The organism is Pseudoflavitalea sp. G-6-1-2, from assembly GCF_012927185.1.
In the GTDB taxonomy this organism is placed as follows: domain Bacteria; phylum Bacteroidota; class Bacteroidia; order Chitinophagales; family Chitinophagaceae; genus Pseudobacter.
On sequence record NZ_JABBGB010000003.1, the window covers coordinates 461,371 to 519,041 of the forward strand.

Below are 57,671 nucleotides of genomic sequence, written 5' to 3' on the forward strand. Positions count from 1 at the left end.
CAACCCAGGCTCCAGGCGGTTTCTGACAGAAACTCCGGCCAAACGGAAGTAGCAACTGCCGATACCCTCGATGTAATGGCCTGGAAAGAAGGCGTGTTCAGATTTCACAATACCCCCCTTATCCTCATCATGCAACAATTGCAACGCTGGTACGATGTACGTGTTGAAGGAGATATTCCCAACATGCACTTTACCGGTGTAATCAGCCGCAACAGTCCACTTACCAAAGTGCTGCACTTTCTGCAATTCACCAGCGAACAGCAGAATGTACGCTTCGTACTTACACTGCAGCCTCCGGGCAGCAGAGAAAAAGACAGGATAACCATAATAAAATAGTACCGTAAGGGAGGACGGGAAATTTCAATGAGTTAAGATACTGATCCTAAAAACAAAACCGGAAATGCGCTAACATTCCCGGCGGAGTAAGAGCTTACAAGGCTGCATGGTCACACGCAAATATGAAATGCAGTACCTGTATTGTAATTGACTGAATCAACTAGTAGTAAACCCAAACTGATCGAAGTTATGAGAGAAATTGCATATCCCCAAGTAGGGGGTAGGTTCTGCCATTCCCCGCAACCAAACGGACTTGGCAGGATAATTAAAACGCTGCTTATTATGAAACTAACCGCACTGATGCTGCTGGTTTTCTGTATACAGGCAAGCGCCAACATAAAGGCCCAGTCTGTATCGATTGAAGGAACGCGAATGCCCCTGAACCGTGTGTTTGAAGTGGTTCAGCAACAAACCGGTTATCATTTCCTCTACAGTAATGAAGTGATGCGTAAAGCTATGCCGGTTACCATCCGGGCAAAAAGCCTTCCCCTTGCGCAGGTGCTCGACAGCATCTTCCGCAACCAGCCCCTTACTTACATCATTGACAGCTCCAACACTATTCTGATTAAGTCGAAACCAGCACTTCCCATTTCCGCAGAACTTATTGCTGCTGAAAAACAGATTACCGAAATCACCGGTAGTGTTACCGATTCTGCCGGCAACCCATTGCAGGGAGTGAGCGTTAGAATCAAAGGACTTACCAAAGGTGGTACCGTTACCAATGAGAGAGGCGCTTTTCTGCTGAAGTCTGAGAACCCTTCTCCTGTGCTGATCTTCTCCTTTGTAGGTTATGATACCAGAGAAGTGCCGGCCAACAACCGTACTTACATCGAAGTGATGCTTCGCGCCTCCAACAAAAAAATGGACGAAGTGGTGGTAACCGGCTATCAGCGTATCGAAAGAAGAAGCCTCACTTCTTCCATCTCTACGGTGAATATGGAGAACCTCAAAACCATCAATCAACCGAGTCTCGATAAACTGTTGCAGGGGCAGGTGCCGGGCATGACCATCATGAGCACTTCCGGAGCGCCGGGCTCTGTGCCTCAGATCCGAATCCGCGGTACATCAACCATCAGCGGAAACGTGCAGCCACTCTGGGTTGTAGACGGCATCATTCTCGATGATCCTATAAACGCTTCTGTGGATGATATTGCCAAGAACAGAAACCTCATCGCATCCGGCATTGGTGGCATCAACGTAGAAGATATCGAAACCATCAGCGTACTGAAAGATGCAGCTGCCACTGCCATTTACGGTACCAAGGCGGCCAACGGTGTAATTGTGGTGACTTCCAAAAAAGGAAGCAGCGGCAAAACCCGCATGAACTTCAACAGTTATCTCACCATGGGCATGCGTCCGCGCATCGAAGATGCTTACATGATGAATTCCAAAGAACGCATCGATGTAAACCTCGAAATGATCAGCCGCGGACTGCTCAATGCAGGCTCAGGTAAGAACGGTCAATACGGAACCATTTCCGATTTCGAACGCTACTTTGTGGATGTGCACGACAGAAAGATCAGCTGGGCACAATTCGAAGATAAAGTAAGACAACTCGAAGAAGTGAATACCGATTGGTTTAAAGAGCTGTTCCGGAATTCCATCACTACCCGCCATAACCTCAGCATTTCCGGTGGAAACGAAAAAACAACTTTCTACATTTCCGGAAGTTACATGGACGATCAGGCAACTGCTAAGAAAACCGGACAGAAAACCTACACCGGATCAGTAAAAGTATATACAAGATTAACGAAGAACCTGCGCGTAGGAGCATTGCTCGATGTGAATGTTCGCGATAACAAAAGCTTCTTTGCCACTGATTCCCGCGAGAACCCATTTGAATGGAGTATCTATACAACCCGCGCCCAGAATGCATTTGATGAGAATGGTAAATACAACTATTTCTACTACAATGGCATGAAGTACAACTTCATGGAGAACCGTGAATTCGGCTGGAGGAATTCAAAAAGTTCAGGGCTTCGCGGTACTGCGGACATTGAATGGCGTCCTGTAAGAGGACTGCTTTTCAACAGCCTTTTCAACTTTACCAGACAGAATACTTCTGAAGAAGATGTGGCCACAGAGAACAGCTACTTTGTTAAGAGGCGCCAGCAGGATGTTACCAGCATTGTTGATTATACGTCTGTACAATTATGGAAAGAGGGTGGATACAAAAAAGGCCGTTCAACCATCAACAGCTCGGTTACTTTCCGCAACCAGCTTTCTTACATGCCTAATCTTGGATACGATCACAGGATCGATCTGATGGCAGGTCAGGAGTTGCGCAAATCACTCTATGAAGATGAAACCACTGAGATCTACGGATATGTGCACGAAAGAGGCCGTCAGCAGGTTCCTCAGTTTGAGCTGATGAAATACCTCGGCACACCATATTGGAGACAAGGTCTCAATCAGTCTGCAGCAGTATCGTACTTCGGCGTAGCCGGATATACATTCCGCAACAGATACACCGTGAGCTTCAATGCCCGTACCGACGGATCTAACCGCTTTGGTCTGAAAACAAATAAACTGTTTCAGCCGCTCTGGGCAGTCGGAGCTAACTATCAGCTGAAAGAAGAAAGCTGGTTTGCAGATAAAGAATGGATGAGTTACCTCACCCTTCGTGGTTCTTACGGAAGTCAGGGTAACGTTGCCGCACAAGCGTATTCGGATCTCGTAACCAATATTGGTGCATCAGACGGACTGAATCCTAATGCCTATCTCACCATCAATGCTCCCCGCAATCCGAACCTCAAATGGGAGATGAACTACACTACCAACCTCGCACTTGAATTCGGATTCTGGAAACGCCGCCTCACCGGTACTATCGAGTACTACAACAAAAAAGGAATGGACCTGTTGGGTACAAAACAGGTGTCGCAGGTATCAGGTTTCACTACTGTGCAGGTGAACTGGGCATCCATGAAGAACAGCGGATTTGAATTCTCACTGAACGGTATTCCTGTAGACGGAAAGAATTTCCGCTGGACAGTCAACGCCAATGCAGGTTTCAATAAAAACGAAGTACTGGATGTTTACTCTGTACCAACCGTAAATACATTGACGGATGCACAAAGAACCAGCTATGCTTCATCAGCAGTAGTCGGCAAACCGATAAACGGACTCTGGAGCTATCGCTATGCAGGCCTCAACAAAGACGGAAGAGCAACTTTCTACACCAACAAACCCGGGCAGACCGTGCTCTATGGCATGACTTCACCCGATGGACTTACCTACTCGGGCACTACCATGCCAACCATGCAGGGTGGGTTGACCAACTCATTCTACTATAAAAAGTTCACGCTGTCTGCGCTCGTGATCGGCAGCTTCGGTAACGTGATCCGTCTGCGCAATTTTGCTCAGGGCAGCGGATTTGGATTCCCCGAGGCCACACAGAACCTGCCACGCGAATGGGTGAGCCGCTGGAGGCAACCGGGTGATGAAGCACATACCGATATCCCCAAATTTGAATCAGATCCCTGGGATTTTGCAGTAACCGGTGCTAATCCCTACAACGGACGCATGTATGATAATAGCGACCTCCGTACTGTGAATGGAGATTTTGTGAGGCTGCAGAATGTGAGCATCAGCTACGATTTTTATACGAAAAGACTGAGAGCAGCAGGGGTTCAGAATATCCGCTTCATGCTGCAGGGCAATAACCTGCATGTATGGAAGAATGATCGCCTCAAAGGACAAGACCCCGAAGCAACAGGCTCTGTAATGAAGTACGATGCTACCAACTCAGCCAATGTGAGTTTTGGAAATACTTACCTGCCATTGCCACGCAGTTTCTCATTCTCAGTATCTGTTCAGTTCTAAACTACACACCGAATGAAAAAAAGATTCTATCTCTATATTTCAATGCTGCTGGCGGTTACCGGAACTGCCTGCAACAAGATGCTCGACATCAAACCGGTGAACAGCATGATACCCGTTTCTGTTGCAGACTACGAATCTGTGCTGATGGGAGGATACCCCCGCACCGATTTTTTTCTGAAAACGGAACTGCTCACAGATAATGTGTATGCCAACCTCAGCACCAGCAGAGCTGCTGATAAACCACTGGAGCCCTGGTTTGTGTGGGCGGCTAATCACCTGCTCGATGGCACTACTGATGATCCATACTGGAGCCAGTTATATAAAACCATCTTCTACGCCAACACGGTGCTGGATAATTTCATCAACCGCAACCCGGAACCTGCAGACAGAGAATTGTTCGAAACAGTGAAAGGGGAAGCGTATGCAATGAGGGCATTCTGTTATTTCTATCTGGTGAACCTGTATGCAGATGTATACAGTTCTGCCAATCTCGGTCTGCCAGGTGTACCAATGCCCCTCACTGCCGATGACATCAATAAAACCACGCAGAATAACAAACGCGAAACCATCGGGAATGTATGGAAACAAATTCAGGACGATCTCGATCAGGCAGCTGTGCTGCTTGCAGGAAAGATCGGCAAGAACAAATATCGTTTCGATATTAATGCGGTTCAGTTGTTGCGCGCACGCGTGTATCTGTTCACCAATCAGCCTGAAAAGGCCATCCAGGCTGCCTCGGATGTAATTGCTGCAAAGCCGCTGTTCAATATGAACGAAATGCAAAAGCGCATCGATGAGAAAGGAGAGTATGCTGCTTTCTCCGGCAATTTTGGAGTGATCGATTCCGATTACAAGAATGAAATACTTTTCTATACCGGAGGTAAAGGCAATAACAATATCTTCTATTATGGCAACTATATGTTTAAGCCATCCACTGAATTGCTGGCGCTTTGTCAACGACCGGGGATGAAAGATTATCGACAGTACATTTTTGCCTCCTTTGCCGATTTGAATACCGGCGATGGAGCAGAAACAGGCCCCACCCTGTACAATATGTTTGCAAAGCAGGAGAACCCTTCTTATTACATCGGACTAAAACTCAGTGAAGCCCTGATGATCCGCGCCGAATGTTATGCCCGCAGGAGCGAAAAGAAGAAAGCCATCGATGATCTCAATATGTTATTGCAACGCCGCATTAAGAGTACCGATTTTCAGCCACTCACCGAAGCTTCATTCGCTGATGATGCTGCATTGCTGAAACGTGTACTCGAAGAGCGGAGAGTAGAACTCGCTTTCGATGGAGGTTTGCGCTGGTTCGATCTGCGCAGGCTTGGAAAGCCACGGCTGGAGCATATTTACAAAAACGGAGTTGTGTACGAGCTGAAGCAGAACGATCCGAAATATATTCTGCAGATCCCGATGAGCGAGCAAAACAATAGTCCGGAAATGCCATTGAACCCACGTTAAAACGCACGATCATGAAAAAACTTAGCTATATCCTGCCGGTAATGTTGTGTGCATTGCTGGCATCCTGTTCAAAAGAAACTGCACCGGTTGCAACAGAGCAATTAGGAATCGATCAGCAGTTTTCACCTCCTGCAGATGCAGATCCCAGAGTGAAACAAATGTATCAGACCTACAATGTTTGGGTACGGATGGATTTCAACAACTGGAAAGAAGTAACCAATGCCATTATCGCCAATGATCCGATCAATCGCTGGGGAGTGGGAAAAATAGATCCTTCCTATCGTGAGTCTGCATACACCTGGATGCAAACACTGCTTCCGAATGTATCGGAGAAATATGTACGTACTTTTTTTCCGCTTGAGTTCTTCTTCGTGAAAACGTATGGCGGCAGTTTCTGGACAAGCGATATCAAAACAATCGGGCGCAGCAGAATCATCATCTGCTGGCCAAATCAGATGCTGAATACGCAGCCGATCACAGATCCTGCAAATCATTATTACATCGATACTGTACTTACAAGAACTGTATGGGGATTTCTGGGAGGCATGATAACGGCACGGATGGCAGAGCCCATCAAAGCCTTTGTAGTGGCCGGAAAGGCGTACGACAATGGACAGGCATTTGATAAGATTTCAAAGGAATATCAGGCTGATGGAAATCTTGAGAAACGCGATGCGGCCCTGGCTGAACTGGCGAGATCAGGTGGATATGTGAGGGGGTCTGCTTCAAGGAATTTTGATGGTGATTTTTCGGAGTGGTTGAAGTTGATAGCTACAGAGTCTTATGAAAATATCAAGAGAGATTATCTGGATAATAGTCCGGCCAGGGCCCAGAAGTATGAGATATTGATAAAGTATTTTAAGGAGTATGGCTGGGATATTCAGGCAGCAGGGAATAAGTACCGGCAGAAGATCGATGAATTGAATTGATTGGTTATATGTACCCTTTGATCTGGAGCGCCTCAGCAATGAGGCGCTTCTTTTTATTTGTCTGCGGTACTTCTGCTGGCCACCGGCAAAGCTAAATGCATGCAAACCATGCTATTGTGAGAAAACTTAATTTGTGACAATATGGCCCGTGCAGGGGGGATAGCATCTAGAAATCAGTAGGCTATTAAGGACAAATTATAGGGGTTCCGGAATTATTTTAGTATTTATTAACGATCATTAGCATACTAATGTCTTTTTTACGTCAACAGCGCAATTAAGTTGCAAAAGACGTATTTCTACAATAATTTGGCGGCTATTGTTTTATAATCACTCACTCGAACCTATCCTACAGAATAGCCGAAACCCAAAAATCAAAATAACGTTGCCGGATGTGGCATAAAAAAACAAGAACCTTTTAAAACAGGTTAATGTTTGTGTGGTTTGCAGGTACATGGAAATTTGGCAAGAGGAATATTGATTCATATGACTACTTAAGTCATAAATTTGGTTTTAAATAACTTGGGAATAATTGGTTTATATTATAAGTACTGACTATTTGAAGAGTACTAATATGCTCAATTCGGTCCTACTGGTTAAACGCTTTTACAATGCGAGATGCTCAAGGCTATTCTGATGTAGATTTACTAAATGATTTCCGGGAAGGGAACCCGAAAGCTGTTGAAAAGCTGTTCGAGCTCTACTATGAGGAGTTGGTATATTTTGTACGTCAACTTATTCCCGATTTGAAGGATGCAGAAGATATAGCGAGCGGAATATTCATTAAGCTGCTGAAGAAGCAAAAAGATTTTGAAAATCTATCCAATATTAAGGCCTACCTGTTTGTAACTGCGCGTAACGCAGCATTCGATGAACTTAGAAAAGAAAATGTGCATGCAAAATATGTTCGGGAAGCGGCATACATTGGTGAGACTTCAACTGAGTTCGACTATGAACTGTATGAGGTGCAGGCCAATCTTGTAAAAGTTATCCGGGATGAAATAAATGCACTGCCTACTCAATGTAGAGAAATCTTTACAAGATACTTTGTCCAACATAAATCTACCCAGGAAATAGCCACGGATCTGCATCTCGCAGATGTAACTGTTCGCCGGCAAAAACAAATTGCACTGGTTACAATCAGACTTGCACTGCAAAGGAAAAAACTGATGACAGTAAATTCCCTTCTTCTTATCTTCTTTTTCTTTCTTCTCTAATTGTACGGGTACTCCATTTTACCTATCTGAAATATTTTTTTAAATTTTTATTAATTCTTTTGAACGGAATAATCTAGCCTTCGTTTTATAAGTAGTAAGAGGTTATTCTGATTAGGCAATAATCAAAAGCGAATTGTGTGTTATGAAGAATTTACGAATTGCAGCTATTATTAAAAAAAGCCTGAGTGGTGAAATCTCTTCTGAGGAACGTAAAGTATTGACTGATTGGTTAGCTGTTTCTGCAAAGAGACAAGAGTTCTTTGAACGAATTAAGGCTGATAATAATTATTTGGCTGAACAGGCCAGTGTGCTCGATGAAGCAAACTGGCAAAACGCATACGCAAAATTCAGCGAAGAGCATCTGGAAGATTTTGATAACGGTAAGGCAAAAAACAGGTACAAAAGATTCTATATAGGTGTAGCTATTGCAGCTACCTTTCTTTTAATGATAATGGCGGGTATCTATCTTTATTTGAATAATTCGAAAAATAAAGTTGAAGATACCATAGCTAAGATGAAAGGGGAGGTGATGCCGGCCAAAGGTGATCTTACACTTACGCTGGCAAATGGCCAAACAATAGATCTGGGAAAGAACACGCAAAAAGAGGTTATTGCAAAACAGGGAAACAGTGATGTGATCCTGGCAGCAAATGAACTCTCTTACACAGCTGACGGATCCAATGCTGATACATCGATGATGAATCGGATCTCAACTGGTAAAGGAGGTTATTTTGTGTTGAAGATGGCAGATGGAACAAATGTCTGGTTGAATGCAATGACTTCCATTAAATTCCCGGCCTCCTTTGGAAGCGGCCCGAGAAAAGTTGAAATTTTTGGTGAAGCATTCTTTAAAGTGGCTCCTGATAAGCGCCCCTTTATTGTTACCACAAAAAATAATACTCAGATTCAGGTTCTTGGAACACAATTCAATGTGAACGCATACGACAATAGTCATTCCATTAACACAACTCTTATTCAGGGTTCCGTTCTGGTTCGAAGCAACAATCAGGCTGCAAAGCTGATACCAGGCGAACAATCAGTAATTACTGATCAGGGAAATTCAGAAGTCCGAAAAACGATTAATCAGGATCAGGTACTAGCCTGGATTGAAAAAAAATTCTACTTCCGGCAAGCTTCAGTTGATGAAATAATGAATGAATTGAAAAAGAATTATGACATCAAGGAAGTGATTGTCGAAAAGAAGAGCAGCGAAAAATTCAATGGGATCATTTCAAAAAAAATTCCATTATCTGAAGTGCTGCGGATTTTTTCCTCTACCCAATTGATCGACTTCGAGATTCTGAACGGTAATACTGTAGTGATAAAATAATTTTTTAGTTTCTCTGTAGTTCAAAAAGATAGTTATTCCCAATTTTGCCAGGGTGTTTCTACACCTTGGATTCATGATCTTTTTGGCATTGTGTTAATGAGACTTTGATCTCATTTATTATCTGCGCAATAAGGAGTCCCACTCCACCTACCTATCCTTGCATTCAATATGCATTGAACCTTTCCTTAGGGCAACCTGACATACCCTTGTCTCTCTAAAAAAAAATTAAGTCTTCCTAAGACTCTTTCTGAAGGTTTGCCATTACATAATTTTTTTTCACGTTCGATTTCACACAGAGTTAGAATAGGCAAGTTATTGTCCTAGAAAAGCTAGTGAAAATTATTTTCACTCTATCCGGGTCTCCTGAATCTCAAGCTTGTTTGACGATTCGGGAGGCGCCGAATAGGATTCGGGGTATAATAAGTCAACAAAGAAAATGTCTACTAAATGAATAGTACAATGGTTAAAAAGGCGCTGAGAGGGATCTTCATCTGCTACTTACTTCTGATAAATTTTTTGTCTGCAAAAACACAGGCGCAGGGGACGCAGGCTCATCCACAATTTGCAAACGAACAATCGTTTGTGGTTCCGATAAAGGTGGGTGATCCGGTTCCTAATATCCGGTTTGCGAATGTGCTTAATACTCCTTCCAAAGAGCTGAAGCTTTATGATATCCCTGCTAAATTGATTTTGCTGGATATGTGGACTACCTGGTGTACGTCCTGTATCGATGGCTTCCCCAAGATGGAGAAGCTGCAAAAGAAGTTCGGTAAAGACCTGCAGGTGCTGTTGGTGAATTCAAGCAGTGATAAATACAATACAGTTGAAAAAATATTGACTACACTATCCCGGAAAAAAGAAAAGACCGGATATTATCCTGGTTTGCCAATTCCGATTGCAGACACAATTCTGAATTATTATTTCCCGCACATCACAGTACCACATTATGTTTGGATAATGGATAAAAAGGTAATTGGAATTACCTCACAGCTGGAAGTTCAAGAGGAGAATATTCAAGACCTGATTGATGGGAAAAAAGTTAGCTTGAATATGAAAGACGACCAATCAAGCTATGAGTTTACCCAAGACCTTTCCTCCAGAACTAATATGATTGATGGATCGAAATTTCTATATAAGTCGATTATTACCGGTTTTAAACCGGGAATTGGAGCAGCCAATGGAATCGGTGGTGACGAAAATAATAATATCACAAAGCTGTTTCTGATCAACATAGACTTACTTACTATGTATAAAACTGCCTACCCGGAGGCTTTTGGCAACCTTCCCGCAAATAGGCTTTTGATTGAGGTGCAAGATTCAACTCTTTTTCAATACAATTTGGATAAATGGAGAAATAATGTGTATTGTTATGAATTGACAACTTCACCTACCACTGTAGAACAATTGCTAAATTATCTGAGGCAAGATTTGTTCCGATACTTTAATATAAATGTTCGGACGGAGGGCAGGAAAATGAAATACTATGTACTTACAAAGAATAGTAATTTCTCCGTTAAGCGGTTTGGAAATTCAGATGATTCAGTAATAGAAATTGAACCGCAGGATTTACATAAGAAACTCAGAAATCAGCCTGTAAGCCAACTTGTCAACATGCTGAATTCAATTTCAATTTATCCGATTCTTGACTCAACAGGATTAAAGGATAATATCAATATTGATTTCCCATTTGATATATATAAGTATGACATAGACAAATTGAAAACTTTTGTAGCAAATAACGGATTTCTATTGGAAGAGCGGTTTGGAGAGATTGATGTAACAGTCATTTCCAGTAATAAATAATAGGCCAACATTTTTTTCTTCTGTTTTACCCAAATTACTGCTTATGAGAACAATTCTTTCCCTAACCTACATTTTATTGTTTACCATTCAATCAAGTGCATTCGTTTTTTTTCAGGGTATCACAATAGTAGCCAAAAACGAATCACTTGAAAAGGTGCTTTTGGATATTCAAAAGCAATCTGATTATGTGATGGTTTATGCTGGACAGCAAATGCAAGTGGCAAATAAAGTGTCGGTTTCGTTGAAAAATGTTTCAGTACATGAGGCAATGAAAGAAATCATGAAGGATCAACCCTTAGGGTACTTGCTTGAAGATGGAGCTAAAAGGATAATAATACAATCGAGAAGATTAACTCAAAAAAAGATCGAGTTACCTGAATTCCAGCGTAATGGTTCACCTATTAAGCTAGTTGGAAAAGTATTGAATGAGAAAGGAGAGCCTGTGATAGGGGCTACTGTTCGGGTAAAAGGGAAAGATATTTATACTTCTACCTCTCAAGATGGATCATTTAGTTTTGATGGAATTGATGAAAAATCAGTTATAGAGATCACAAGTATTGGATATGAGATGAAAACCGTAAGCATTGGAGGTAGGAATAGTATCGATATTAAATTGAATGCCGTAGCCCAACAAATGAAAGAGGTTATAGTAAGTACGGGATATCAGGATATTCCCAAAGAACGGGCAACTGGTTCTTTTGCAAAGGTTGATAATGCGCTCCTTAATGAGCAAGTTGGAACCAATATTTTGAAACGTCTTGAAGGTGTTACCAGTGGCGTTTTGTTTGATAATAAAAGCAATGAGGCCGGACGGAAAAAATTAGGACTTTCAATCAGAGGAGTAAGTTCAATTAATGGACCTCTTGATCCTTTGATTGTATTGGACGGCTATATTTACGATGGAGACATAAATAATATCAATCCCAATATCGTCGAAAGTATTACTGTTTTGAAAGATGCAGCAGCAACTTCTATTTGGGGGGCAAGGGCGGGAAATGGAGTAATTGTAATTACCAGCAAGAAAGGAAAGTTTAATAAGAAACCAGAGGTTTCTTTCAATTCTACCTTTATTTTCGGTACTAAACCCAATCTATTCGATTTGTCCAGAATTTCCTCAAGTGACTTTGTTGAGGTGGAGCAAACCTTATTTAATAACAGGTATTTTAACCGGCTAATAAGTAGGTTTCCTCTTTTTGAATGGACACCAGCAATTGAGCTTTTCATAAAAAGACGGAATGGACAAATTTCTTCTGCTGACTCTCTTGAGCAAATAAACAAGATCAAAAACTATGATAGCAGAAATGATTTTATGAAACATAGTTACACCAATTCAAAAGTACAACAATATAGTCTCGGGGTTACAGGGGGAACTTCGGAGAATGCATATAGCATGATAGTAGGGTATGATAAAAGTATCGGTGAATTATATGAGAAATCAAAAAAGATCAATATTCGGATTGAGAATACCTATAGGCCTTCCAAAAATATTTCAATTAATCTGGGTGTTGCGTATACAAATTCAAATCAGCAGGGAGGACGCCCCTCGTATGGCACCACACGTGTACAAGGAAGAACAATACCTTATTTAAAGTTAGCAGATGAGAATGGAACAGCATTGCCTATTCCTTTATATCGTCAAAAAGTAGTGGATCAGATAGGGGGGGGGCAATTACTTGATTGGAATAATTATCTTCTAGATAATTACAAGTATTCAAAACTGGAGTCAAACAGGGAAGAGTGGTTTGCTACTGCAGGTTTGCAATTTAAGATAAATAACGTTCTTAGTTTCGACATAAAATCGCAGTATTTTATTCAAAATACTATCACCAAAGATATTAATGATGCAGAAAGTTTTTTTGCGAGAGACATAATAAATATGTATTCTCAGATTGATCCTAATTCCGGTAATATTATCAGACCTGTTCCTTTGGGCGGAATTATGAAACAACTTTCAGCAAAAGATCATTCCTATACAATTCGGGGTCAACTCAATTTCAATAAGAGTTGGAAAAATCATCAGGTATACGGGATATTAGGGAGTGAAATGAGGGAGTTGAAAAATGAATCGGATGGCCAATTGTATTATGGTTATAATAATGATCCTTTATCTGTGAGCCGGATTGATAATGTCAATTTGTATCCGCTAATAGTAGGAGGTCAAGTACTAACTATTCCATCTCCTCCTGAGCCAGGCTTGAATGTAAATAGGTATAATTCCGTTTTTACGAATATTGCATACACATATGATAGTAAATACACTTTTTCGCTGAGTGCAAGGAGGGATGGAGCGAATATTTTTGGAGCAAATACAAATGATAAATGGAAACCACTCTGGTCAACTGGTTTTAGCTGGAACATTTCAGGCGAGAAATTTTATAAATCCAGCTTTGTACCAGAGTTAGCACTACGTATTACCTATGGCAAAAGCGGTAATGTAGATCCATCGAAAACCTCGAAACCTATTATGGGTTATTCGACTGATCCTATCAACAATAACACAGTAGCAGTTATTTCATCACTAAATGATCCAAGTTTAAGATGGGAGCAAATTGCTATGCTTAATTTGGGAATTGATTTTTCGTTAGCCAAAGGAGTTGTTTCAGGAACCGTAGAATACTATCGAAAAAAAGGCACAGATTTATATGGTTCGGTAGAATATGATTATACAACTTGGGGAGGGTCCAACTTTGTGACTAAAAATGTTGCAGATATTAAGGGGCATGGTATTGATATTGTACTTAATTCTAAAAACATTAATCGAGATATTAAGTGGAATACCAACTTAATATTTAATTACAATCTCACTAAAACCTTAAATTATCCAAATCCTAATTATTCCTTAACGACACTTCTTGCAAATGGGTCTAGCATAACGCCGGTCGAAGGAAAACCTCTTTATTCTATTGCTGCTTATAAATGGGGAAAGTTGGATGCCGCAGGTAGTGCGCAAGGATTTGTGGATGGGAAGCTCAGCAAAGATTATGAGGCAATAAGAAATGAAGCGAGCTTAAAAGGCGATAAAGGTAATTTAGTTTTCGTTGGTTCAACTTTGCCACTATTTAACGGATCCTTGAATAATCATTTTTCATGGAAAGGGATTTTTGTGGCAATAAACATAAGCTACAAGTTTGGTTATTATTTCAAAAATCTGGCTACAACCTATTCGGCATTAGTTTCGACTGGTATTGGTTATGGGGATTTTGCACAAAGGTGGAAGCAACCTGGTGATGAAATGCATACCGATGTCCCCAAATTTGATTACTCGGAATATCAAAGCCTTGGATCCTTCTACTCGAATGCGGAAATTAACGTTCACAAAGCAGATAATATACGACTTCAATACATTAATCTGGGTTACAATTTTGCCCCTCTTTTAAAAAGGAAATACGTGAACTCACTTGAGCTTTATTTTAATGCTTCAAACCTTGGCATTATTTGGAAAGCCAACAAAGTTGGGGTTGATCCTGATTATCCTGCAGTACTAAGTCCGAGAAAAACTTATGCTTTTGGAGTTAGAGCAAACTTTTAAAATTATGAAGAAAGTATCAACAATATTTATGATATCAATTGCATTGTTCTTGATATCATGCAATAAATTCCTGGATAAGAAAGCCGATGCCACTCAAGCGGTTCCAAAAACACTTAATGATTTACAAGCACTTTTGGATTATACCAAAATAAGTAATTTTGCTACCCCCGGTTCCGGTGAGGCTTCTGCTGATGATTATTTTATGCCCAATGAACTTATTGATGCTTATGGAGAAGGTGCCTTAAAAACGTATATCTGGCAGGCATATGCCTATCCATATAACAATGATTGGGCACAACCTTATCAAGCTATTTATACTGCCAATTTATGTTTAGAGCAACTAGAAAAGATAAGTCGAACTAGCCAAAATCAAAATAATTGGGACAAAATTAAAGGTACTGCTCTGTTTCTCAGAAGCTATTATTTTGTTCAATTGGCCTGGGTATATGCGAAATCCTACAATGCAGGTACCGCCTCTCAAGACCTGGGTATAATAATTAGGTTGACCTCTGATTTCAATGATAAATCGAAGAGGTCAACAGTTGCAGAAACTTATGCTCAAATTTTGTCTGATGCAAATGAATCTCTTAGGCTGCTTCCCGAAAGGGCTGAGTATCAGACTAGGCCATCCCAGGCAGCGACATATGCATTGCTTTCCAGAATTTATCTGTCAATGAGAAATTATGACAGTTGCATGAAATATACTGACTTAGGGTGGAAAGCAAATAATACATTAATTGACTTCAACGATCCTTCGGTAGTTAATCCAAATTCTGAGACACCAATTGTTCCTAAGAATAAAGAAATCATTTTTTGGACTCAATTTGCCCCATTTCATATAGGTACAAATCCCGCAGTTGTCTCTGTAGATACATCGTTGTTTCAAATGTACGATGAATCCGATTTAAGAAAGTTAGCCTTTTTTGGGTCCAATGGATTGTATTACTCCTTTAAAGGGAGCTACTCGGGAGACCCTTATGTACTGTTTACGGGATTAACAACAGCTGAGTTATTACTTACAAGGGCAGAGTGTTATGCCAGAAAAGGAATGATAGATAAAGCCCTTGAAGATTTGAATGCATTATTAATAAAAAGGTGGAACGCGGAAATAGAGTTTCACCCACGGGAAGCTTCAACGGCAGACCAAGCGCTCACATTAATATTGGAGGAAAGGAGGAAAGAGTTAACCACAAGAGGAGTAAGATGGATGGATATAAAGAGGCTAAATCTGGAAGGAAGGAATATTTCTATAACGCGCGAAATTAAAGGAACAAAATATGTGTTGCCTCCCAATGACAAAAGATTTGCACTTCCGATCCCACCGGACATTGTTATACGTACTGGTGTTGAACAAAATTAGTATACACTTTTTAATTTCATTAATCAAGCCTTAAAACAACTAAAAGCGTCTCAAATTATTGAGGCGCTTTTTTGTATGATTTTCAATGTAGTGAATAGCTTTTCGATTCATTGGATAAGTAGCAGTCATCGGTTGGTCTATAGATTCTTTAGGTCGAAAAGATAAGTAAAAGTCTGCTGTAGCACAATCAATTACGATTGGTAATAGTATATAACCCTGGAGAACCATACAACCAAACCGGAATATAGTAGGATGGATTAATACCTCGTGCTGCAGATACTTGAACTAATGTACCATCAAGAACTCTAGGTAAAAAAGGGCCACCAGGATTCGTTGTTAATCTTGAATCGTCAATTCGGATACGGCAAGCCTGTTGGTTAACACCGTTGCAAAAAGGGATAGAGAATACTTCTTCCCAGAGTGTTTCATCCTCAACGTCAAATAAAAATACTGGGTTACCTACAAATTGAACATATGTGATTGACTTTTTGGGCGGTGAAGTAAAAGCAACTCCAATTAATGCGAATAAAACAGCTATTGTACCAAATAGATAATTTTTCATAAACAATTTTTTTATGTTAAGACAAATTAATACCAACTTCAGAGACGGAAATTATTTCAAATGTTTTTAGTGGAAAGAATTTATAGCCTATACGGCTCTTCCTTTAAGAAAAATTCCCCGTGTTGTATTTACTTCAGTAGGATATTCGGAATTAACAACTATTCAGGCATAGCTGCAATTGCCTGAATGTTTCAGCTACAAAACCTAAAATACGTCTTCAGGTCTTATTATTAATCTTGATTTGTAACAACATATGCCCCAGGATTTCCGGTCAATGAAGAAACAATGTAGTAATTTATACTTATACCGTGTGCCGCGTTTATTTGAAGTAAGGCACCATTTAAGACCCTGGGAAATATAGTTCCCATTGGATGGATTGTTAATTTTGAATGATCTATTTGGATCCGACAAGCTTTTTTATTAACTCCATTGCAATTTGGCGCAGGAGAGATTTCTTCCCAGCTAGTTTCATCCTGAACTTGAGTAACACTTGCTGGATTCCCTACGAATTCAACATATGTTAATGTTTTTTTTGATGGAGCAGCAAATGATGCAGCAGTAATTGCTATCACTACAGGTATTGGGCGGGCTAGATTTTTTTTCATAATCAATCTTTTAGAAATTAATAAATGCTAGCCTGATCTGCGGCTAGGAGTGTTCCATCTTATTTATGGAAAACGTATTTTAATTTATTTGATTTCGTCAATATGAAAATTCAGCTAACTCGATTACCGAATTCTAAATTATGAGTCATTTGGCGCTATAGCTAATTACGATTGGTGATGGTATATGGACCAGGACTACCGCTCAAAGAGGTAGGGATGTAATAAACCCCGTCAATACCGTGTGCTACATTTAATTGAATCATTGCGCCGTTAAGAACCTTTGGATGTGGAGGTCCCGGGATGGTGGTTAACTTTGAGTTGTCAATTCGGATTCTGCAAGCTTTTCTATTAACTCCATCGCAATTGGGAATAGAAGGAGCTTCTTGCCAAAGAGTTTGGTCTTGGACTTGACTTAAAATTGCTGGATTACCTACGAATTGAACATATGTTAATATTCTTTTTGCTGGGGCGCTAAATGCAGCTACAATAATAGCTATCACTATGGCTAATGTGCCCAATAGATTTTTTTTCATATTTAATCTTTTTAGAAATTAATAAATGATAAACTTTCCATTGGTATGAATTAAATTAATGGCCATTAATGAAAGCTTATTTGAAGTTTCATGTTTTAGTTGGTATGAAAATTCAAGCTAAATGCAGTTGTATCCTGCAGATATTCGGAATTAAGCTTAATCGAATTAATTATTTAGGTTCATAGGTGTGATTATGTTTCATATAAAAACCTGAAATAATATTATTCTGGGACTAATTCTCATTAGTAATTAAATATGAGCCTGGAGTACCGTGCAAGGTAACAGGAACATAGTTAATATTGTCCATACAGTGGCTTGCATTAATTGAAGTCACTTTTGCTGCATCAAGAACCTTTGGTAACAATGGGCCACCAGGATTGGCTATTAATTTTGAATCGTCAATTTGGATTCGGCAAGCCTTTCTACAAAAAAAATCACAAGATGGAACTCCTACAACTTGCTCCCACTGTGTTTGATCTTGAACATCAGTTTGAATAAGCGGATTACCTACAAATTGAACAAATGCTTGCGTTCTATTTGCTGAAGTAGTAAATGCAGCCGCTCCAATAGCAATTGCAATTGCTAATGTGCCAAACAAATATTTTTTCATAATTGAACTTTTATAAATTAATAAAGATTAGCCTATTCGGAATATGAATTATTTCAACTGCAATTATGGATACATAATGGGGTTTGTAGGTTTTGCTGTCTTGATAATCTAATTAAATACAATTGTATCAGACGGGTAATCGAAATGAATCGGAGTACAAATGAAATCATAGCTCTTAGACCGTTGATATATCAGTTACAGAACCTGAGAGTATATTCTTCTTGTACCGATACTAATTCTTATTACCAATTGTGTATGAACCTGGAGTGCCACTCAAATTAGTTGGAACATAGTAAACATTGTCGATACCGTGTGATACATTTATTGAAGTCACTTTTGTTGGATCAAGAGTCTTAGGCTCCATTGGATTAATAGGGTTGGTTATTAACTTTGAGTCGTCAATCTGGATTCTGCAAGCTTTTCTAACAATGAGATCACAAGATGGAATTCCTACTGCTTGTTCCCAATTAACTTGATCTTGAACATCAGCCATAATTGATGGGTTACCTACGAATTGAACATAAGTTGTAGCTTTTGCAGTTGGAGCTGTGAAAGCTGCTGCGCCAATAGCGAGAACAACGGCCAATGTACCGATCAGATATTTTTTCATAAATAAGTATTTTGAATTTAGGAGTAATTGCTTTCCTTATTTTGGAAATGATTATTAGAATAAAGATTCAACTATTACCAGGCGAATCAGAAGGATTTACGAATATCCTGAAATCTATGTAAGACTACAGCCCACCTTGGTGGGCTGTAGATAATTCAGTTTCAAAACCTGAAGTTGTATTCTTCTGGCTCTGATACTAGTTCTTATTTGCAATTGTATAAGTACCTGGAGTACCATTCAAAGCAGTAGGAACATAAAAAGTATTGTCAACATTATGTGCTGCAGAAATTGAAGTCACTTTTGCTGCATCAAGAACCTTAGGAAGCAATGGACCACCAGGATTGGTGATTAATTTTGAATCATCTATCTGGATGCGGCAAGCTTTTCTATTTACCAGATCACAAGATGGAGTTCCTACAGCTTGTTCCCACTGAGTTTGATCTTGAACATCAGTCAAAGTTGCTGGGTTTCCTACGAATTGAACATAAGTATTTGCTTTTTTAGATGGAGCTGTGAAAGCAACTGCACCAATAGCGAGAACAACGGCCAATGTGCCAATCAGATATTTTTTCATAAAAAAAGCTTTAGATTATTTACAAAATGGTTGCCTACTCTATTGTACAGGTTTTCGGCGATTTCCCTGTCTTGACAATTCGGTGTCAAAGCCTAGCAATATCGAGTAGCTACGTCAATACTGCAGTTGTTGTACAACAAAAGAGTTTATCTGTTATTTCTTTCTAAGCGAATTATTGTATGGCTGCTTTAAATGGGAGATTGTCTTCCGGTTGCCCTTTCTTCATTAATCTATATCCAAGAAAAGCGAGGAACGTAAAGAAGATATTGAAAACAAGATGCTGTCCCCAGGTCATTTGACTGATCACTCCACCACAACTGCAGGGTTTGTCATCTGCAAAAAGCATGAAATAGGCAATGTATAAAGTGAAGATGAGCATCAAAATAAATGAACTCAAAAATCCTATCTTTTTAGTTCTCTGGAAGAAGAGTAATCCTGAAATTATTATCTCTACAATTGGTACAGCAAAAGCGACAAACAGAAAATGAGATTTAACTAACGGAGATAATTTGAGCATTACCATAAAAGTCTTAAACGATACGAATTTGCTGATTGCCGTATACATGAACAATAATATCAGAAGGCCAGAAATTGTTTCAATTGCAGTGCTACGGGACATTTTCAGTTTCATAACTTATTTTCTTTTAGGACTTAGGAACTCGAAGAAACTATTTGCTAATCAAAAAAAATCCTGCTGGGATATCGGTTGATTCCCTATTCTTGAACATAGTATTCTCAGTACACTTTATGAAATCAGTGATCAGGTAGTTATAGTAGTATAATCCAGAGATGAATTGCTTATTCAGCAACGATTATATCCAACTTGTGTCTCTTAAAAAATGGTCGATAGTAAGTATTCTTGTTTGTCTGTCCGATTGTGAATTGAGGGTTCTAAGTAGTAGTGCATCACAATCACAATGTAAATATCAGGGATGTTTTGAAATATGAATTATGAATTCGGGATACTTTGTTTTGTTTTTAAACTTGTGTTCGTTTGTGTCAGCCGAATCGAAAAATAGTAAGAGCTTTTGCAGAGGAGAAGAAGCAAAACGAACTCTTTTCCACTTCATCCTTCCTCTCCAATCGTAATCTTCTTCGTTTCATTTTCTATAGCAAATATCGGGTCTTTTCATTCGGTCTGTTTATGATTTTGGGAGCATTTTTATTGCTAAAATGCATGGTGGATTATTAAAGATCAAAGAGCCGGATACACGAACTGTATATCTAAATGAACCGAAAACATACTTATTATATTGTACATCAATCAACATTATTATATTTTTCTTGTGACTAACCGGAACTGGAGATCTGCCTGCTCTTTATTATAGGAGGAATTTCGATGTCAATTACTTTGCGGCATTTCTTTCGGGAAGAATGATCTATAGTAATCACCTTATTACTAATACCTATTTAGACTGGATTTGAGAATCAGGAAGAAAGGTGATCCCGAAGATTAACATATGTGACTCTTATGGTGCACACTTAAAGTTATTGCAATGCAAACAGGCGAAAAGCGCCGATGGTACGTAATACTACTACGGGTAAGGTGCGGATAAGAAGGCAGGCTTCAGGTAGGTAAGATGGTAGTAGGGTGGAAGTTGAGTGCCATAGTTGGTAGAGTTGATGTGGACTTGATCTGGATGAGGTCTGCTGGAGAGGTGTAGGCTGTGTAAGCGCAGAGTGAGCTCGAAATTTTGTTGTTGCGGGGTATTTGCAACGGCTGTTTAAGTGAAGTGAATGGTAAGTGAAGTAACATAAAGAAGAAAATAGAGTAGAAATGGGAGAAAATTGAGCGGTAGGGAAACAAGCATCCACGAAGCTTTGCTTCGGAGTGAGAAATTGAAATGGCCCGTCAATAAAACTTCGCTTGATTTTTTCAGAGAAGCGCGTCGATGATCATTGCTATTCTCTCTGTTCTTTGAGACGATAATTTTCAGACATATCGTTGCTTGCCGAAAGAATATTTTCAGGTGTATTTTGTTGCGGATGATTATTGGATGTGTACTGTGAATATTGCGATGCACGGCTCGCTGCGTTTTCTTTTTGCTGGTTTCTCCGTTGCTTTTTACTGATTGTGTTTGCAGGTGGCACTTCTACTTTGATGATATCTGTTGCATGATATCGCTTATCGTTCAACGGATATTTTCCCTGATATGGATTGGCTTGCAACACTACAATCAATGTGCCTTTGCCGGGAAGGTTAACATCGAATTCAATTGGTTTAAAATATGCAGACCAACGAACGAGCTCGTGCATGTAAGACCGTTCAAGAGATTGGAGGATTTTTCCTGTTGTTATATCAATCCTCATAGCAATGAGCTTGTACTCCATATGCGTGACCTTTATGTGTCGAGGTTGGATGATTTTGGTGATGCGGAGTATGTTATCATCCCCAAGCATTGGAGACTGCATGAAATCGGATATATGCGCCTGCTGATTGAACCGGTACCCTCTGAGCCCTTCCACTCCTGATTGGATAATGGCTTTGTTGAGACGGTTTACGTGGTTTCTGTCTTTCCTGCCCGACAGGTAGGGCGCCAATGCTTGTCTTATCAGTTTTCCGGTATGGCTGGCTTCGCCAAATCGTTTGGCTGCTTTGCGCGTTTGATGTGTTTGTTTTACTTGCATCGGCATGCTGCGCAGGCAATGAGTGCCGTTGCGATAGTAACCGATGAGATCTCCACATCTGCCGGTGAATTTGATCTTTCCTGTTAGAATGGCCATACAAAATGATTTGTACTTAATCTACTCAAAACAGACGTGAAGGTTTTGGAAGAGATTGTTAATATTGAATGTTAGGGTTGTCTGAAACCCTGTAGCACCAAGGAGTTATCCCAGTTCGGGAGCAACATCATTGTCCGGCCCTGTATACTGTATTATGCTGATTCCTGAAATCAGAAGGAGCTTTCCCGATCTTCTTTGTCAGAAATGCCGTAAATGCCAGCGTCTCTTTAAACCCTAAAGTATAACCGATTTCCTTAACCGATTTTTGTGTTCCGAGCAAAAGCCTCTTGGCTTCGAGCACCAATCGGATATCGATCAGTTCTTTTGCTGAGGCTCCGAGATATTGTCTTGTAAGTGTAGTGAGATAATTGGATGTAAGTGCAAGCTTTTCAGCGTAGAAAGAAACAGATTTTTCTTTGAGAAAATGTTGATCTATCTGTTGCAGAAATGCTGGTATTGCCGGATGGATATTTTTGTTTTCATGCTCCTGTCTGATATCCATTTCCTCGCTGATGAAATCGAGTATGATCTGAACCCTGAGGTGAATGATGTTGCTATATTTTTTTTCGGGGTCTTCAATCTCTTCCCGCAGCAATTCAAATTCCCTGCTGAGCTTGGCTGCGGTTTTTGATAAAAGCTCTATAACCGGAAAGTTATTGGACCGGATACCGATAAACTTCGTCAGCGGAAGCATCTGTTCTATATAACTTTTGGAAAGTATGAGTTTATGTCCCCGTGCTCCCGGTTGAGTATCCCATGAGTGGATCTGCCCTGGAAAGGAGATATGTATCTGGTTGTTTCCATGAGGGTATTTTGTAAAGTCTATCTCATGCCATCCTTTAGCCGCTTCGAAGAAGATGAATACAAAAGAGTCCGGAGCGCGGAAATTCGATATGGTACTTGCGCCAGCTATCGGAAAGTAAGCGATACTCTCGTTGATCTGGTTCTCCAGATCGAGGTCCTTATCAATCTTCTGGAATGGCATGTTAAGAGCCAGTAAGACAAAATTGGTGCCGATCGAACATTTCATGCCAATAAAAAAGGGCTACCCCCTCTCAGGAGCAGCCCATTGCTTGTCATGTCAGTGTACCAGAATTCTTTTCTATTTAACCGTCAAAAGAGAACTCTGACACTACTGTCCTTATCTCAGGAATAACATTTCGCGATACTTAGGCAGTTGCCAGTACTGATCTGCTACCAGCAGTTCGAGTTTGTCTACATGGTAACGGATCTCATCGAAGTAAACATCTTTCACCTGGCTTTGATAAGCGATTGCTTTGGTGCGTGAGTTGGTCATTGCATTCGCTACTTTTCTTGCCTCGATCATTTTCTCTACGAGATCAGCTGTTTTGTTGATATGCTCGGAGATCTTCACCAGAATCTGTTTCTGATTGGCGAATGAATCTTCTGAGAGGCCGATCTCTTTCAGTCCCTTGATGTTGTTGATCAGAATATTCTGATACTTGATGGCAGCAGGGAGAATATGGCTGGTGCAGAGCTCACCCATGATGCGGGCTTCGATCTGTACGTGTTTGATATATTTTTCCAGTTCGATCTCGTGACGTGCTTCGAGCTCAACATGACTGAGTACGTTGTTGCTTTCGAAGAGCTTTTTGGAGCTGTCGCTAACCATAGCATCGAGTGCGAGTGGTGTGGTGCGAACGTTAGGCAGACCGCGGCGTGCTGCTTCGTGGTGCCATTCTTCGCTGTAACCGTCGCCTTCGAAGAGTACTTTTTCGCTGCTTACGATATACTCGCGGATCACGTGCATGATGGCGATCTCTTTCTTCTCTCCTTTATCGATCAGTGCATCTACTTCGGCCTTGAAGTTCTTCAGGGTCTCAGCCATGATGGTGTTCAGTGTGGTCATCGGGTTGGCACAGTTGGCAGTAGAACCTACAGCGCGGAACTCGAATTTGTTACCGGTGAACGCAAATGGCGAAGTACGGTTACGATCGGTATTGTCGAGCAGCAGCTCAGGGATGCTTCTGTGGAGATCGAGTTTGAGGATGGCTTCGTCCTGTTCGTCGAATTTGTCGCCTACTCTTTGTTTCACATCTTCCAGTACTTTGGCCAGGTACTGACCGATGAATACGGAGATGATGGCAGGAGGCGCTTCGTTTGCACCAAGGCGGTGGTCGTTACCTGCCGATGCGATAGATGCGCGGAGGATCTCTGCGTAATCGTGTACGGCTTTGATGGTGTTCACGAAGAACGTGAGGAACATCAGGTTGGTCTTCGGTGTTTTACCGGGAGCGAGCAGGTTAATGCCTGTATCTGTTGCAAGGCTCCAGTTGTTGTGTTTACCGCTGCCGTTGATGCCTGCGAATGGTTTCTCGTGCATCAGTACGCGCAGTTTGTGGCGGCGTGCTACACGGTCCATGATGTCCATCAGCAGGGTATTGTGGTCTACCGCTACGCTTACTTCTTCGAAGATAGGTGCGCACTCGAACTGTGCAGGCGCTACTTCGTTGTGGCGTGTGCGGAGAGGGATACCGAGTTTATAGCTTTCTTCTTCGTAATCTCTCATGAAAGCGTAGATTCTTTCAGGGATAGATCCGAAGTAGTGGTCTTCGAGCTGTTGTCCTTTAGCGGGAGCATGACCGAACACGGTTCTTCCACCCAGTACGAGGTCGGGGCGGCTGTTGAACATGGCTTCGTCGATCACAAAGTATTCCTGCTCCCATCCGAGGGTAACTTTTACATTGGTGATGTTCTTGTCGAAGTAGTTGCAAACGTCTACAGCTGCTTTATTGAGCGCCTCTACTGATTTGAGGAGGGGAGCTTTGTAATCGAGCGTAGCGCCTGTGTATGATACGAAGATGGTGGGAATGCACAATGTTTTGCCTTCGCCGATCTCCATGATGAATGCTGGTGAAGAAGGATCCCATGCTGTGTAACCGCGTGCTTCGAAAGTAGCGCGGATACCGCCGTTGGGGAAGGATGATGCATCAGGCTCCTGCTGGATCAGTCCGTCGCCGTCGAATGTTTCGATAGCGCTGCCGTCACCTTTGATGGTGAAGAAGGAATCATGTTTTTCAGCCGTAGTGCCGGTGAGTGGCTGGAACCAGTGAGAATAGTGAGTAACACCTTTGCCCTCGGCCCATTGGCGCATGCCTGCAGCGATCTGATTGGCCACTGCACGATCGAGTTTTTTTGCTCCTTTAATAGAAGCGATCAGGCTTTTGTAGGCTTCATCACTTAAATACTCGCGGGCAGTTTTGAGGGTGAATACGTTTTCCCCGAAAATGCCGGTGATCTTGGTCGTGGTCTTTTTGGAGTGACCATTGGCGTTGCTCGACAGGTCGTTGATGGCTTTAAAACGTAAGGATTCCATTATGTGTGTTTTGCTTTATGCAAATAAACTACATATCCTTAGTTCAGGGAAATATTTTGGGCAGAATGTGAATATTTTTGATGGAATGGTGAAAATAAGTCAATTTTTTACGACAAACCACGGAAAACTAACGATCGGGAGTCTGTAATATCAAATATGTAATTTTTTATTATATGTGTAGGCGATCCAGCAGAGGAGAAAGAGTTCGGGAATTACCTTGTATCTCACTATTGCACCCGGAAACGGAACCGTAAAACCGGTGAATATGAATAAGGTAACAGCCGTTACCAGCAGAAATAACAAAAAAGGATGGTTGAACCGCTGCTTCCAGGCGGCCCGGTTGCGGAACAATGCCAGAAGTACCAGCAGCCAGAAAAAACATATGTCTGCTGCTGATACCAGTTGCAGCATCCCTTTGGCCTCCCATGGGGCAGGACGGAAAAACACATTCAACGCCGCTTCCGGCAATACTTTCAAAAAACTGCCAACGGTTGGCTGCAGTTCTCCCAGCTGATAGCGGGTATTTCCGTGGAGTGCAAAAAAAGCGGCCTGCCGGTCAGCTATCATTTTTACAGGATTGAAGGACGGGGATAATCCCACCGACACAAAAAAGAGTATGGCGCTGATACCATATACTATTATTACAGATTTCCAGGGTTTGACATTATACCTTACCGTAATGAATACACTCAGCAGGGCAGGCACCAGCAACATGGCAACGGGGTCGCGCATGATGAATGTACCGATGAAACCCAGCACTGCCCACGCTAACGCCCATCCGCTGCGGGTTTTGAGCCATCGGTAACCCTGCAGCAAACAGAGGCTGAGAAAGAAGAACAGCAGTCCGTCTCCACGAAAACCGCTTAACCAGAATAAAACGGGAGGAAAGAAAAACACCAGCAGAAACCATTTTTTCCGCTGGTCGGGGAACAGTTTTACCAGCAAACTGAAAAACCAAAAATGTCCCCAGAAGGTTATGAAGCTAAAAAAAACTATATTTATGTAATAATTACCACCACTGACCAGGTTGAAAAAGGCCTGGGGTTTGACGGTGAGATTGTATTCCCAATCGTCCACCAGATTCCTCAAACCCGCTGAGAGCGTAGCATGCTTCCTGATAGGAACCATGGGATTGAAGTCCCGTAGAAACAGATCCGTCTGATGCAACAGCAGATCTTTTTCCATTAAACCTTGTTGGTGAAAACTCCAGGTATCATCTCCCCCGAAATACCGGTAGAATATAAAGCCATACAAGGCTGCAACAAGAACCTTTACACCAAAAGCCGTAACCAGTTCGTTATTACTTAAAATAACGTTCTGCCTCTGAACCATTCGTTTGAGCAACCAGCAACAGACTGCTGATAGTACTATAATGTATATGATTGTGAGCATCTGACTGCTAAATATATCTGATAAATTATAATTTTGACGTTAATATCAAACAATGACGCGGCATCCAGCAAAAAATAAACTGATCGCATTCGTCTCCAACAGTGCATGGTCGGTATACAACTTCCGGATGGATGTGATCAGTAATCTGCTTGGTCAGGGGTACAATGTATTGATCATTGCTCCCGATGATGCACATTCGATCTATCTCAAAGAGGCCGGCTGTCATTTTCTGCCCATCGATTTCAACAATAAAACGGCCAATCCTATCAGTGACTGGCTTTTTTATCGCCAGTTGAAAAAGCTGTATCGCCAGTATCGTCCTGATTTTATTTTTCACTATGTGGCCAAACCGAATATCTACGGATCACTCGCGGCCAATGCCGTGAAAATTCCTTCAGTGGCAGTGATCACGGGGCTCGGTTATCCGTTCGCCAAAAGAAACTGGCTCTACTACACGCTTCGTTTTCTGTACACAAAAGCGCTTCGCCATACCAATGAAGTATGGTTTCTCAATAACGAAGATGCCAAGGTTTTCATTACCGAGAACATCGTTAATATCGAAAAAGCCAAAGTGCTTCCCGGAGAGGGGGTGAACACAGATTATTTTTCTCCTTCTTTCGAGCGTATCCGAAAGAAAGATGATGTGTTTACGTTCACGCTGTGTACCCGTCTGCTGCGAAGCAAGGGTATCGGCATTTATGCGGATGCTGCGCGCATTCTGAAGAAGAAGAACTATATCGTTCGGTTCGAGCTGGTAGGCTTCTTCGAATCGCATCATCCTGATTCCATCACACAGGAAGACCTGAAGCGATGGGAACAGGAGGGGCTGATCCACTACTGCGGATTTGCGGAGGATGTGCGTCCTTACCTCGAAAGGGCCGACTGTTTTGTATTCCCATCATTTTATAACGAAGGCGTTCCCCGCTGCCTTATGGAGGCTGCGAGTATGGAGCTGCCCATCATCACTGCGTTCAATCGTGGCTGTAAGGAAGTGGTGCTGAATAATTCCACCGGTTATATCTGCAAGGGGCAGGATCCTTTCGATCTGGCCGACAAAATGGAGAAAATGATCAACCTGCCCGCCGAAGATCGTGCCCGCATGGGAAAGAATGGCCGCTCGCTGGTGGTGAAGAAATTCGGTGTGGAGCGTGTGATAGAAGAGTATATCAGCACCCTGAATCAGGATATGCCGGATTAGAACTGCAGGGTATCGTCGAAAGTTCCTCCCCAGTGATCTTCGATACAATCGAGAACGCCGCTCTGGCGGATCTGCTGCTCCCATGTCCAGTTTTTAAGGTCGGGACTTGCATACATTGTGCCGCAAACCCGCTCCCATTGCAGGTCTGAGAGATCCTGTTTTATGTAGCAATATTGTCCTCCGTACTGTTGTTCGAATTGCATTATCCAGTGATACTGCGTGCTTACCACGGGCAGGCCCACGGCTGCGTATTCCAGAAATTTAGTGGAAGTCTGGCGGTTCAGCGGTTCTTTATCCATCATAAAATTGATGCCGAACCGGGCCCGTTTCAGCTGATGCGGGATCTGCTCATAGGGCAGGGGGCCAATGAATTGAATATTGTTATATCTGCTATATCTGTTCTTCAGTGCGTCGTATTCTTTTCCGATCACCAGCAGGCTTTGTTCGCGGAGATTGCCGGAAGCGAAGCAGTCGAGCAGTTTTTCGGGTTCGCGGATAGGACTGAGATCGCCCAGGTACACGAAATCGAATTCGTTGGTGGAAGGTTGGTGGGCTAACTGCATCCAGCTGTCGGGGATGCCCATATCGCGGTAGCCGTATTCCACATCATCTTCAAAACCGAAACTGTTTTTTACGTATTCGTTGAGAAAGAGGCGGTAATCGGGTTCAACGTTCAGCCATTTTTTACCGAGGTTCTTCCATTTGCGCCAGGGTGGGATGGAGGTGGAAGTATATTCGTGAATTTTCAGCACGCCGCGGCGGCGGGGGGAGAGGTCGGTACCCATGAGGCGCCACTCCACATCGCAGGGCATCTTTTTTATTTCTTCTTTATTCACGACCACGCAATCGATGCCATATCGGGCAAAAAATCCGCGATAGGCTTCGGTTTCAGAGAGAAAGGCTTTATTGTTATGTACAAATGCGATGCGCATGGATGGTGGTAACAAAGGATAAATTTATGGATAAGATTGCAGAGTGGTTCGTACTTTTGCAGCTTCCTGATCCAAACCCAATTCCACCGGCGGAACAGGGACAAAAAATCACTTCATGGAAATAACAGTTAAAACGGCGCAGCAACTGCGTTTGACAGCAGAGGAATTTGAACTGATCAAAGAAAAGTTAGGACGTACCCCCAATTTCAATGAACTATGCGCCTTCAGCGGCATGTGGAGCGAGCACTGCAGCTACAAAAACTCCATCAAATGGTTAAAAACCCTGCCTCGTGAGGGTAAAAAGATGCTCGTAAAAGCCGGCGAAGAGAATGCCGGACTGATGGACATCGGCGACAACTACGGCGTTGTATTTAAAATCGAATCACATAACCACCCTTCTGCCATCGAGCCCTTCCAGGGAGCGGCAACCGGCGTAGGTGGTATTCACCGCGATATTTTCACCATGGGCGCACGCCCCATCGCGAGCCTCAACTCACTCCGTTTCGGTAACCTTGCCGAAGCCAAGACCCAGCACCTGCTGGCAGGAGTGGTGCATGGCATCGGCCACTACGGCAACTGCTTCGGCGTTCCTACAGTGGGCGGCGAAATCTACTTTGAACAATGTTATCATACCAATCCGCTGGTGAACGCATTCAGCGCAGGGATAGTTAAGATCGGCGAAACTGTTTCCGCCACCGCTGAAGGTATCGGCAACCCCGTAATGTTTGTGGGTTCTGCTACCGGTAAAGACGGTATCGGAGGCGCCAGCTTCGCTTCTGCAGATATCACTGCAGAATCAGCACAGGATCTGCCTGCGGTGCAGGTGGGTGATCCCTTCCAGGAAAAGAAACTGCTCGAAGCCTGTCTCGAAGTGATCAAAACCGGCGCTGTGGTTGGTATGCAGGATATGGGTGCAGCAGGCATCATCTGCTCTACTGCAGAAATGAGTGCGAAAGGTGGTGTGGGTATGCGCATCGATCTCGATAAAGTTCCTACCCGCCAGCAAAACATGAAGAGCTGGGAGCTGCTGCTGAGCGAAAGCCAGGAGCGCATGCTGATGGTGGTGGAAAAAGGAAAAGAAAAACTGGTTGAAGAAGTATTCGAGAAATGGGATCTGCCTTGCTCCGTAATCGGAGAAGTAACAGGCGATGGCATGCTCAATTTCTATATGAATGGTGAGCTGGATGCAAGCCTCCCCGCAGAAGCTCTCGTACTGGGTGGCGGCGCTCCACAATACACACGCGATTACAAAGAGCCAGCTTATCTCGCTAAGGTTGCTGCATTCAATGCAGACAGCATTCAGGTTCCAACCGATCTGCGTGGTGTGGCTGAGCAGATCATCACTATTCCTAACATCGCATCCAAACGCTGGATATATGTACAATACGACAGCATGGTAGGTACCGGCAACGCTTCTACCAATGCGCCTTCCGATGCAGCTGTTGTTATTGCAAAGCCTACCAATAAAGGCCTGGCGCTTACAGTAGACTGCAACAGCCGTTATGTATTTGCAGATCCATACAAAGGAGCACAGATCGCTGTAGCGGAAGCTGCGCGTAATATCGTTTGCTCTGGTGGTGAGCCTCTGGGTGTTACCAACTGTCTCAACTTCGGAAATCCTTACGATCCTGAAGTGTACTATCAGTTTGTAAATGCCATCAAGGGTATGGGCGATGCCTGCCGTAAGTTCGATACACCTGTTACCGGCGGTAACGTATCGTTCTACAATCAGAACCCCGAAGGTCCGGTGTATCCTACACCAACTATCGGTATGGTAGGTCTGCTGGATAACGTGAACAAGAAAATGACCATGGACTTCAAGAACGAAGGCGATCATCTTTTCCTCATCGGAAAGAGCCGTGCAGATCTTGGTTCATCTGAATACCTGAACAAGGTGCAGGGCGTGGAATTCAGTCCTGCTCCGCATTTCGACCTCGAAGAAGAATTTACGCTTCAGGCGAAAGTAGCTGAGCTCATCAAAGCCGGCGTGATCGAATCTGCGCACGATGTGAGCGAAGGCGGTCTCTTCGTAACCCTGATGGAAAGCAGCTTCAACCGTAACCTCGGCTTTGCTGTAAAAGCAGCAGATGCCAGCATCCGCAAAGATGCTTACTGGTTCGGCGAAGCGCAGAGCAGGGTAGTGGTGAGCGTGTCTCCTGCAAAACTGGATGCATTCAAAAAGTCATTGGGCGGTCATGCAGCAGAAGAGCTGGGTGCTGTTACCAAAGGCGGCGTTGAAGTAGACGGAAATTTCTGGGGACCCATCAACAGCTGGAAAGAAAAATACGACAATGCCATTCACAACCTGCTCGCAGCCCACGAAGCCGAGCACGCGATGAGCGCATTGTAAGCAATACATTCCATCAGCTTAACTAAAATAAAGCATGGACAAGAATACAGCCATCGTGGTTACAGGCGCTGCCGGTTTTATCGGCAGCTGCCTTGTAGGCTTCCTGAACCACCATGGTTTCAACAACCTGATCCTCGTAGATGATTTTTCGCGCGAAGACAAATCGCATAACCTCGACGGAAAGAAATGGTCTGCAGAAGTAGATCGTGAGCAGTTCTTCGACTGGTTGAAAACGAACAGCACATCTATAGGTTTCATCTTCCATATCGGTGCAAGAACCGATACCACTGAGTTTGATTATTCCATTCACGAACGCCTCAACGTGGAGTATTCCAAAAAGATCTGGGAATACTGCACCGCCAACAACGTACCGGTAGTGTATGCTTCCTCTGCAGCCACTTACGGCAATGGCGAGTTCGGTTACGATGATAATCATGAGCTGCCATACAAACTGCAGCCGCTCAATGCCTACGGCATCTCCAAGAACGAATTCGATAAATGGGCATTGAAAGAAACAACGCAACCTCCTTTCTGGGCGGGTCTCAAATTCTTCAATGTATACGGACCGAATGAATACCACAAAGCGCGCATGGCGAGTGTGATATTCCACTCGTTCAACCAGATTGGCGCTAATGGCGTAGTGAAACTTTTCAGAAGCCACAACCCGAATTACAAAGACGGTCAGCAGCTGCGCGATTTCGTGTATGTGAAAGACGTGATCAATGTATGCTACTGGCTGATGGAACAGTGGTTCGCTCAAAACAAATTCGAAAACGGATTATACAATCTCGGCACGGGCGAAGCCCGCTCATTCGAGGCCTTGGTAAATGCCACATTCGCGGGCATTGACAGGCATCCCAAGATTGAGTATATTGATATGCCGGTAGACATCCGCGACAAATACCAGTATTTCACGGAAGCCAATATGAGCAAGCTCAGACAGGCCGGTTATTCAGCGCCATTCTATTCCCTTGAAGATGGGGTTGATGATTACGTGAGAAATTATCTGAGTACAGGGGAATACTATTAAACTGAATTGCTATGAGCAGAAAAATTGCCATCATCGGTGGCGGTAACCTCGGAACCGCTATCGCGGAAGGACTGATCAACAGCGGGTTTTCGCTTCCTGAGCATATCCTTATCACCAAGCGCAATACAAAAACGCTGCAACCGATGCTGGAGCGTGGAGTGCTGGTGAGTGATGACAATGAAGAAGCGATTCGGTTTGCAGATCTGATAATACTCGCCGTGAAACCCTTTCAGGTGAATGATCTGCTGGGCAAGCTGCAAGTTAATTTCGATCCCAATCGCCATGTACTGGTATCTGTAGTAACAGGTGTTTCAATAGAACAAATTCTCAAAGCACTCAATAAAAAACTGGCTATCATCAGAGCCATGCCGAATACGGCTATTGCGATTCAGCAAAGCATGACTTGTTTGTCTGCGCATGAAGTAAGCAAAGATCAGATCAGCTATATCGAAGATTTGTTCAATCAGCTGGGTCGTGTGGTGTGGATCGATGAGAAGCTGATGGATGCTGCTACTGTGCTTGGTGCATGTGGTACTGCGTATGCGATGCGATATATCCGTGCGAATATTCAGGGTGGTATTCAGATTGGATTTGATGCAGCAACTGCAAGTCTGATTGCAGCGCAAACTGTTCTTGGCGCAGCGGAATTATTGCTGAAAAAGGGTGCACATCCTGAGCAGGAGATCGATAAGGTAACTACGCCGAAAGGCTGCACGATTGCGGGTTTGAACGAGATGGAGCATCAGGGATTCAGTTCGTCGCTGATCAAGGGGATTGTGGCGAGTTATGATAAGATTCAGAAAGATTAGAATTAAGTCTAAATATGTTTTTCTTTGAAATAGCCGTGAGGCTATTTTTTTTTGCCCATAGGATAGATCCTAAAATTTGAATTAATTGATTTTTTGAAAGCCTGATACAACGGGTTAGGGTATCGAAATGCAAGAGGCTGGCCTATTCAAAGGCCAGCCCCTTACTTTTACTTTGTACCCTTACTTCTTCAAGAACTTCGCAGTCTGCCGATTTCCCTGCGCATCTTCTATCTCAATCAGATAAAGCGCTGCCGATAAATGAGACACCGCAATACTCACCACCTGATCATTCACTGATCTATCAGACTTGTATTTCACCTGTCCCTGCATATCTGTAATTCTGATAGATCTGATCCCTGTATTGTTTGCCGTGATATACAGTACATCATTCACAGGATTAGGCCCCACCTGAATTCCAGCTGATGTTTTCATATCCACTATCACAATATTGCTTAATTCACTATGCTCATTCAGATCTACCTGACGCAGGCGATAAAAGTTTTTTCCATGCACCGGTGATTTATCTGAATACGTGTATTGCTTTGTGGTATTGGTGTTGATGGCGCCATCCACCCATCCGATTTTTTCAAAGCGGTTTCCATCTGCACTGCGCAATACTTCAAACCCTTTGTTATTGATCTCCTGGGAAGTTGTCCAGCTAAGCTGAACTTCGTTTTTGTTTTTTACTGCTTTAAACTGTGTCAATGTAACTGGCAGCGTTTGATTTCCTCCCAGTACACCGAATTCGGAGAAGGTAGCAGTCGTGCCTTCGAGATAGAAACCTGTTGGAGTGAAACCTTGTGCAACAGCAGTGATGGCGTCGCCCTGATTGGTATTGTTGCTCATATCACAATCTTCATTGGCGCCGTTGTAGTGGCCGAGTTTCAATTGGTTTAAGCTGAGCGCAGGTTGACTGGTAGCCAGTTTGTAATCGGCGAACTCGCTGTTCTTAAAATACAATCTGATCTGAACAGGATTGGGGAAATTCCCTCCGGGATACGCCGATGAAGTGAAGTTGAAATACCGCGGCATGTATCTTTTCTTATTTACAGGATTGGTAGGAATATTGCTGCTGCCATTTCCGAAATGCCTGATAGATACAGTAACGGTACCGAGGTTATTGCCGTTGGGATTGATGCTGGCAACGATGTTGTTGTTTCCATCGGTTATATCCAGCCACTGATTTCCGGTTGCCTGGGGCAGGTCAAAACTGAAACAGTTATTGGCAGCAAATTCATAGATGCTGCTATCTGTTTTTTTCAATTCAGCTGCAAGCATGCTGCCTCCGGTACCTTCCACCAATCTGAGTTCCACTTTTGATTGTGCATTTAGTTTGCCGAGATTCACTACGTTGCAGCATCCACCGGTGTAGACTTCCACATCGTTTACACGTATCTGTATGATGTCGTCGATTGTGGTGGCAATGAATTCATATGTGCCGGCATCGAATCCTTTTCTCCGGCCAGAGAGCGTGAAGTTGTCTGCGTTTACAGGGCAACCAAGATAGCCGGGTGCAACAGAAGGCGAAAAGAATAAATACCAGTGGTTGGCTGTATTTATTTTCAATCCTGTTGCAGAGTAGTATCCACGATATTTAGCATTGGCGAGGCTTGCTTCGTTGCCATGGAAGGCGTAGAAGTTCCACGCATGGAATGCATATTGGGCGGTATCTCCGGCAATGGCAGCCACATCGATCTTTATTTCATTGCTGTACGCTGCGGCATTGGTATTGTCGGAAGCTTTTCTTCTGAACCATTTTGCAGCATTCAGAATAGGCGATTGATAGGTAGCTGCTGTTGCGGAAGGTATATTCTGCCAGCTTCCATTGGCAACAGAATCCTGCCACTGATAGGTGATGCTTGTAGGAGCGGCACCACCATAGGCGGATGTTTTGTTGGTGAACAAAGCAGGCATATCGTAATTGCAGAGAGACTGGCTGGCATCGATAGCGCCACCATTGAGGTCGGATACAGAAAATTCTATTTCCTGATAGAACCTGCTGTCGCTTATTTGCCTGAATTCCACTTCTGAGTCGGGCCCCAAAAAGCCCAGTGAGACTGTGGTATTGCAACAGTTTCCATCGGTAATGAAATTGCCGTTTACAAATATGCGTATCGGCATGGAAGTGCTTTTGAGTAGTATGGTATAATTCCCTGCCGGGAAACCTTTTCGTTTAGACACGAATGTGAAGTTGGTGTGTGCCACTGTACAGCCACGATAGCCTGCGGCTGGTTCCGGCGTTCCAAAGACGTTGAAGTCGTCGGAGGTTTTTATGTTAAGGGCCGTTCTGGAATAGTATCCTCTGTAGGATGTTCCGTTGAGATCGATGGACTTGTTGTTGTACACATAGAAGTTCCATGCATCGAGTGGAAAAACAGCGGGATCGCCTGCCTGCACGAGATCCAATTTCACTTCGTTGCTGAGAGCTACGGTGTTGTCTAAAGTTGCCTGCCTTCTGAACCAGGTGGTCTGAGAAAGCAGGGGTGGCTGATAACCTTCGCTGACGGCGCCTGCAATATCCTGCCAGGATACTCTGTCGGTTGTCTGCTGCCACTGATACACTACGCCGGGAGCGCCGGAAAATCCGGGTTCTTCACTCGATATTGCATTGGGCACGGTGGAGGCACAAATGATCTGATCGTCCTTGATCTTTCCACCTTCCGGAGCTCTGTCGATACCCACCGCATCGATCTCATTCCAGCCGATAACAGCAGGCGAGTTGATGGCTATGCGGATCCTGCTTACCGGAAAAAGAGTGGTAGGGAAGATAACTGTCATTACTCTCGGACAGCCGGATACAGCAACTGCGGTTCTTGTGAAAACCTTTTCGTACAACTGTGTATTCGGATTTAAGACATACACAGTGTCTACCGCACCAGGATTGAATATCTCATAAATGAATATCCGGTTGATAGGAGTTGGATTGCTGTATTCCAGTTCAAGAAATTCGCGCTGGCCATCAGCTGTCAGTGAAGCCCAGGCTTCTTTTATGGATGCACAGCTTTTTACGTTGGGGATACCTGTGGCCTGTTGTGCAGACCAGTCGGTACTGGTCCATTGGCTGCTGAAAGCCCTTACTCCGGATGCAAACTGCAACTGGGCTTTTGAAGTGAGTGACACAAAAAAGAGCATCACACTCCAGCAGAAAGTAAACACATACTTCATAGCGAAAGAATTAATGATTGAAAGAATTTTCAATCATCAAAGGTAGACAGGTACTCGCCTGAATATTGTGTAATGAAGGTCTGTAGCGGCTTTCGGCCGAATCAACTGTGTATTATTTTTGCCGGATTGCTGAATTCGGGCTGTGAACACCCCTATAATTTGTGAGCATTATCCATTGCAGTGCAGGTCGGTAAATCGTTGTGCTGAGAGGATGTTTTATGCAGCAGGGGTGAGCATAGTAACACAACATAACCATTTGCCATTTATCTGCACAAAAGTGCTGGCCGACCATTCGTATAAGCTGAATGGCTGTCCATCATAAGTGCCGGCGCTGGTTCCTTTGCTGATCACTACAGCAGTGCTGCCATGCAATATCACGTGGTACTCATCCGAATCCATTCTGTGATGGGTGAGTTTGCCGGATTCGATATCTGAAAGAAATGCCGCTTTGGTAGTGATGCCGTTGCTGCCGGCAATCACCCAGTCGTCTGTAATGAAAGTTGAAATGGCGGTGGCATCATTTTGAACGATGGATCGGTCCCATTGCATAAATGTTTCGATAACTGCTTGCTGGCTCATAGTTTTATTTTTTTGCTGAGCGGGCAGGGGATTGGTAAATATACGTTGTTCATCATCGCATATTTTCATGCGGTTACATAATACTAAACCGGTCTTGAAAAGCGTTTATAATGGTACAATAACCTGAACCAGTAATCAACTATGAAAACCAATAGGACAAGCCTGTTCATTCTCGCCGTTGAAATTCTGCTGATTACAACGCTCCATCTGGCAAAAAACACTGCCGCCGATCCGTCGCCTTCCATGGTAAAACAAAACTCGTACAAAGCCGTTCGCAGTTATAGTACCATCAGCCTCATTGGGTTAACGCGATAATTCCAAGCGTCATTTCTCCCCATCTTTTCCCCCTGCTGCCAACGGAATTTTTTCCGCTTGGAGATTTAATGTAGCTTTGCATGACCTCCCGGAATTATTCTTCTTTTGATTTTCCGTTGGTCAAATGGGAAATGGACTAGTCAATCAAGCAAAAAGTATAAACCAATAATGCGGACGTCGGATTCGATGTGGCGGAATTTATTTTTTGTACCTGTCCTAATCAGCCAGTTTTCCAAAACAACAGACGAATTTGTAAACAGATAACCATAGAATATGGCCAAGTATATATTTGTTACCGGAGGGGTAACTTCTTCATTAGGTAAAGGGATTATTGCAGCATCGCTGGCAAAATTGCTTCAGGCAAGAGGCCTGCGTGTAACCATTCAGAAATTCGATCCCTATATCAACGTGGATCCTGGAACGCTGAATCCGTATGAGCACGGTGAGTGTTATGTAACTGAAGACGGTGCTGAAACCGATCTCGACCTCGGACACTACGAGCGCTTCCTCAACATCTTTACCACTCAGGCCAACAACGTTACTACCGGCCGCATCTATCAGACAGTTATCAACAAAGAAAGGGAAGGAGCCTACCTCGGTAAAACCGTTCAGGTTATTCCTCATATCACAGACGAGATCAAACGCAGGATGCTGCTGCTCGGTCAGAGCAAAGAATATGATGTGATCATCACCGAGCTCGGCGGAACGGTGGGCGATATCGAGAGCCTTCCGTTTATCGAGGCGCTGCGTCAGCTGCAGTGGGAGCTTCCCGAAGAAGATACTGTGGTGGTGCACCTCACACTTATTCCTTACCTCAAAGCTGCGAAGGAACTGAAAACAAAACCAACCCAGCACAGCGTTAAAATGCTGAGCCAGGAAGGTGTTCACCCCGATATCATCGTTTGCAGAACAGAGAAACCACTTTCTCCTGAACTGCGCCGCAAAATTGCCCAGTTCTGTAATGTGAAGCCCGATGCAGTGATCGAAGCTGCCGATGCGCCTACGATCTACGAAGTGCCACTGGCCATGATGCGCGAAAAACTCGATGTGATCTGTATGAAGAAACTTCAGCTCACCGAAGCGAAGACCAAAGAACCAGATCTCAACCGCTGGAAAGAATTCCTCGACAAACTGAAATACCCCAAGAGCCAGGTTACCATTGGCCTCATTGGAAAATATATCGAGCTGCAGGATGCTTACAAATCCATCCTCGAAGCTTTTGTACATGCAGGCGCCATCAACGAATGCAAAGTGCAGGTAGTGAATGTGCACAGTGAGTTTATCACAGACGATAACGTTGCCGAGAAACTCGCCAACCTCGACGGTTTGCTGGTTGCTCCCGGTTTCGGACATCGTGGCGTGGAAGGAAAGATCACTGCCGTGAAATACGCGCGTGAGAACAATCTTCCGTTCTTCGGTATCTGTTTGGGTATGCAGATGAGCGTGATCGAATTTGCACGCGACATACTCAACCTCAAAGAAGCACACTCTACAGAAATGAATGCTGCCACTCCCGATCCGGTGATAGACCTGATGGAAGAGCAGAAGAATGTAACTGCCAAAGGCGGTACCATGCGTCTCGGAGCTTACGACTGTGAGATCAAAGAAGGCACCCTCGCTTACAGGATCTATGGCAAAACCATGATCAGCGAGCGCCACCGTCACCGCTGGGAGTTCAACAACAAATACCTCACTCAGTTTGAAGCTGCCGGAATGGTGGCCAGCGGTAAAAACCCTGCGAGCGGACTGGTAGAGATCGTAGAACTTCCCAAACATCCTTACTTCATCGGCGTGCAATACCACCCTGAGCTGAAAAGCACGGTGGAAAACCCGCATCCGCTGTTTGTAAGCTTCATCGCAGCTGCCAAAGAATACACCGAAAAGAAGAATGCGGTTAAGAACCCTCAGATGCAGGGTGAAATGATCTAATCTAACATACTGGTTCTCCGGCAGTTGGCGCTTCACCGAAAAGCTGACTGCCGGGAGGCCAAAACCCCTATCTTTGCTCCCTCAAAATTGATAGTATAATGAATATGGACCGCAATACGGTGATTGGCTTTGTGTTATTAGCCGTATTATTATTTGTGTACCTGTTTACTTCCACCAAAAATTCACAGCAGGCGCAACTCGCCAAACAGCGTTTTGAAGACTCTGTTGCGCTGGTGAAATTCAAAGCTGATTCCATTGCTGCGCTGAAAGACGCTGCAACTAAAACAGCTGCATACGACTCAACCGTTCAAACTCCTCAGACCGAGGCGCTGACCGTTGTTGAGAACGAAGTACTCAAAATCACTTTCACCAACAAAGGTGGAAGACCCGCAAAAGTTGAACTCAAAAATTACAAATCTTACGACAGCTCACTCGTTGTGCTCAACGGCAGTAGCTTCGATAAGATCTCATATGGTGTGAATGTGGCGCCCAATCAGGCATCACAAACTGCCGAACTGTATTTCTCTGCAGGCACTGTAGCTAAAAACGCAGACGGTTCACAGACCGTTGCTTTTACGTTACCAACCGTTAACGGAACTGTTCAGCATACTTTCGTTGTGAAGCCCAACGCTTATATGATCGACTGGAACGTACAGCTGAACGGTGCAGACAAACTGCTTACTCAGAACACCATCAACCTCACCTGGCAGTCCAAGCCAATGCAGCATGAGAGTGATCTGAGATACGAGCGCCAGATGTCGAATATCTGTTTCTACGAAGACAACAGTTTCGACTACATCATGGCCAAAACAGAAAAGAAATTCGAGAAGCCAGTAGAGTGGGTGAGTGTTGCACAGCAATTCTTCAACATCACACTGGTGAGCAAGAACAAGTTCTCTGCCGGTGAGATCAACTGGTTCCGCACTACAACAGACGATACAAAAGAACTCGCTCAGGTAACAACTACGCTGCAAAGCAAACTGCCCATTGGCGCAGTAGCTACATTGCCGATGCAGTTGTATTTCGGACCTACCGATTACAAAGTGCTGAAAGCGCAGGATGCTCCTGAGATGGATAAGATCGTGAACCTGGGCCGCGATATGTATGCCTTCGTTCGTCCGATCAACAAATACATCATTATGCCGGTGTTCAACTTCTTCGGAAGTTTCCTCGGCAGCTTCGGTCTGGTGATTGCATTGCTGACGCTCTGTATTCGTCTGATCACTTCTCCGCTGGTGTACACCAGCTATCTGAGCGGCGCCAAAATGAAAGCATTGCGTCCTGAGATCGAGAAGATGAAAGCACGTCTCGGTGGTGATCAGCAGGCAGTAGGCATGGAGCAGATGAAACTCTTCCGCGAAGCGGGTGTAAATCCGTTGGGAGGATGTATCCCTGCACTGTTGCAGATCCCGATCTTCTTTGCATTGTATAGTTTCTTCAACTCCAACATCGCACTGCGCGGACAGGAGTTCCTCTGGGCCGATAACCTCGCTTCTTACGATATACTGTTCCATTGGAAAACGTATATCTGGGGCGTAGGAACGCATATCAGTCTGTTCACCATCACAGCGGTGTTGACCAGCTTCCTGATCTCTATCTACAATATGAACATGACTCCGGATCAGGGCAACCCGATGCTGAAGTACATGCCGTATATCTTCCCGTTTGTGTTGTTCTTTGTGTTCAACGGATTACCGGCGGCGTTAACATGGTACTACACCGTGTCTAACCTTATTACACTGGCATTGCAGTGGGTGATTCAGAACTACATCATCGATCACGACAAAATTCTGGCGAAGATCGAAGAGAACAGAAAGAAGCCTAAAACGCAAAGCAAATGGCAGGAGCGTCTGAGCCAGATGCAGGAACAACAGAAGAAAATGCAGGAAGAGAAAGCGAAACAAAGGAAATAAGTTTTAGAACAGAATATATTCCGGAAAGGTGTGCCATTTGGCGCACCTTTTTACTTATTGCCTTTCCATCGAATTGTATATTTTAGCAGAATAATGTCTGAACTAACCGCTTGACTCTTCCTTCTTCATATCAGCATGATCTTTATCTGCGGGTTGCTTCCGGAAATGAATGTGCATTCAGGGAGTTGTTTGAACTCTATGTGCCACGCCTGCAGGCAATGATCACCCGTATCACCGGTTCTGCAACTGTTGCAGATGATCTTGTTCAGGAAGCATTTCTGAAGATCTGGGTGGCGCGTGATCAGATGACCAACCTGCATAATCCTGGTGCATGGATCATGAAAATCGGATTTTATCAGGCATTGAATTTTCAACGAAGGCAAAAACTGCATCAGCAGGTGATCCGTGAAGTGCATTACAATCACGAAGAGAAATTGCATGGCATAACAGGCAATGAAACCATCGATTTTCAGCAGTTGCTTCACCTTGTGAATAAGGCTGTACAAAGCCTGCCGGAGAAACAAAAGCAGATCTATCGCATGAGCCGCGAGCAGGGGCTCACTATTTCTGAGATCGCTGCTGAAATGAACCTGGCTGTGAGTACCGTTAAGAACCTGCTGGTAATGGCATTGAAATCTATCAGGGAAACATTGCAGCAGTCTGGCCATTTGGGATGGCTGATTGCCTTCTTCCACCTTCTCTAAAAAAATCTTTCCTTTTTTCGGTACTGTTCCATCTCCCGTTTGTCTGGTAATAACAGACCGGAAGTTTTTCCGGCTACCGATCAATAACACCAAACCATTACTGTGGAGCTCAATACAAGACTGCATTATTTACTGGATCAGCTTTCATCGCAATCTGCCACCATCGCAGAGATGGACGAACTGAAGTTATTGCTTGAGCAGGATGATACTGATCAATCCATCGGATATGCAGAAGATCAGTTAGTGATGAATACCCCGTTCGACCCTGTGCCTTTCAACAGAGAGAAGTGGATGCAGGTAGCGGATATGATCATCAATGCAGACAAGGTTAGTGCAGTGAACAATGAACCAACGGTGCTGCAAACCCGGAAATTCTTCATCGGATGGCGAGGCATCCGCCGAATAGCAGCAGCTGCCATACTGCTTGCTGTCCTTTCAACTTTTTACTGGTTGATGAACCGGCATTCAGCCCGGCCAACAATTGTAAAAGTGTCTGCTGAGAATAAGGTGGAGCCGGGCAGAAGCGGCGCTAAGCTTACACTGGCCGACGGCAGCATTCTGGTACTGGACAGTGCCGGGAACGGAGTGGTTGCACAACAAAAAGGAACAAGTGTACTGCTGCATAATGGCAGTTTACGATATGATGCTGCGCTGGCATCGCAGGCTGCACTCAATACGCTCGAAACTCCCCGTGGCAGACAATTTCATGTGCAACTGCCCGATGGCACAAGAGTTTGGCTCAACTCAGGCAGTTCTATTACGTATCCCACTTTCTTCACGGGCCCCGAACGACGCGTGAGCATGAAAGGTGAAGCCTATTTCGATGTAGCAAAGAATGCTGCCAAACCCTTTCGTGTATCAGTAACTGACGAAGCCGAAGTGAATGTTTTGGGCACTCAATTCAATGTGAATGCCTACAAGGATGATGGAAGCATCAATACCACACTGATTGAAGGAGCAGTGGAGTTGCAGAAGATAACCGGTAAACCCGGAGAAAATTTTTCAAAACATGCGTTGAAACTGAAACCTGGGCAGCAGGCAAAGCTGACAGATGAATTGCAGCTGGTCAGCAATCCCGATATCAGTAAAGTACTTGCCTGGAAGAATGGACTCTTCAATTTTGAAGGTGCTACCCTTATCGAAGCTATGAAACAGCTGGAACGCTGGTACGATATAGAAGTGATTTATCCTGCAAAGATCCCTGACTTTACCTTCTTCGGAGAATTGAGCCAATCTACCTCCATGGAAGGTATGATCCGCGCATTGGAAAAGTCAGGTCTTCATTTCAGAATGGATGGGAGAAAACTGATCATCGAATGATCTGAGAAAACGATATAAAAAAACCGGAAGTGATTGGAGCCACTGCCGGTAAGTTCAGTTACTGTAATATTTCGCTTAGAGAACGATTTACTAACAACCAAACCAAATGCAAATTATGGAAAAAAATCCTTCCCGGGATGGAAGGACAGCTATTGTCCTGACCAGACGATGGCTGTGTAATCCCCTATTCACCAAAACTCTGCTGGTAATGAAATTGACCGCATTACTATTCACTGTAGCATTGACGGCAGCGCATGCCTCAGGTCATTCGCAACAGGTGAGCTACACCGGAAAAGATGTGCCGCTAAAACAGCTATTCCGTGTGATCAAAGAACAGACCGGCTATACGGTATTCGGAAATGCCCGATTATTGCGGGATGCAAAGAACGTTACCGTCAATGCCCGGAATGTGAACCTCACAGACTTCATGAAGCTGATCCTCGATGAACAGGCGATCGGCTTTGTGATCGATGGAAAGAATATTCTGCTCGAACTGAAAAGGACCATCAGGCCAGAGCTGCTTCCTGTACAGCGTTTATCCCTGGAGGCAGACAGCATCGTTCTTACGGGAAAAGTAACCGATTCTGCCGGTCTTCCTCTCAGCGGCGCAACCATTGCTTCCAAAGGAAACAAAAAGCGCATAGTAGCTACCGATAGTAAAGGAAATTTTTCCATCAGGGTAAGCCTGGGAGAAATGCTTCAGATCAGTTTTATCGGATATGTTACCAGAGAAGTTAAGGTAAGTTCTCAGGGTCCGCTGCTCATTGCATTGGTTGCCGATGAGAAGGCGATGGACAAAGTGGTGGTAACCGGAATGATGGAGCGCAGAAAAGAAAGTTTCACCGGAGCTGCTGCTTCGTACAGTGGCGATAAGCTGAAATCGATAGGGAACCTCAATGTATTGCAAAGCCTGCGTTCGTTAGACCCTTCATTTGTATTCATCGATAATAATCTGGCAGGCTCCAATCCCAATACCCTTCCGGTAATTGAACTGCGCGGGCAAACGAGCATTTCCACCGCCACTGTCAGAGATAAATTCACCAACGATCCCAACCAGCCGCTTTTTATCCTCGATGGCTTTGAAACATCACTCAAAACCATCGCCGACCTCGACATGAATACGGTTGCCTCTGTTACCATTCTCAAAGATGCTGCTTCTACTGCCATGTACGGTTCCAGGGCCTCCAACGGAGTGGTGGTGGTGGAAACCAAAAAACCGGTACCCGGAAAAGTAAGGCTCAGTTATACATCGGACCTCCGGCTTGAGCTTCCGGATCTTTCGAGTTACAATATGATGAATGCAAAAGAGAAACTGGAGTTCGAGAAATTATCCGGTGCTTATGATGATACAAGGGATATTTCAGATCGTCAGCTGGTGCTCGACAGCCTGTATAGTTACAGGTTGCAGGAAGTACTGCGGGGCGTGAACACGTATTGGATGAGCAAGCCGTTGCGTACTGGTTTTTCGCACCGTCATTCACTGAATGCAACTGGTGGCGATAATATTGTCAGATACGAGATCGGTGCAAATGTGCGCAGCAACAATGCCACTATGATCGGATCGGAGAAGAAAGACTGGGGCGCCAATCTGGGGATCACCTTCCGGAAAAAAAATGTGAATGTCTCCAACAGGATCTATCTCAGCGGATCACAGGAAAAAGAATCTCCCTACGGTAAGTTCTCCAGCTGGGTAAATACCAATCCTTATTATCGGCCACTGTCGTCAGATAATATGTTCCTTGAACGTTTCATTACGGCTGATGCCAGTGTTTACAGTCAGGTAACCAATCCATTCTACAATGCAAGTCTGCCCAGTTTCGATAAAACCAAAACATTTGCGCTGCAGAACAACTTTCAGATGACCATCGATCTCAGCCGTTCGCTGCGGTTTCAGACCAATGCCCAGATCATGAAGACAACGGCAGATCAGAACATCTTTTTATCTCCGCTTCATACATCTTTCAAAGACGAATCGGACCCTGTTAAAAGAGGTTCCCTCGATTTTAAATCGATCGACAGATTCAGTTATACAGTGAATGCCTCTCTTACCTTCTTCAGGTATTTCGGGCAGGTGCATAATCTGAATGCTTTTGTAAGAACGGAAGCATCGGAGAACACAGATAAGAGAAATGGCTATGTTGCCGTGGGCTTCCCTAATTCCGGCAACGGCAATCCGGCTTTTGCGTACGGATACCAGTCGGGCAGTGCGCCTGCTGCCAGCAGCGTCATCAGCAGAAGGGCATCTTTTGTGGGAACAGTGAATTATTCTTATGATAACCGTTACAATGCAGACTTCACAGCCAGCATGGATGGTTCTACTTCTTTCGGGGCCAGTCATCGTTTTTCTCCTTTCTATTCAGGAGGTCTGAGCTGGAACCTGCACAATGAAAGGTTCCTGAAAAGATATCCTCACCTGTCTACCCTGCGGCTGAGGGGCAATATGGGCCTTACCGGCAACCAGAATTTTTCGATGATCATCAGTGATCCGGTATACAAGTATTTCCCCAATATCAACAGTAACGGACAGGGAGTTTTTCTGTCTGCTCTGGGAAGTCCGGACCTTAAATGGCAGAATACCCTGCAAACCAGTCTGGGGATGGATCTTGGATTATGGAACAACCGCCTCACACTTCAGTTGAATGCTTATGAGAAGCTCACAGATCCGCAGATAGTGTCCATCACTTTACCTTCTTCAACTGGTTTGAATAACTATCCGTTCAATGTAGGGCAGTCGCGCGTTCGCGGATGGGAAGGAACGCTCAGTTATGCTCCCGTGTTCAGGCCCGGGGTATTTGTATGGAATATCAGTGTAAGTGGCGCCGGTCTTACACAGCGGTATGATAAATTCAATAACAGTCTGCTGGGGTTGAATAAAGAATTGAAAGAAAGCAAGGCCCTGACCCGTTTCATGGATGGATACAGCGTTTATGATATCTGGGCTGTGAAATCGCTCGGCATCGACCCCGCAACCGGCAGAGAAGTATTGCTGAAAAAGAACGGCCAGCAGACTTTCGTGTATGATGCAGCAGACATCGATGTGGTGGGCAGCAGCAGGCCGGGGGTAGAAGGAGTGATCTCATCCTCCGTAAATTTCAAAGGATTTTCTCTGGGCTTTTACTTCAGGTACATTCTCAACAGAGGATGGTTCAATCAGGCCCTGTATCAGAAGGTGGAGAACATATCTTATGCTTCACTCGCATACAATCAGGATAAACGGGCATTGTACGATCGCTGGAAACAACCGGGCGATCAAACTGAATTCAAAGCCATCTCTGCTACCAGCACAACTCCGATCACTTCAAGGTTCATTCAAACAGAGAATTCTCTTTCCGGTGAATCTGTTTCTATGGGATACGAATTCAAATCAGGCCGCTGGCTCGATAAGGCAGGGCTCTCCATGCTCAGTATCCAGTTGGTGAGCAATCAGCTCTTTTATTGGTCGGGTATCCAAGCAGAGCGCGGCATTGAATATCCTTTTGCACGTTCCATATCCGCCAGTATCAGGGCTTCATTCAAATAATTTCCAAACAAGAGCAATGAAATATATCACCTATACATTACTGTTTATTTGCTTTCTGATGGCTTCGTGCAGCAAGTGGCTGGATGTTAAACCTGAGGACCGTACTACAGAAGACCAGTTGCTTTCCACACCACAGGGGTTTGCAGACGTTGCAAATGGTTTCTATATCAGAAACGGCAGCAATGAACTTTACGGCAGAAACCTCACCATGACCACCATGGACATTCTTGCGCAATTATATCTTGTCAGCTCGCAGAATAAGGAATATGCAATTGCCAATTTCAATTACGCAGATGGCAATGCCCGGGATTTTATCTCAAATACATGGGGGGCATTATATACGCAGATTGCCAATGTGAACAAATTCATCCAGAGCCTCGACCAGTACGGTAACCGGATTTCTGAAACACTCAAAGGCCGGTATCTGGGAGAAGCTTACGGACTGCGTGCCTTCTATTATCTAGATCTGGTAAGGATGTTCACACCAAAGTATACTTCGCCCGATTCTGTAAACAAAGTGATTCCCTATTACGATAAGATAACACCGGATATCCGTTCGTATACGGCCACCAATGATATTATGCAGCAAATTCTGAACGATCTGAAAACTGCTGAAGAACTGTTGCTGAAAAATGATGCGGCTGTAAGTCAGAGCAGGGTTAGTGCAGAGACCACTGGTCCGGACAATAGTCGCACAAAGCGCAACTACTTTATGAATTATTATGCCGTGCGCGCACTCAAAGCACGCGCTTATCTGTGGATGGGTAAAACTGCCGATGCACTGGAAGAAGCGAAATTCCTGATCAGTGTGCAGCCGAAGTTCAGATGGATCTTACCGGCAGACCTCAGCACACCTTCTACCTGCAACAAGATATTCTCTACCGAACTGATCTTTGCAGTGGAGAACCCGATATTGAATGATGTGTTCAATGCAAAGTTCAGTCCCACTTTGTTCGATGCTGATATTCTGGCGCCGAATATCAGCGGCACTTTCATCAACAACACCGTATTTGAAGGATCTCCGCTCGATTACAGGAGTCAATACAGCTGGAAGGTAGCCGGCAGACCATTCCCTACTTTCTTCAAATATCAGGATTTACCAAGCAGTGGACTGGCAGCCAACAGAACAGTGCCCTTGATCAGGATGGGAGAAATGTACCTCATAGCTGCGGAGTGTGAACCCGATCTTCCTTCAGCTATTGGTTACCTCAATGAACTGAAAGGCCATCGCAATACAAACCCGCTATCGCCTTCTTCCACCACTGCGCAATTAACGCAGGCGATCCTGAAAGAATACAGGAAGGAATTCTATGGAGAAGGACAGCTTTTCTTTTTCTACAAGAGAACCGGTGCTACTTCCATCATTGCTGCCAAAAACAATGGTTCAATGGCGATCAATGCAGCAAACTATACTTTCCCTGTTCCTTTTTCAGAAACAGATCCCCGATAATATTTTTCATCCTGAAAAAAAGAAACTCATGAAATATTCATTTGTTTACCTGGCTGGCTTCTTTTTCTGCCTGCTTACTGCCTGCAAAAAAGACAGACTACAGGTGTATGATGATGAGGCTTCCGGCAACAGTATCTACTTCCCGCTTGCTGAAAGCACCAATCAGCTCAGTTACTCATTTGGTTATGATAAATCAGCTGTAACTCAAACCACCCTGAGAGTAGTGATACGCGCCATTGGAGCACCCAAAGATTTCGACAGACCTTACAAACTGGTGATTGCAGACAGCAGCACCATGAAAAAAGAGGTGGACTATAAAATACTCAATACAGAAACCAGTATCAGAAAAGGAAAAGTAGCAGACACTATTCTGATTCAATTGAACAGAACACCAGTATTGAAAACAGCACCTGTTTTTCTGTATCTCCAGTTGCAACCGAATGAACATTTTGAAAACAATATGCTTACCAGAACAGTGATCACTGCCGGTACAGTAACGGAATATCATTTCAACCGTTTGCAGATCAGTTCGGATGATATTGCGGGACCTCCTCCTTTCTGGATGGAAAAAAGCCCTTATTACAGCTGGACCTTTAATTATCTCGGCACTTTCAGCTCATTGAAATTTCAGTTACTGATCAACCGTTTCAATCTGAAGGTAGAAGAAGTGGTATCGCCAAACTGGTTCACCACCGGTGGAAATTATTATCGCCTGTCTGGTTGGGGATTTGGCATGCAGGCCTGGCTCAACAGGATGGAAGCAGAAAATAATACCGTGTATGAGGCGGATGGCGTAACAAAAATGAAAATGGGCGCCGGTGTTCAATAGTTCTTCAACATTTATCAAACCATTATGCAAAATAAATTATCAGGCCATTGCGGCATCATCTGTCTGCTGCTGCTGTTGGTTACTGCATGCAGTAAAGATCTGGGCAATTATGATTATAAAGAGATCAATCAATGTACCATCAATGGCATCAGTGATGAGTATACGGTATTGAGGGGAGGAAATCTGGATATTACACCGGAGCTACAGTTCTCGCAGGACAAGAACTTTGACAGGAATAATTATTCGTTCAAATGGCAGGTGGCAAATGATAACCAGCTGGTGTTGTCGGATAAACCCGAGCTTCACGAGATCATTACATTGCCTTCTCAGACTGAAGCCTACACGGTTTATTTTATGGTTACGGAAAAAAGCACGGGAGTTTTGTGGCGGTCAAAATTCCGCATTCGCGTATCCACCAATATTTCGGATGGCTGGCTGGTGCTGAGTGAAGCGAACAGCAAGGCGAGGCTCGATTATCTCAATTACCTCTCTGACAATGAACCATACCAGCTTTATAAAGATATCTTCACGCAGCAGTCGGGTCCTAAACTTGAAGGGAAGCCACTCTTTGTAAACTTCTATTACAGGATCGATGCATTCTCCAATGTTCGGGGAAAAACTGTAGTAGTGGGAACGGATAAAGACACGTACATAGTGAATACGCAAACCAACACATTCACTTCATACATCAATCTGGCAGATGCGATGTCTGTTTATTATCCACCTCCTTATCATGCAGAATCTGTAAAGCCCCTGTACGCAAGCCGTTCATATATGTATGATAATCTGGGACAGCTTACCTATGAATATCCAACAGTGGGTACGGCATATGGCAGGGTAGTGAACAGAACCATCACCGGCGAAAAGATCAATATCTCTCCGATATATGCGGAAGGCATTCAATCGAGTCTGTATGTTTTGATGTATGATGTGGTGAACAGGAGGTTTATGGAGCACAAAGAAGGCAACGAGGTTTCATCTGTACCGGCTCTGGCTCCTTCGCCGCTGCCTCCGAAATTTGATCCCGGCAATATGGGTATGGATCTGATGTATATGTGTGCCACCAATGCTGTAACTCTTCAAACCTATGCACTGCTGAAACATTCTTCAGGTAAAGTTTATCTGGCAAGGATACAATGCGATGGCACCGTATTCAATCCACTTGCGTTTGATGAGATCACAACTTACGCTCCGATGATAGCGCAGGCCACTCAGTTTGCCATCGAACACAGCCAGGGTTACCTGATTTATCTGGTGGGGTCAAAGATCTACCGGTACAACCCATACGATAACACCAATGAAATGGTGATTGATATGGGGAGCAGAACGGTTAGCCTCATCAAGTTCCAGCGGCTGTTGTATAATTTTCAGAACCCCCGCTATCTGGACGAAACCTCAAAGCTGGTTGTGGCATCCTATGATCCCGCATCACCTGATAATTCGGGAACGCTTGATCTGTATACAGTGCCTGCCCTGAATGCACCAGTAGTGAAATACAGAAGCTATAATGGTTTCGGCAAAATAGTGGATGTGAGCTATCGTGAAAATTAACCCTCTTAATCAATATCATTTATACAAATAAAATGTTCAGAAAAATAATATTTGCGATCATCGTACTGATGGTGGCACAACAAGCAACTGCTCAAAAAGCAGTAACCATCAGCGGTTCATACGATAAAGCGGGAGACGGAGTAGTAAAGTTGTTCAGGGTGGAAGACGGAAAGATTGTGCAGGTTGCTACCTGCCAGGCAGGGCAGAACAGGAAATTCGGTTTTCATTTCTTTCCTGCTTACAATGGCTGGTATGTGATCGGAACAGGAAATGAAAGAAACAACTCCGATAATTATACTGTTTACCTTAAAGAGGGAGATGAACTTGAAATATCCATTAAACAGAACAATTATTCGCTTTCCGGAACAAAGAATACCCGCGAAAGCAAGATCGTTCACGATTGGCAGACAATGGCTGATCAGGTGTACCAGAAGTCTGTTAATTTCTCCCGGAACAGCAGCACTTTCACTGACTTTTTTCCGCAGCTGGAAAAATTAGTGAATGATGCACAGGTTTTCCTCAAAGCCCATGCAAACAGAAATACACCGTTCTCCCGCCAATTGAAAGAACTGGTATCGATGGATCTGCTGAATTACAGTAATCAGTTTCTCAACACGCCCAGATCGGTACATCCCGAAGTGGCGCAGTTCAGCGCTTACTACAATACCATCAGAGTGGAAGAACTGACAAGCCATGCAGCATCGTTTTACAATTATCCGTGGGGTAACCGCACGCTCAGTTCAGTTCTGATGACTGCGATGAGACAGAAAGGGATTATTCCGGGTGGCGGACCCAAAGGGTTTTCTGGCATCCTTTCAATGGTTTCGAATGATACACTCAAAGGAGATCTTGCATTGGAAAGAATGGCATCTGTGAAGGGGTATGATGAATACCAGCAATATCTCGACCTCTTTGGAAAATTCATGATCACTGCCAATCAGGAAAGGGAGAAATTAAAACAACTGCAGGCCCTCGAACCATTCAAGCCAGGAATGAAAGGATATAATTTTTCTGCAACAGATAGTGCAGGAAATACAATTCAACTGAAACAACTGGCAGGGAAACTGGTTCTGGTCGATTGCTGGGCTACCTGGTGCGGCCCCTGCAAAAAAGAAGAACCTTACTGGGAAAAGCTGACTGAACGGTTTGCGGGGAAAGATATCGTTTTTACCGGTCTGTCAATCGATGAGGATAAGACTGCCTGGAAAAAATATATGGCAGAAAAGAAACTGAAAGGCCTTCAGCTGCATATCGGAACAAAAAATGAATTCAGCTCCGTGTATAAGACCAGCGCTATTCCGCGGTATTTGCTGTTCGACCGGTCAGGAAATGTTATTACAACAGATTCGCCACGTCCCAGTGATGAGGCACTTGCCATTCTGATTGAAGAATGGTTGAAAAAATAGCTGCTTCCATTCCCATGTTAAATGGAAAATGATCCTTTCAAAAGGGGCTGCACTTTTCAGGCAGCCCCTTCATATTCGGGACATTTGATGAGATACGTCGAAAAAGCACTTCTTAATATTTCCTTTGCAGGATTTTAACAAGTGGTTACTGTAACATTTTTATTGGCCATCCGTCTCATGTGCCACATGAGACCAACTATATTCCTTCTACTGCTTATTTTCTCTTTCATGGATTCGCAGGCCGGCCGCATAACCGGCAGAGTTACCAACGAAAAAGGCGAAGTGCTTCCTTATGCATCCGTATTCGTAAAAGGTTCTACCAAGGGAACCACCACCAATAATCAGGGTGTATATTTTCTCGATCTCGATGCCGGCAGCTACACATTGGTTTGCCAGTATATCGGCTATGCGCGCGCAGAAAAAGCCGTGAAACTCGAAGCCGGCAACAGTGCTGTAACAACCGACTTCAGTTTAGTTGTTCAGCAAACCACCATGAACGAAGTAGTGGTGCGGGCCAATGCAGAAGATCCGGCCTATGAGATCATCCGCAATGCCATCCGCAAGCGGAAAGATTACCTCGAACCGCTGGACTCTTTTACCTGTGAGGCTTATATCAAAACACTGATGAAGACCCGCAAACTCCCCAAGCGTGTTTTCGGTATGAAGATCGAAGACAAAAACAAGCAGGAGATGGGCGTTGACTCCGCAGGGAAAGGCATCATCCATCTCTCTGAATCGCTCACTAAGATTGGTTTCAAAAAACCGGGAAAGATAAAACTGGAAGTGCTGTCGGGGCGCGAAAGCGGCTCAGGCGGCTATGGTTTCAACTTCCCCACCTTCATCAATTTTTACAAGAACAATGTGAACGTATTATCCGATCAGCTGAATCCGCGCGGATTTGTATCGCCCATTGCTGACGGCGCATTGAACTATTATAAATATCAATACCTCGGATCTTTCTGGGAAGATGGAAAAGAAGTGAATCAGATAAAAGTGATCCCCCGCCGGAATTTCGAGCCACTGTTTTCGGGCACCATCAATATTACGGAGAACGATTGGCGCATTCACAGTCTCGAACTGATGCTCACCAAACAATCGCAGCTCGAAATGCTGGATACGATGACCATCCGTCAGATTCATGTACCCGTTTCGAAAGATGTATGGCAAACCAAAGATCAGACGGTGTATTTCACGTTCAATCAACTGGGCATCGATGCGGTGGGTACCTTCCTCAACGTGTACAACAAATACGAACTGAGGCCGCAGTTCGAGAAGAAATATTTCAACAACGTGATCGTTCGCTATGATACGAGCGTGAACAAGAAATCAAAAGCATACTGGGATTCTATTCGTCCGGTTGCACTTGAGCCCGAAGAACTCAAAGACTACAAAGTAAAAGACAGTTTGCTTGCGTACCGCAGAGACTCCGTGTGGTCGCCGGCTTATATCGATTCCATGCGCAGAAATCAGGGCAAGATCACGCTCGATAAAGTATTCTGGGCCGATGGATTGCGCCGCTATAATTTCAATAAGGAGCGTCCTGCTGAAATCACCTGGAAGCCGCTGCTGAAGCAGGTTCAATACAATACTGTTGAAGGATTGGTGGCAGGAGTGAGCGCCACATACCGGCGCTGGTGGCCCAAAGCAGGATCTGTACTGAGTTTTACGCCGAACCTCCGGTACGGATTCAGCAACACGCACCTGAATGCATGGGGTACATTGATTTTTGCGAAGAAGAAATTCGAACGCGACGGAGATGGCATCACTTCTGAAAACAGTTCATGGACGCTGAACGGAGGTAAGCGTGTAAGCCAGTTCAATCAGGCTAATCCGATATGGCCGCTGTTCAATAGTGTGTACACTTTATTCGATCGCCGCAACTACATGAAGATCTATGAGAACTATTTCGGCGAACTGATCTACAACAAACGTTTCGATAACGATCTCCGCTTTTCAGCAGGTGTATTGTACGAAGATCGCATGCCGCTGGAGAATACCACCGACTACTCGATTTTCAAAGACAGGAATAAGATCTTCACTCCCAACTACCCAACTGAAAAACTGGTTACTCAGTTCACCAGACATCAGGCTGTAGTGGCAAGTGTAAAGCTGGAATACAAACCCGGTCAGCAGTTCATCGAATATCCGAACGGAAAGCAGGCTGTTGGCTCCAAATATCCCACCTTCACTTTAAGTTATCACAAGGGGATAGAGAAAGTATTGGGAAGTGATGTGGACTTCGATAAATGGAAATTCTCCGTTTCAGACGATATGAATTTCAAATTGCGTGGAATGATGAAATATCGATTATCCATTGGCGGTTTTATCAACGACCGGAAAGTTCCGATTCAGGATTATCAGCACTTCAATGGCAATCAGTTGCTGTTTGCGAGCGAGTACCTGAACAGCTTTCAGCTGGCTCCGTATTATGCAAACAGTACAACAGCATCTTTCTATGCAACAGGCCATCTGGAGCATCATTTCAATGGAATGCTCACGAATAAGATTCCTTTGTTCAAGAGACTGAACTGGCATTTGGTAGGCGGCGGCAATGCTTTCTTTGTGGATCGAAACAACAACTATGTGGAAGTATTTGCAGGACTGGAGAATATCTTCAAAGTATTGCGTGTAGATGTGGTGGCCAGTTATCTCAATGGGCATAAAGGACAGGTAGGATTGAGGCTGGGATTGGGTGGATTGCTGGGTAGCGCTATCAATTTCCAACGGAAATAATACACGAACAAGGCTTTTAACACACACTCATATAAAAAAGGGTGCTTCTGATAAGGAGGCACCCTTTTACTTTTCGTAAATCTATGATCAGGAAAAAAACAGCAACTCAGCATGACACTGCACTCTTAGATTGTAACCGTTAGAATGTAACCCTCCCGACAACCATTCTGGATGCAGCCGGAAAAATACAATGGGAGCAGCCATGTTCAGATCTGCTGCCGGATCAAATACATTTAAAATGAATATGAACAGATTCAGCAAGGCCGCTTACATTTTGCAGATAAAACTGTAAGATGGCACGCTGTATCACGAGAAGTTCATTAAACGGTAGTGTAGAAGGTAAACTCCATATTAAAAGGGGCCTGGCAGTTGTTAAAACTGCGGGCCCTTTTCTGTTGCAATCACCTATCTTGTTATAAATCTGTTTTTTATTATTACTTTAGACAACGGTTAAGGCGAATAACCGCGTCTTACTGGTTATAATCAACGTGCAAGGCATCATGAAAAAAACTACCCTTTTAGCATTCGTTTGTTTACTGTTCACGGTATCTGCCATGGCGCAGAAAAAAGTATCGGAACTGACGCTGGTCTACGATGCATTTGTATCTACCGGCAATGCAGACCCCAAACTGGCCGATGCATTCGATGGCGCTACAACTACGGTATACATCAAAGGCAATCTCAGCCGTTCGGAAATGGTGAGCGCTTTATTTTCTTCTACAACAATTCACGATTCAAAAACCGGTACGGCAGTGGTACTGCGTGAGGTGAGCGGCCAGAAGCTGCTGATCCGCATGACGTCTGCAAACTGGGCTGAAAAGAATAAAAGATATAATGGTATCAGCTTTGCAAATACCACTGAGACCAAAACCATCGCAGGGTACAAGTGTACCAAGGCAACTGCCACACTGAATGATGGAACAGTTTTTACCGTTTACTACACTGCTGATTTAATTCCGGAGAACCGCGATTATGATTATCAGTTCAGGAACCTCAATGGCCTGCCGCTGGAGTATGAGTTGGTTCAGGGGAATCTTACCATCAAATACACGGTGAGCAATATCAATATGAACCCGGTGCCGGCGTCGAAGTTCGACCTGCCGAAGACGGGGTACAGGGAGCTTACCTACGAGGAAAGTAAGAAAGCAAGCATGTAGGGAGTGATCAGGTGCCTATCTGGCTGATTTTCATACCCGAAACACTTGGAATCGGCATCAAGTCCACATCAGGAGCACCTCATCTCCATAAATTTATGCTACTCAATTGGTTATTACCTGTTGAATACCTGCGTTGAATGTGCAGAAAACTGCCGGAGGCGTGCCTGAGCAGGGTAAAAGAATAGCAATAGTTGCAGGGAGAAAAGGACAAAGAAGATCAGCAATAGCTTAACAGCATCAAATAAAAATGCCAGCCCGAAGGCTGGCAATATTTTTTGGGACAAATACCTGCTTCTCCCGAAGCACGGCATGCTGCCAGAGTAATTTTTCTCATCAGTGCGGTTACTTCCGCAGACGGACCCGAAGGTCGATTACATTGAGGTTTGAGCGGAACATCGGCTTGTTTGTATTGATCCTCACCTGATTAGGAAGGATGAATATTTTGTTGCCCTGTTCGTAGGTAACCACTGAGTTATAAGTAACATAACTTCTGAGTCTTTCGCTGCCGGAAAGCTGACTTCCGGTGTAGAATGGACCCGCTTTCAGTGTGAAACCGTTGGTTGTTCTGATTGGAGTAAATTCTGCCTTGAGCGGAGCTACCGACTGGTTAGCATTCTTCTTTCCACCACCACCTCCGCTACTGGCCAATGCAAGCGCCACTGTCCCAATCATCGCGCAACAGATGATCGTTCTTCTTAGCATTTGGTTAAGTTTTAGCGTAAAGTTTGCCTGCATAATTAATGCAAAAATATATAAAAAAATTGGGATTCCTTTAACCGTTCATCCCGTGAATTATAAATCTTTTAACGTCTGAGATGCAAAAATGTTACAGATTGCATAAAATGACCACAAATTTTACTCAACTGTTGCATTCCGACCTAAATTGTTGGGTTTCAATAAAACTTATACACCGGTGTCAATAACAAAAATTGGACATCCGCCCTTATTGGGGTACTTTAGAATAACCATTACAGTTCAGAATGAGCAATAACCCATCGAGCCAGAATAACGACGAGATCAGAGAATTGGTGAGGCAGTTCCAGAATCTGAAAAATGGCAGAAGCCACTCTTTCCTGGATGAGGACTCCTTCGAAAAGATCATCGATTACTTCGACGATGAAGAAGATCTCCAACAGGCACTCGTAGCCGCAGAACTCGGCATCGAGCTTTTCCCTTACTCTTCCATATTGCATATCAAAAAAGCGGATCTGCTGATTGCCACCCGCCATTATAACGAAGCGCTGCAGGTGCTGAGTCATGCGGCTGTGCTTGACAGTAACGATATCAATCTGTACATTCTCAAAACAGCGGCCTATCTCGCCCTCGACCAGCAGGAAAAAGCCGTGGCCCTTCTCGAAAATGCCCTCGAACTATTCGAAGGCCAGGAGCGCATCGAGCTGCTCTTCGAACTGGCCGACGTGTACGACGACTACGAAGAATTCGACAAAATATTCGATTGCCTGAAACTGATCCTCGAACAGGAGCCTACCAATGAAGAGGCGCTGTACAAGATCTGTTTCTGGACCGATTCCACCGGCCGCAACGAAGAAAGCATCCGGCTGCACATGCAGATCATCGACGACAATCCTTATTGCGAACTCGCCTGGTTCAACCTGGCTGCCGCATATCAGGGACTGAAGCTGTACGAGAAAGCCATCGACGCTTACAAATATGCCGTGGTGATCGACGAAAAATTCGATTACGCCTACCGCAATATGGGTGATGCGTATATCCGTCTCCGCAAGTTCAAAGATGCGATCGAAGTGCTGGAGAAAGTGCTCGAATTATCACGCCCCGAAGATGTGATCTACGAGGCCATCGGCCATTGCTTCGACCGGATGAAGAATTATGCCCAGGCAAGATTCTACTATCGCAAGGCATCACACCTTAATCCCGAAGACAGTAAGCTGTATTTCAAAATTGCCTGTACCTATATGAACGAAGGGCAGTGGGGTACCGCTATCAAGCAACTCGAAACCGCCATGCAGATCCATCGCCTTCAACCGGAATACAATCTGGCGATGGGCGAATGCAAGATGCAGAT

At 44.0% G+C, this 57,671-nt stretch carries 41 protein-coding genes (2 of these 41 only partly in view); 26 read left to right on the forward strand and 15 right to left on the reverse strand.

The window, feature by feature from the left end:
• From HHL16_RS19110 to HHL16_RS19150, 9 genes are all read left to right on the forward strand, one after another.
• Nucleotides 1-336, forward strand: partial view of a FecR family protein gene (locus HHL16_RS19110; protein ID WP_169426947.1) — the 3' portion only. It extends 852 nt beyond the left edge of the window; 336 of the gene's 1,188 nt are visible here — the last part of the coding sequence; its start codon lies off the left edge, out of view; the stop codon is at nucleotides 334-336.
• Nucleotides 337-618: 282 nt separating this feature from the next.
• Nucleotides 619-4,158 carry a SusC/RagA family TonB-linked outer membrane protein gene (locus HHL16_RS19115; protein WP_169426948.1) on the forward strand — a complete coding sequence of 1,180 codons (3,540 nt, stop codon included), beginning with the start codon at nucleotides 619-621 and terminating at the stop codon, nucleotides 4,156-4,158.
• 12 nt (nucleotides 4,159-4,170) lie between these two features.
• On the forward strand, nucleotides 4,171-5,625 hold the full coding sequence (locus HHL16_RS19120) for a RagB/SusD family nutrient uptake outer membrane protein (RefSeq protein WP_169426949.1): 1,455 nt from the start codon (nucleotides 4,171-4,173) through the stop codon (nucleotides 5,623-5,625).
• An 11-nt stretch (nucleotides 5,626-5,636) separates the two neighbouring features.
• Complete coding sequence (locus HHL16_RS19125; protein ID WP_169426950.1) at nucleotides 5,637-6,554, forward strand: hypothetical protein; 918 nt, start codon at nucleotides 5,637-5,639, stop codon at nucleotides 6,552-6,554.
• 608 nt (nucleotides 6,555-7,162) lie between these two features.
• A complete protein-coding gene (locus tag HHL16_RS19130) occupies nucleotides 7,163-7,768 on the forward strand; it encodes a sigma-70 family RNA polymerase sigma factor (RefSeq protein ID WP_169426951.1) in 606 nt (201 codons plus the stop codon).
• Between the two features lie 142 nt (nucleotides 7,769-7,910).
• Nucleotides 7,911-9,098 (forward strand): FecR family protein, encoded by a 1,188-nt coding sequence (locus tag HHL16_RS19135; RefSeq protein ID WP_169426952.1) that lies wholly within the window; start codon nucleotides 7,911-7,913, stop codon nucleotides 9,096-9,098.
• 447 nt (nucleotides 9,099-9,545) lie between these two features.
• Nucleotides 9,546-10,901, forward strand: a complete 1,356-nt coding sequence (locus HHL16_RS19140; RefSeq protein WP_169426953.1) for a redoxin family protein — start codon at nucleotides 9,546-9,548, stop codon at nucleotides 10,899-10,901.
• Between the two features lie 43 nt (nucleotides 10,902-10,944).
• Nucleotides 10,945-14,430, forward strand: coding sequence for a SusC/RagA family TonB-linked outer membrane protein (locus HHL16_RS19145; RefSeq protein ID WP_169426954.1), 3,486 nt, complete (start codon nucleotides 10,945-10,947; stop codon nucleotides 14,428-14,430).
• A 4-nt stretch (nucleotides 14,431-14,434) separates the two neighbouring features.
• Nucleotides 14,435-15,790 carry a RagB/SusD family nutrient uptake outer membrane protein gene (locus tag HHL16_RS19150; RefSeq protein WP_169426955.1) on the forward strand — a complete coding sequence of 452 codons (1,356 nt, stop codon included), beginning with the start codon at nucleotides 14,435-14,437 and terminating at the stop codon, nucleotides 15,788-15,790.
• A gap of 187 nt (nucleotides 15,791-15,977) precedes the next feature.
• On the opposite strand, the gene HHL16_RS19155 is transcribed toward HHL16_RS19150, so the two are convergent.
• The 11 genes from HHL16_RS19155 to HHL16_RS19205 all read right to left on the reverse strand — a co-directional run bounded on the left by HHL16_RS19155 (nucleotide 15,978) and on the right by HHL16_RS19205 (nucleotide 26,530).
• Nucleotides 15,978-16,352, reverse strand: a complete 375-nt coding sequence (locus tag HHL16_RS19155) for a hypothetical protein (RefSeq protein WP_169426956.1) — start codon at nucleotides 16,350-16,352, stop codon at nucleotides 15,978-15,980.
• A gap of 230 nt (nucleotides 16,353-16,582) precedes the next feature.
• Complete coding sequence (locus HHL16_RS19160) at nucleotides 16,583-16,957, reverse strand: hypothetical protein (protein WP_169426957.1); 375 nt, start codon at nucleotides 16,955-16,957, stop codon at nucleotides 16,583-16,585.
• 161 nt (nucleotides 16,958-17,118) lie between these two features.
• Nucleotides 17,119-17,490 (reverse strand): hypothetical protein, encoded by a 372-nt coding sequence (locus HHL16_RS19165; RefSeq protein ID WP_169426958.1) that lies wholly within the window; start codon nucleotides 17,488-17,490, stop codon nucleotides 17,119-17,121.
• A gap of 232 nt (nucleotides 17,491-17,722) precedes the next feature.
• The gene (locus HHL16_RS19170; protein ID WP_169426959.1) at nucleotides 17,723-18,100 is read right to left on the reverse strand and encodes a hypothetical protein; all 378 of its coding nucleotides are present in this window, start codon (nucleotides 18,098-18,100) and stop codon (nucleotides 17,723-17,725) included.
• Between the two features lie 232 nt (nucleotides 18,101-18,332).
• Complete coding sequence (locus HHL16_RS19175; protein WP_169426960.1) at nucleotides 18,333-18,710, reverse strand: hypothetical protein; 378 nt, start codon at nucleotides 18,708-18,710, stop codon at nucleotides 18,333-18,335.
• A gap of 196 nt (nucleotides 18,711-18,906) precedes the next feature.
• Nucleotides 18,907-19,284, reverse strand: a complete 378-nt coding sequence (locus tag HHL16_RS19180; protein WP_169426961.1) for a hypothetical protein — start codon at nucleotides 19,282-19,284, stop codon at nucleotides 18,907-18,909.
• A gap of 172 nt (nucleotides 19,285-19,456) precedes the next feature.
• Nucleotides 19,457-19,915: a MauE/DoxX family redox-associated membrane protein gene (locus HHL16_RS19185; protein ID WP_240966269.1), complete on the reverse strand. Its 459-nt coding sequence runs from the start codon at nucleotides 19,913-19,915 to the stop codon at nucleotides 19,457-19,459.
• 1,271 nt (nucleotides 19,916-21,186) lie between these two features.
• Nucleotides 21,187-22,008 carry a hypothetical protein gene (locus tag HHL16_RS19190; protein WP_169426962.1) on the reverse strand — a complete coding sequence of 274 codons (822 nt, stop codon included), beginning with the start codon at nucleotides 22,006-22,008 and terminating at the stop codon, nucleotides 21,187-21,189.
• 127 nt (nucleotides 22,009-22,135) lie between these two features.
• On the reverse strand, nucleotides 22,136-23,038 hold the full coding sequence (locus tag HHL16_RS19195; protein WP_169426963.1) for an AraC family transcriptional regulator: 903 nt from the start codon (nucleotides 23,036-23,038) through the stop codon (nucleotides 22,136-22,138).
• A 111-nt stretch (nucleotides 23,039-23,149) separates the two neighbouring features.
• On the reverse strand, nucleotides 23,150-25,345 hold the full coding sequence (locus HHL16_RS19200) for a glutamine synthetase III (RefSeq protein WP_169426964.1): 2,196 nt from the start codon (nucleotides 25,343-25,345) through the stop codon (nucleotides 23,150-23,152).
• A gap of 150 nt (nucleotides 25,346-25,495) precedes the next feature.
• Nucleotides 25,496-26,530 (reverse strand): hypothetical protein, encoded by a 1,035-nt coding sequence (locus tag HHL16_RS19205; RefSeq protein ID WP_169426965.1) that lies wholly within the window; start codon nucleotides 26,528-26,530, stop codon nucleotides 25,496-25,498.
• A 259-nt stretch (nucleotides 26,531-26,789) separates the two neighbouring features.
• Between HHL16_RS19205 and HHL16_RS19210 the strand changes: the two genes are divergently transcribed.
• Nucleotides 26,790-27,935, forward strand: a complete 1,146-nt coding sequence (locus tag HHL16_RS19210; protein WP_169426966.1) for a glycosyltransferase family 4 protein — start codon at nucleotides 26,790-26,792, stop codon at nucleotides 27,933-27,935.
• Here HHL16_RS19210 and HHL16_RS19215 read toward each other — a convergent pair.
• Nucleotides 27,932-28,882, reverse strand: a complete 951-nt coding sequence (locus HHL16_RS19215; protein WP_169426967.1) for a glycosyltransferase — start codon at nucleotides 28,880-28,882, stop codon at nucleotides 27,932-27,934. The genes HHL16_RS19210 and HHL16_RS19215 overlap by 4 nt on opposite strands.
• A gap of 100 nt (nucleotides 28,883-28,982) precedes the next feature.
• Between HHL16_RS19215 and purL the strand changes: the two genes are divergently transcribed.
• Genes purL through proC form a run of 3 tightly spaced genes read left to right on the forward strand, consistent with a single transcriptional unit; the run spans nucleotide 28,983 to nucleotide 33,056 of the window.
• Nucleotides 28,983-31,217 (forward strand): phosphoribosylformylglycinamidine synthase subunit PurL, encoded by a 2,235-nt coding sequence (purL, locus tag HHL16_RS19220; protein ID WP_169426968.1) that lies wholly within the window; start codon nucleotides 28,983-28,985, stop codon nucleotides 31,215-31,217.
• A 34-nt stretch (nucleotides 31,218-31,251) separates the two neighbouring features.
• Entirely contained in the window at nucleotides 31,252-32,247 is a 996-nt protein-coding gene (gene rfaD / locus HHL16_RS19225) for an ADP-glyceromanno-heptose 6-epimerase (RefSeq protein ID WP_169426969.1), read from the forward strand.
• A gap of 11 nt (nucleotides 32,248-32,258) precedes the next feature.
• Entirely contained in the window at nucleotides 32,259-33,056 is a 798-nt protein-coding gene (proC, locus tag HHL16_RS19230) for a pyrroline-5-carboxylate reductase (RefSeq protein ID WP_169426970.1), read from the forward strand.
• Nucleotides 33,057-33,236: 180 nt separating this feature from the next.
• Here the strand turns inward: proC and HHL16_RS19235 are convergent, their stop codons facing one another.
• Entirely contained in the window at nucleotides 33,237-36,221 is a 2,985-nt protein-coding gene (locus HHL16_RS19235; protein WP_169426971.1) for a T9SS type A sorting domain-containing protein, read from the reverse strand.
• 216 nt (nucleotides 36,222-36,437) lie between these two features.
• Nucleotides 36,438-36,800, reverse strand: a complete 363-nt coding sequence (locus tag HHL16_RS19240; RefSeq protein ID WP_169426972.1) for a nuclear transport factor 2 family protein — start codon at nucleotides 36,798-36,800, stop codon at nucleotides 36,438-36,440.
• Nucleotides 36,801-36,941: 141 nt separating this feature from the next.
• Here HHL16_RS19240 and HHL16_RS19245 point away from each other — a divergent pair, with 141 nt between their 5' ends.
• The 12 genes from HHL16_RS19245 (at nucleotide 36,942) to HHL16_RS19300 (ending at nucleotide 55,627) form a co-directional block, all read left to right on the forward strand.
• Nucleotides 36,942-37,115, forward strand: coding sequence for a hypothetical protein (locus HHL16_RS19245; protein WP_169426973.1), 174 nt, complete (start codon nucleotides 36,942-36,944; stop codon nucleotides 37,113-37,115).
• Between the two features lie 273 nt (nucleotides 37,116-37,388).
• Nucleotides 37,389-39,044 carry a CTP synthase gene (locus HHL16_RS19250; protein WP_169426974.1) on the forward strand — a complete coding sequence of 552 codons (1,656 nt, stop codon included), beginning with the start codon at nucleotides 37,389-37,391 and terminating at the stop codon, nucleotides 39,042-39,044.
• A 104-nt stretch (nucleotides 39,045-39,148) separates the two neighbouring features.
• Nucleotides 39,149-40,957: a membrane protein insertase YidC gene (gene yidC / locus HHL16_RS19255; protein ID WP_240966270.1), complete on the forward strand. Its 1,809-nt coding sequence runs from the start codon at nucleotides 39,149-39,151 to the stop codon at nucleotides 40,955-40,957.
• 110 nt (nucleotides 40,958-41,067) lie between these two features.
• Nucleotides 41,068-41,661 carry a sigma-70 family RNA polymerase sigma factor gene (locus tag HHL16_RS19260; RefSeq protein WP_169426976.1) on the forward strand — a complete coding sequence of 198 codons (594 nt, stop codon included), beginning with the start codon at nucleotides 41,068-41,070 and terminating at the stop codon, nucleotides 41,659-41,661.
• A 102-nt stretch (nucleotides 41,662-41,763) separates the two neighbouring features.
• Nucleotides 41,764-42,981, forward strand: a complete 1,218-nt coding sequence (locus HHL16_RS19265) for a FecR family protein (protein WP_169426977.1) — start codon at nucleotides 41,764-41,766, stop codon at nucleotides 42,979-42,981.
• A gap of 208 nt (nucleotides 42,982-43,189) precedes the next feature.
• A complete protein-coding gene (locus HHL16_RS19270; protein ID WP_169426978.1) occupies nucleotides 43,190-46,501 on the forward strand; it encodes a SusC/RagA family TonB-linked outer membrane protein in 3,312 nt (1,103 codons plus the stop codon).
• 16 nt (nucleotides 46,502-46,517) lie between these two features.
• Complete coding sequence (locus HHL16_RS19275) at nucleotides 46,518-47,951, forward strand: RagB/SusD family nutrient uptake outer membrane protein (protein WP_169426979.1); 1,434 nt, start codon at nucleotides 46,518-46,520, stop codon at nucleotides 47,949-47,951.
• A 28-nt stretch (nucleotides 47,952-47,979) separates the two neighbouring features.
• Complete coding sequence (locus tag HHL16_RS19280) at nucleotides 47,980-48,780, forward strand: DUF4843 domain-containing protein (protein ID WP_169426980.1); 801 nt, start codon at nucleotides 47,980-47,982, stop codon at nucleotides 48,778-48,780.
• A gap of 24 nt (nucleotides 48,781-48,804) precedes the next feature.
• Nucleotides 48,805-50,331, forward strand: a complete 1,527-nt coding sequence (locus HHL16_RS19285; protein WP_169426981.1) for a PKD-like family lipoprotein — start codon at nucleotides 48,805-48,807, stop codon at nucleotides 50,329-50,331.
• A 32-nt stretch (nucleotides 50,332-50,363) separates the two neighbouring features.
• Complete coding sequence (locus HHL16_RS19290) at nucleotides 50,364-51,737, forward strand: TlpA disulfide reductase family protein (protein ID WP_169426982.1); 1,374 nt, start codon at nucleotides 50,364-50,366, stop codon at nucleotides 51,735-51,737.
• Nucleotides 51,738-51,923: 186 nt separating this feature from the next.
• Nucleotides 51,924-54,470 (forward strand): DUF5686 and carboxypeptidase regulatory-like domain-containing protein, encoded by a 2,547-nt coding sequence (locus HHL16_RS19295; protein ID WP_169426983.1) that lies wholly within the window; start codon nucleotides 51,924-51,926, stop codon nucleotides 54,468-54,470.
• A gap of 500 nt (nucleotides 54,471-54,970) precedes the next feature.
• Nucleotides 54,971-55,627: a hypothetical protein gene (locus tag HHL16_RS19300; RefSeq protein WP_169426984.1), complete on the forward strand. Its 657-nt coding sequence runs from the start codon at nucleotides 54,971-54,973 to the stop codon at nucleotides 55,625-55,627.
• Nucleotides 55,628-55,969: 342 nt separating this feature from the next.
• Here HHL16_RS19300 and HHL16_RS19305 read toward each other — a convergent pair whose 3' ends face one another.
• Complete coding sequence (locus HHL16_RS19305; protein WP_169426985.1) at nucleotides 55,970-56,329, reverse strand: hypothetical protein; 360 nt, start codon at nucleotides 56,327-56,329, stop codon at nucleotides 55,970-55,972.
• Between the two features lie 278 nt (nucleotides 56,330-56,607).
• On the opposite strand from HHL16_RS19305, the gene HHL16_RS19310 reads away from it, so the two are divergent.
• Nucleotides 56,608-57,671 carry the 5' portion of a tetratricopeptide repeat protein gene (locus HHL16_RS19310; protein WP_169426986.1) on the forward strand. The gene runs 352 nt beyond the window's last position, so only the first 1,064 of its 1,416 coding nucleotides appear in the window; it begins with the start codon at nucleotides 56,608-56,610; its stop codon lies beyond the right edge, outside the window.

Excerpts from the sequence above, each read along its gene's own strand:
- HHL16_RS19115 (WP_169426948.1), top strand. The coding sequence starts at position 619 with ATGAAACTAACCGCACTGATGCTGCTGGTTTTCTGTATACAGGCAAGC.
- HHL16_RS19120 (WP_169426949.1), top strand. The coding sequence starts at position 4,171 with ATGAAAAAAAGATTCTATCTCTATATTTCAATGCTGCTGGCGGTTACC.
- HHL16_RS19125 (WP_169426950.1), top strand. The coding sequence starts at position 5,637 with ATGAAAAAACTTAGCTATATCCTGCCGGTAATGTTGTGTGCATTGCTG.
- HHL16_RS19130 (WP_169426951.1), top strand. The coding sequence starts at position 7,163 with ATGCGAGATGCTCAAGGCTATTCTGATGTAGATTTACTAAATGATTTC.
- HHL16_RS19135 (WP_169426952.1), top strand. The coding sequence starts at position 7,911 with ATGAAGAATTTACGAATTGCAGCTATTATTAAAAAAAGCCTGAGTGGT.
- HHL16_RS19140 (WP_169426953.1), top strand. The coding sequence starts at position 9,546 with ATGAATAGTACAATGGTTAAAAAGGCGCTGAGAGGGATCTTCATCTGC.
- HHL16_RS19145 (WP_169426954.1), top strand. The coding sequence starts at position 10,945 with ATGAGAACAATTCTTTCCCTAACCTACATTTTATTGTTTACCATTCAA.
- HHL16_RS19150 (WP_169426955.1), top strand. The coding sequence starts at position 14,435 with ATGAAGAAAGTATCAACAATATTTATGATATCAATTGCATTGTTCTTG.
- HHL16_RS19155 (WP_169426956.1), bottom strand. The coding sequence starts at position 16,352 with ATGAAAAATTATCTATTTGGTACAATAGCTGTTTTATTCGCATTAATT.
- HHL16_RS19160 (WP_169426957.1), bottom strand. The coding sequence starts at position 16,957 with ATGAAAAAAAATCTAGCCCGCCCAATACCTGTAGTGATAGCAATTACT.
- HHL16_RS19165 (WP_169426958.1), bottom strand. The coding sequence starts at position 17,490 with ATGAAAAAAAATCTATTGGGCACATTAGCCATAGTGATAGCTATTATT.
- HHL16_RS19170 (WP_169426959.1), bottom strand. The coding sequence starts at position 18,100 with ATGAAAAAATATTTGTTTGGCACATTAGCAATTGCAATTGCTATTGGA.
- HHL16_RS19175 (WP_169426960.1), bottom strand. The coding sequence starts at position 18,710 with ATGAAAAAATATCTGATCGGTACATTGGCCGTTGTTCTCGCTATTGGC.
- HHL16_RS19180 (WP_169426961.1), bottom strand. The coding sequence starts at position 19,284 with ATGAAAAAATATCTGATTGGCACATTGGCCGTTGTTCTCGCTATTGGT.
- HHL16_RS19185 (WP_240966269.1), bottom strand. The coding sequence starts at position 19,915 with ATGAAACTGAAAATGTCCCGTAGCACTGCAATTGAAACAATTTCTGGC.
- HHL16_RS19190 (WP_169426962.1), bottom strand. The coding sequence starts at position 22,008 with ATGGCCATTCTAACAGGAAAGATCAAATTCACCGGCAGATGTGGAGAT.
- HHL16_RS19195 (WP_169426963.1), bottom strand. The coding sequence starts at position 23,038 with ATGAAATGTTCGATCGGCACCAATTTTGTCTTACTGGCTCTTAACATG.
- HHL16_RS19200 (WP_169426964.1), bottom strand. The coding sequence starts at position 25,345 with ATGGAATCCTTACGTTTTAAAGCCATCAACGACCTGTCGAGCAACGCC.
- HHL16_RS19205 (WP_169426965.1), bottom strand. The coding sequence starts at position 26,530 with ATGGAAAAAGATCTGCTGTTGCATCAGACGGATCTGTTTCTACGGGAC.
- HHL16_RS19210 (WP_169426966.1), top strand. The coding sequence starts at position 26,790 with ATGACGCGGCATCCAGCAAAAAATAAACTGATCGCATTCGTCTCCAAC.
- purL (WP_169426968.1), top strand. The coding sequence starts at position 28,983 with ATGGAAATAACAGTTAAAACGGCGCAGCAACTGCGTTTGACAGCAGAG.
- rfaD (WP_169426969.1), top strand. The coding sequence starts at position 31,252 with ATGGACAAGAATACAGCCATCGTGGTTACAGGCGCTGCCGGTTTTATC.
- proC (WP_169426970.1), top strand. The coding sequence starts at position 32,259 with ATGAGCAGAAAAATTGCCATCATCGGTGGCGGTAACCTCGGAACCGCT.
- HHL16_RS19235 (WP_169426971.1), bottom strand. The coding sequence starts at position 36,221 with ATGAAGTATGTGTTTACTTTCTGCTGGAGTGTGATGCTCTTTTTTGTG.
- HHL16_RS19240 (WP_169426972.1), bottom strand. The coding sequence starts at position 36,800 with ATGAGCCAGCAAGCAGTTATCGAAACATTTATGCAATGGGACCGATCC.
- HHL16_RS19245 (WP_169426973.1), top strand. The coding sequence starts at position 36,942 with ATGAAAACCAATAGGACAAGCCTGTTCATTCTCGCCGTTGAAATTCTG.
- HHL16_RS19250 (WP_169426974.1), top strand. The coding sequence starts at position 37,389 with ATGGCCAAGTATATATTTGTTACCGGAGGGGTAACTTCTTCATTAGGT.
- yidC (WP_240966270.1), top strand. The coding sequence starts at position 39,149 with ATGGACCGCAATACGGTGATTGGCTTTGTGTTATTAGCCGTATTATTA.
- HHL16_RS19270 (WP_169426978.1), top strand. The coding sequence starts at position 43,190 with ATGAAATTGACCGCATTACTATTCACTGTAGCATTGACGGCAGCGCAT.
- HHL16_RS19275 (WP_169426979.1), top strand. The coding sequence starts at position 46,518 with ATGAAATATATCACCTATACATTACTGTTTATTTGCTTTCTGATGGCT.
- HHL16_RS19280 (WP_169426980.1), top strand. The coding sequence starts at position 47,980 with ATGAAATATTCATTTGTTTACCTGGCTGGCTTCTTTTTCTGCCTGCTT.
- HHL16_RS19285 (WP_169426981.1), top strand. The coding sequence starts at position 48,805 with ATGCAAAATAAATTATCAGGCCATTGCGGCATCATCTGTCTGCTGCTG.
- HHL16_RS19290 (WP_169426982.1), top strand. The coding sequence starts at position 50,364 with ATGTTCAGAAAAATAATATTTGCGATCATCGTACTGATGGTGGCACAA.
- HHL16_RS19295 (WP_169426983.1), top strand. The coding sequence starts at position 51,924 with ATGAGACCAACTATATTCCTTCTACTGCTTATTTTCTCTTTCATGGAT.
- HHL16_RS19300 (WP_169426984.1), top strand. The coding sequence starts at position 54,971 with ATGAAAAAAACTACCCTTTTAGCATTCGTTTGTTTACTGTTCACGGTA.
- HHL16_RS19305 (WP_169426985.1), bottom strand. The coding sequence starts at position 56,329 with ATGCTAAGAAGAACGATCATCTGTTGCGCGATGATTGGGACAGTGGCG.